This window comes from Mycolicibacterium arenosum, from assembly GCF_024320865.1.
Taxonomy (GTDB): Bacteria; Actinomycetota; Actinomycetes; order Mycobacteriales; family Mycobacteriaceae; genus Mycobacterium; species Mycobacterium arenosum.
Window position 1 is genome coordinate 56,876 of the sequence record NZ_JANDBD010000016.1, and the last position, 57,053, is coordinate 113,928.

Annotated in this window: 54 protein-coding genes, 1 other RNA gene, 1 pseudogene and 2 riboswitches (2 of these 58 running past the window's edge); of the genes and pseudogenes, 28 read left to right on the forward strand and 28 right to left on the reverse strand. The window is 68.8% G+C overall.

The annotated features are described in order from the left end of the window. Positions 1–1,278: the 5' portion of a S8 family peptidase gene (locus tag NM203_RS29790; protein ID WP_255064358.1), read on the reverse strand. 1,176 nt of this gene lie to the left of the window's left edge; 1,278 of the gene's 2,454 nt are visible here — the first part of the coding sequence; its start codon is at positions 1,276–1,278; its stop codon lies beyond the left edge, outside the window. A 119-nt stretch (positions 1,279–1,397) separates the two neighbouring features. Continuing rightward, positions 1,398–2,360, reverse strand: coding sequence for an AAA family ATPase (locus NM203_RS29795; protein ID WP_255064359.1), 963 nt, complete (start codon positions 2,358–2,360; stop codon positions 1,398–1,400). Positions 2,361–2,651: 291 nt separating this feature from the next. Here NM203_RS29795 and NM203_RS29800 point away from each other — a divergent pair, with 291 nt between their 5' ends. The 4 genes from NM203_RS29800 to NM203_RS29815 all read left to right on the forward strand — a co-directional run bounded on the left by NM203_RS29800 (position 2,652) and on the right by NM203_RS29815 (position 7,616). Beyond that, a complete protein-coding gene (locus NM203_RS29800) occupies positions 2,652–3,113 on the forward strand; it encodes an antitoxin Xre/MbcA/ParS toxin-binding domain-containing protein (RefSeq protein WP_255064360.1) in 462 nt (153 codons plus the stop codon). After that, positions 3,114–3,668, forward strand: coding sequence for an RES domain-containing protein (locus NM203_RS29805; RefSeq protein ID WP_255064361.1), 555 nt, complete (start codon positions 3,114–3,116; stop codon positions 3,666–3,668). 1,069 nt (positions 3,669–4,737) lie between these two features. Beyond that, positions 4,738–6,621, forward strand: coding sequence for a cellulase family glycosylhydrolase (locus NM203_RS29810; protein ID WP_255064363.1), 1,884 nt, complete (start codon positions 4,738–4,740; stop codon positions 6,619–6,621). Between the two features lie 23 nt (positions 6,622–6,644). Beyond that, positions 6,645–7,616 (forward strand): cobalamin biosynthesis protein, encoded by a 972-nt coding sequence (locus tag NM203_RS29815; protein ID WP_255064364.1) that lies wholly within the window; start codon positions 6,645–6,647, stop codon positions 7,614–7,616. Here NM203_RS29815 and NM203_RS29820 read toward each other — a convergent pair. From NM203_RS29820 to NM203_RS29830, 3 genes are read right to left on the reverse strand one after another with little or no spacing between them, the layout of a single operon-like run. Then, positions 7,573–8,397 (reverse strand): SURF1 family cytochrome oxidase biogenesis protein, encoded by an 825-nt coding sequence (locus NM203_RS29820; protein WP_255064475.1) that lies wholly within the window; start codon positions 8,395–8,397, stop codon positions 7,573–7,575. The genes NM203_RS29815 and NM203_RS29820 overlap by 44 nt on opposite strands. 2 nt (positions 8,398–8,399) lie before the next feature. After that, the gene (locus NM203_RS29825) at positions 8,400–8,888 is read right to left on the reverse strand and encodes a low molecular weight protein-tyrosine-phosphatase (RefSeq protein WP_255064365.1); all 489 of its coding nucleotides are present in this window, start codon (positions 8,886–8,888) and stop codon (positions 8,400–8,402) included. Then, on the reverse strand, positions 8,881–9,540 hold the full coding sequence (locus tag NM203_RS29830; RefSeq protein ID WP_255064373.1) for an HAD-IA family hydrolase: 660 nt from the start codon (positions 9,538–9,540) through the stop codon (positions 8,881–8,883). The genes NM203_RS29825 and NM203_RS29830 overlap by 8 nt, the downstream gene beginning before the upstream one ends. Positions 9,541–9,590: 50 nt before the next feature. Between NM203_RS29830 and NM203_RS29835 the strand changes: the two genes are divergently transcribed. Genes NM203_RS29835 through NM203_RS29850 form a run of 4 tightly spaced genes read left to right on the forward strand, consistent with a single transcriptional unit; the run spans position 9,591 to position 12,766 of the window. Next, positions 9,591–10,709 (forward strand): Nif3-like dinuclear metal center hexameric protein, encoded by a 1,119-nt coding sequence (locus NM203_RS29835; protein ID WP_255064375.1) that lies wholly within the window; start codon positions 9,591–9,593, stop codon positions 10,707–10,709. Continuing rightward, positions 10,709–11,446 carry a zinc ribbon domain-containing protein gene (locus tag NM203_RS29840; RefSeq protein WP_255064381.1) on the forward strand — a complete coding sequence of 246 codons (738 nt, stop codon included), beginning with the start codon at positions 10,709–10,711 and terminating at the stop codon, positions 11,444–11,446. Before NM203_RS29835 ends, NM203_RS29840 begins: the two co-directional genes overlap by 1 nt. Continuing rightward, complete coding sequence (locus NM203_RS29845) at positions 11,443–12,534, forward strand: bifunctional RNase H/acid phosphatase (protein ID WP_255064383.1); 1,092 nt, start codon at positions 11,443–11,445, stop codon at positions 12,532–12,534. Before NM203_RS29840 ends, NM203_RS29845 begins: the two co-directional genes overlap by 4 nt. Positions 12,535–12,589: 55 nt before the next feature. Then, positions 12,590–12,766, forward strand: coding sequence for a hypothetical protein (locus NM203_RS29850; RefSeq protein ID WP_255064385.1), 177 nt, complete (start codon positions 12,590–12,592; stop codon positions 12,764–12,766). A gap of 6 nt (positions 12,767–12,772) precedes the next feature. On the opposite strand, the gene NM203_RS29855 is transcribed toward NM203_RS29850, so the two are convergent. Further along, positions 12,773–13,354: a type II toxin-antitoxin system RelB family anti-toxin gene (locus tag NM203_RS29855; RefSeq protein WP_255064386.1), complete on the reverse strand. Its 582-nt coding sequence runs from the start codon at positions 13,352–13,354 to the stop codon at positions 12,773–12,775. Positions 13,355–13,401: 47 nt separating this feature from the next. On the opposite strand from NM203_RS29855, the gene NM203_RS29860 reads away from it, so the two are divergent. After that, a complete protein-coding gene (locus NM203_RS29860) occupies positions 13,402–14,355 on the forward strand; it encodes an NAD(P)/FAD-dependent oxidoreductase (protein ID WP_255064387.1) in 954 nt (317 codons plus the stop codon). Continuing rightward, complete coding sequence (locus NM203_RS29865; RefSeq protein WP_255064388.1) at positions 14,348–14,980, forward strand: class I SAM-dependent methyltransferase; 633 nt, start codon at positions 14,348–14,350, stop codon at positions 14,978–14,980. Before NM203_RS29860 ends, NM203_RS29865 begins: the two co-directional genes overlap by 8 nt. Positions 14,981–14,983: 3 nt before the next feature. Here the strand turns inward: NM203_RS29865 and NM203_RS29870 are convergent, their stop codons facing one another. Both NM203_RS29870 and NM203_RS29875 read right to left on the reverse strand, forming a co-directional pair. After that, positions 14,984–15,403 carry a VOC family protein gene (locus NM203_RS29870; RefSeq protein ID WP_255064389.1) on the reverse strand — a complete coding sequence of 140 codons (420 nt, stop codon included), beginning with the start codon at positions 15,401–15,403 and terminating at the stop codon, positions 14,984–14,986. Positions 15,404–15,413: 10 nt separating this feature from the next. Then, positions 15,414–15,866: a helix-turn-helix transcriptional regulator gene (locus NM203_RS29875; protein ID WP_255064390.1), complete on the reverse strand. Its 453-nt coding sequence runs from the start codon at positions 15,864–15,866 to the stop codon at positions 15,414–15,416. Positions 15,867–15,895: 29 nt separating this feature from the next. Here NM203_RS29875 and rnpB point away from each other — a divergent pair. Further along, an RNA gene (gene rnpB / locus NM203_RS29880) (RNase P RNA component class A) lies at positions 15,896–16,294 on the forward strand. Positions 16,295–16,297: 3 nt separating this feature from the next. Here rnpB and NM203_RS29885 read toward each other — a convergent pair. Further along, positions 16,298–17,809: a CYTH and CHAD domain-containing protein gene (locus tag NM203_RS29885; protein ID WP_255064391.1), complete on the reverse strand. Its 1,512-nt coding sequence runs from the start codon at positions 17,807–17,809 to the stop codon at positions 16,298–16,300. 160 nt (positions 17,810–17,969) lie between these two features. Between NM203_RS29885 and NM203_RS29890 the strand changes: the two genes are divergently transcribed. Then, entirely contained in the window at positions 17,970–18,749 is a 780-nt protein-coding gene (locus tag NM203_RS29890) for an enoyl-CoA hydratase/isomerase family protein (RefSeq protein WP_255064393.1), read from the forward strand. 246 nt (positions 18,750–18,995) lie between these two features. Here the strand turns inward: NM203_RS29890 and panB are convergent, their stop codons facing one another. Continuing rightward, the gene (panB, locus tag NM203_RS29895) at positions 18,996–19,844 is read right to left on the reverse strand and encodes a 3-methyl-2-oxobutanoate hydroxymethyltransferase (protein WP_255064394.1); all 849 of its coding nucleotides are present in this window, start codon (positions 19,842–19,844) and stop codon (positions 18,996–18,998) included. 153 nt (positions 19,845–19,997) lie between these two features. Here panB and NM203_RS29900 point away from each other — a divergent pair, with 153 nt between their 5' ends. From NM203_RS29900 to NM203_RS29930, 7 genes are all read left to right on the forward strand, one after another. Beyond that, positions 19,998–21,389 (forward strand): WS/DGAT/MGAT family O-acyltransferase, encoded by a 1,392-nt coding sequence (locus NM203_RS29900; protein ID WP_255064396.1) that lies wholly within the window; start codon positions 19,998–20,000, stop codon positions 21,387–21,389. A 45-nt stretch (positions 21,390–21,434) separates the two neighbouring features. Further along, positions 21,435–22,943: an alpha/beta hydrolase gene (locus NM203_RS29905; RefSeq protein WP_255064398.1), complete on the forward strand. Its 1,509-nt coding sequence runs from the start codon at positions 21,435–21,437 to the stop codon at positions 22,941–22,943. 87 nt (positions 22,944–23,030) lie between these two features. Further along, positions 23,031–24,593: an alpha/beta hydrolase gene (locus NM203_RS29910; RefSeq protein WP_255064399.1), complete on the forward strand. Its 1,563-nt coding sequence runs from the start codon at positions 23,031–23,033 to the stop codon at positions 24,591–24,593. Between the two features lie 51 nt (positions 24,594–24,644). Then, the gene (locus NM203_RS29915; RefSeq protein ID WP_255064401.1) at positions 24,645–25,982 is read left to right on the forward strand and encodes a glutamine synthetase family protein; all 1,338 of its coding nucleotides are present in this window, start codon (positions 24,645–24,647) and stop codon (positions 25,980–25,982) included. Positions 25,983–26,012: 30 nt separating this feature from the next. Continuing rightward, the gene (locus NM203_RS29920; protein WP_255064402.1) at positions 26,013–28,979 is read left to right on the forward strand and encodes a bifunctional [glutamine synthetase] adenylyltransferase/[glutamine synthetase]-adenylyl-L-tyrosine phosphorylase; all 2,967 of its coding nucleotides are present in this window, start codon (positions 26,013–26,015) and stop codon (positions 28,977–28,979) included. Between the two features lie 2 nt (positions 28,980–28,981). Further along, on the forward strand, positions 28,982–29,611 hold the full coding sequence (locus NM203_RS29925) for a PaaI family thioesterase (RefSeq protein ID WP_255064477.1): 630 nt from the start codon (positions 28,982–28,984) through the stop codon (positions 29,609–29,611). Further along, the gene (locus tag NM203_RS29930; RefSeq protein ID WP_255064404.1) at positions 29,608–30,468 is read left to right on the forward strand and encodes a TIGR03619 family F420-dependent LLM class oxidoreductase; all 861 of its coding nucleotides are present in this window, start codon (positions 29,608–29,610) and stop codon (positions 30,466–30,468) included. The genes NM203_RS29925 and NM203_RS29930 overlap by 4 nt, the downstream gene beginning before the upstream one ends. 113 nt (positions 30,469–30,581) lie before the next feature. Here the strand turns inward: NM203_RS29930 and NM203_RS29935 are convergent. The 4 genes and pseudogenes from NM203_RS29935 to glnA all read right to left on the reverse strand — a co-directional run. Beyond that, positions 30,582–31,004, reverse strand: a pseudogene (locus NM203_RS29935) (DoxX family protein); the annotation flags it as partial. A gap of 19 nt (positions 31,005–31,023) precedes the next feature. Then, complete coding sequence (locus NM203_RS29940; RefSeq protein WP_255064407.1) at positions 31,024–31,428, reverse strand: DoxX family protein; 405 nt, start codon at positions 31,426–31,428, stop codon at positions 31,024–31,026. Between the two features lie 10 nt (positions 31,429–31,438). Further along, positions 31,439–32,491 (reverse strand): threonine aldolase family protein, encoded by a 1,053-nt coding sequence (locus NM203_RS29945; RefSeq protein WP_255064408.1) that lies wholly within the window; start codon positions 32,489–32,491, stop codon positions 31,439–31,441. 68 nt (positions 32,492–32,559) lie between these two features. Further along, entirely contained in the window at positions 32,560–33,996 is a 1,437-nt protein-coding gene (gene glnA / locus NM203_RS29950; RefSeq protein WP_255064410.1) for a type I glutamate--ammonia ligase, read from the reverse strand. 117 nt (positions 33,997–34,113) lie between these two features. Here glnA and NM203_RS29955 point away from each other — a divergent pair, with 117 nt between their 5' ends. After that, complete coding sequence (locus tag NM203_RS29955; RefSeq protein WP_255064412.1) at positions 34,114–34,584, forward strand: RDD family protein; 471 nt, start codon at positions 34,114–34,116, stop codon at positions 34,582–34,584. A 16-nt stretch (positions 34,585–34,600) separates the two neighbouring features. On the opposite strand, the gene NM203_RS29960 is transcribed toward NM203_RS29955, so the two are convergent. From NM203_RS29960 to sucB, 5 genes are read right to left on the reverse strand one after another with little or no spacing between them, the layout of a single operon-like run. Continuing rightward, a complete protein-coding gene (locus tag NM203_RS29960; RefSeq protein ID WP_255064413.1) occupies positions 34,601–35,359 on the reverse strand; it encodes a DUF4191 domain-containing protein in 759 nt (252 codons plus the stop codon). A gap of 4 nt (positions 35,360–35,363) precedes the next feature. Beyond that, positions 35,364–36,308, reverse strand: coding sequence for a lipoyl synthase (gene lipA / locus NM203_RS29965; protein WP_255064414.1), 945 nt, complete (start codon positions 36,306–36,308; stop codon positions 35,364–35,366). Beyond that, a complete protein-coding gene (gene lipB, locus NM203_RS29970) occupies positions 36,305–36,976 on the reverse strand; it encodes a lipoyl(octanoyl) transferase LipB (RefSeq protein WP_255064415.1) in 672 nt (223 codons plus the stop codon). The genes lipA and lipB overlap by 4 nt, the downstream gene beginning before the upstream one ends. An 18-nt stretch (positions 36,977–36,994) precedes the next feature. Next, positions 36,995–37,912, reverse strand: a complete 918-nt coding sequence (locus NM203_RS29975; RefSeq protein ID WP_255064416.1) for a TIGR01777 family oxidoreductase — start codon at positions 37,910–37,912, stop codon at positions 36,995–36,997. 24 nt (positions 37,913–37,936) lie between these two features. Beyond that, a complete protein-coding gene (sucB, locus tag NM203_RS29980) occupies positions 37,937–39,694 on the reverse strand; it encodes a 2-oxoglutarate dehydrogenase, E2 component, dihydrolipoamide succinyltransferase (RefSeq protein WP_255064417.1) in 1,758 nt (585 codons plus the stop codon). 170 nt (positions 39,695–39,864) lie between these two features. On the opposite strand from sucB, the gene NM203_RS29985 reads away from it, so the two are divergent. Next, positions 39,865–40,218: an oxidoreductase gene (locus tag NM203_RS29985; protein WP_255064418.1), complete on the forward strand. Its 354-nt coding sequence runs from the start codon at positions 39,865–39,867 to the stop codon at positions 40,216–40,218. 60 nt (positions 40,219–40,278) lie between these two features. On the opposite strand, the gene NM203_RS29990 is transcribed toward NM203_RS29985, so the two are convergent. After that, a complete protein-coding gene (locus NM203_RS29990) occupies positions 40,279–41,706 on the reverse strand; it encodes an RNA-guided endonuclease InsQ/TnpB family protein (protein ID WP_255064420.1) in 1,428 nt (475 codons plus the stop codon). A 105-nt stretch (positions 41,707–41,811) separates the two neighbouring features. Between NM203_RS29990 and NM203_RS29995 the strand changes: the two genes are divergently transcribed. Continuing rightward, the gene (locus NM203_RS29995; protein WP_255064421.1) at positions 41,812–43,593 is read left to right on the forward strand and encodes an SDR family oxidoreductase; all 1,782 of its coding nucleotides are present in this window, start codon (positions 41,812–41,814) and stop codon (positions 43,591–43,593) included. Here the strand turns inward: NM203_RS29995 and NM203_RS30000 are convergent. Beyond that, positions 43,590–45,104 carry a leucyl aminopeptidase gene (locus NM203_RS30000; RefSeq protein ID WP_255064423.1) on the reverse strand — a complete coding sequence of 505 codons (1,515 nt, stop codon included), beginning with the start codon at positions 45,102–45,104 and terminating at the stop codon, positions 43,590–43,592. The genes NM203_RS29995 and NM203_RS30000 overlap by 4 nt on opposite strands. Positions 45,105–45,122: 18 nt before the next feature. Then, on the reverse strand, positions 45,123–46,205 hold the full coding sequence (locus NM203_RS30005) for an adenylate/guanylate cyclase domain-containing protein (RefSeq protein WP_255064425.1): 1,083 nt from the start codon (positions 46,203–46,205) through the stop codon (positions 45,123–45,125). 46 nt (positions 46,206–46,251) lie between these two features. On the opposite strand from NM203_RS30005, the gene gcvT reads away from it, so the two are divergent. Next, the gene (gene gcvT / locus NM203_RS30010; protein WP_255064426.1) at positions 46,252–47,349 is read left to right on the forward strand and encodes a glycine cleavage system aminomethyltransferase GcvT; all 1,098 of its coding nucleotides are present in this window, start codon (positions 46,252–46,254) and stop codon (positions 47,347–47,349) included. Between the two features lie 52 nt (positions 47,350–47,401). Continuing rightward, on the forward strand, positions 47,402–48,508 hold the full coding sequence (locus NM203_RS30015; protein WP_255064427.1) for a branched-chain amino acid aminotransferase: 1,107 nt from the start codon (positions 47,402–47,404) through the stop codon (positions 48,506–48,508). A gap of 7 nt (positions 48,509–48,515) precedes the next feature. Here the strand turns inward: NM203_RS30015 and NM203_RS30020 are convergent, their stop codons facing one another. After that, on the reverse strand, positions 48,516–49,664 hold the full coding sequence (locus NM203_RS30020) for an agmatinase family protein (RefSeq protein WP_255064428.1): 1,149 nt from the start codon (positions 49,662–49,664) through the stop codon (positions 48,516–48,518). Positions 49,665–49,673: 9 nt separating this feature from the next. Further along, positions 49,674–49,742: riboswitch (guanidine-III (ykkC-III) riboswitch) on the reverse strand. A gap of 118 nt (positions 49,743–49,860) precedes the next feature. Continuing rightward, positions 49,861–49,980: riboswitch (guanidine-I (ykkC/yxkD leader) on the forward strand. Between the two features lie 27 nt (positions 49,981–50,007). Here NM203_RS30020 and NM203_RS30025 point away from each other — a divergent pair. Then, positions 50,008–51,549 carry a high affinity choline transporter 1 gene (locus NM203_RS30025; protein ID WP_255064429.1) on the forward strand — a complete coding sequence of 514 codons (1,542 nt, stop codon included), beginning with the start codon at positions 50,008–50,010 and terminating at the stop codon, positions 51,547–51,549. Between the two features lie 12 nt (positions 51,550–51,561). Here the strand turns inward: NM203_RS30025 and NM203_RS30030 are convergent, their stop codons facing one another. Genes NM203_RS30030 through NM203_RS30045 form a run of 4 tightly spaced genes read right to left on the reverse strand, consistent with a single transcriptional unit; the run spans position 51,562 to position 54,593 of the window. Continuing rightward, positions 51,562–52,287: an adenosylcobinamide-GDP ribazoletransferase gene (locus tag NM203_RS30030; protein ID WP_255064430.1), complete on the reverse strand. Its 726-nt coding sequence runs from the start codon at positions 52,285–52,287 to the stop codon at positions 51,562–51,564. After that, a complete protein-coding gene (gene cobT / locus NM203_RS30035) occupies positions 52,284–53,339 on the reverse strand; it encodes a nicotinate-nucleotide--dimethylbenzimidazole phosphoribosyltransferase (protein WP_255064479.1) in 1,056 nt (351 codons plus the stop codon). The genes NM203_RS30030 and cobT overlap by 4 nt, the downstream gene beginning before the upstream one ends. An 8-nt stretch (positions 53,340–53,347) precedes the next feature. After that, a complete protein-coding gene (locus NM203_RS30040) occupies positions 53,348–53,878 on the reverse strand; it encodes a bifunctional adenosylcobinamide kinase/adenosylcobinamide-phosphate guanylyltransferase (RefSeq protein WP_255064431.1) in 531 nt (176 codons plus the stop codon). Between the two features lie 10 nt (positions 53,879–53,888). Further along, the gene (locus NM203_RS30045; RefSeq protein ID WP_408633437.1) at positions 53,889–54,593 is read right to left on the reverse strand and encodes a DUF3043 domain-containing protein; all 705 of its coding nucleotides are present in this window, start codon (positions 54,591–54,593) and stop codon (positions 53,889–53,891) included. 71 nt (positions 54,594–54,664) lie between these two features. On the opposite strand from NM203_RS30045, the gene NM203_RS30050 reads away from it, so the two are divergent. Together NM203_RS30050 and NM203_RS30055 are read left to right on the forward strand one after the other, a co-directional pair. Continuing rightward, a complete protein-coding gene (locus NM203_RS30050; protein ID WP_255064433.1) occupies positions 54,665–55,726 on the forward strand; it encodes a glycerate kinase family protein in 1,062 nt (353 codons plus the stop codon). A gap of 70 nt (positions 55,727–55,796) precedes the next feature. Next, positions 55,797–56,159, forward strand: a complete 363-nt coding sequence (locus NM203_RS30055; RefSeq protein ID WP_255064434.1) for a HesB/IscA family protein — start codon at positions 55,797–55,799, stop codon at positions 56,157–56,159. Position 56,160: 1 nt separating this feature from the next. Here NM203_RS30055 and NM203_RS30060 read toward each other — a convergent pair whose 3' ends face one another. Further along, entirely contained in the window at positions 56,161–56,790 is a 630-nt protein-coding gene (locus tag NM203_RS30060; protein WP_255064436.1) for an Rv0361 family membrane protein, read from the reverse strand. Between the two features lie 75 nt (positions 56,791–56,865). Here NM203_RS30060 and NM203_RS30065 point away from each other — a divergent pair, with 75 nt between their 5' ends. Next, positions 56,866–57,053: the start of a carbohydrate kinase family protein gene (locus NM203_RS30065; protein WP_255064438.1), read on the forward strand. Its footprint extends 784 nt past the window's final position; the window shows 188 of its 972 coding nt (coding positions 1–188); its start codon is at positions 56,866–56,868; the stop codon falls past the right edge of the window.

A 57,053-nucleotide genomic window follows, 5' to 3' on the forward strand; every position in this document is an offset into this window, starting at 1 on the left:
TGCGCTGACCAGGATCAGCACGTTGTAGGTGTGGGCAAGCCAGTCCAGAAGTTTGGCCAGCGGGCTGATACGTCGGACGAACATCTGGATGGGGTCGCCGATGGACAAGTTGATGATTCTTACGCTGGGCGCCACGGGGTCGTGTTGCCCGCGTCGTTCAAAGATGCGGCGAAAGGCCTCATGGATGAGATCAACCAATAGGCGATCTCGCAGGACCGTTTCCTCTTGGCCGTTGAACGGGTGTGGCTGCATGATCGGTCGCACGTACACCCGGCGCTGTGTCGACTCCCGGGGGGCGTTGAGGTCGCCATGACAGATCAGTGACGCCATGGCGGTACCGTGCTGCATTTGTGATGCCGTGTAAGACGCGGCGATTTCATCTGGATCGTCGATGACCAGTCGTTCGGCGAGGGCGATGTGGCCGGCCATCGGCAGTCCGTCGAGCAGCGCGATGCGCGGACGGTGATCGACGGGCTTCGCCGAAAGCGCCTCGGAGTCAAGGGGTTCATCGGAGGGCGCCACCGCGGGGATGGTCATCGGTCGTGCCGGAGAGACGTACATGATCGTGTCGGTGGTCAGCAGTGCGATCGCGTCGGGCCCGCGGTCGAGTACCGCCTCGACTTGGCTGTAAGGGACGTCGGCGAGAATGGCGTGGTAGCCGATACCAGTTATGGCCGCTTGAGTGATGACTTGGCCGCCAGCGTCGGTGATCAGTGTTCGCACTGCCGTTTCGGCGGCCGCCCGGCGTGCGGCGTCGCGGCGGAACCAGAGTTCGATTTCGACGCGGGCCATGGTGGTTGACTGGCCAACGACGGCGACGTCTTCGCGCCAGCGCTCCAGCAGACCGGTCTCGCGGACACGATCTTGGGGTCCCCAGCGCCTCACTTCTCGCAACAGTGCAAAGACATCACGTAGCGGTGCCAATCCGAAAGGCATTGCTGCTTGGCGGTTTTCCTGCCACCGCGCGAAGAGGACAAGGAGGTCGACGACAGCTTGGTTGTTCGACATCACGACATAGAGGCTGTCGCTCACGACATCGTCGGTCGGTTCGCCATCGCGTACCGGATGGAAGTCGTCGTCGGCGGCGAACTCGTCACCGTCAACTTCGAGGAGAAATTCCAGCCCGGGCACCCGGGCAGCCGCCCGGGCGAACTCGGCTACCGGAGCGGCGAGATCGAAGACGACCACCAGTTCGGGATCGGCTTCGGTGGTGTCACCATCCACGTCGACACGGCCGGCCTGCAAGGCTTCCTGCAGGGCGGCGAATTGGGGTTCCAAGCGCTGCTGTTGTCGGGCAGGTCCCGGTCCGGCGATCCGAGTCCCCGGGAAGCGGGGTGCGCCGGTGGGGATGGACCCCACGGCAGGGGCTCCGAAAGACAGCGGTTGGCGGGGAGCGGTCACGTCTCCCTCGTGGCGGCGCGCTGCTTAAGCCGTTCCCTCACAACATCTTCGACACGGCCATCGGGGAGCGACAAGACATAACGGCGCATGACATCGAGCGCAAATTCTTCGATGTCGGCGTAGCTTGAGCCGGCAAGCTTGTCGGCGAGAGTGCGCGGCGCCATACCCAGATTCCCGCCGAGGCGCACGCGCAGCTGCTCCAGGAAATCTGTTGCTTGCGCCCGAGATGGCGGAGCCAGGATCAGCCGGACCTGAAATCGGCGCCACGCCGCGCGGTCGAGCAGTTCGCCGTGGTTGGTCGCGCACACGGCGACGACATGTGAGGGCAATCGGTCGATCTGTAGGAGCAGCGTCGACACGACGCGTTTGATCTCGCCGGTTTCGTGCGCATCGGCGCGCTCTTTGGCTATGGTGTCGAACTCGTCGAAGAAAAGTACACACCGCCGGGTCCGGGCGAACTCAAACACATGATCGATTCGGCTCGTCGTTTCTCCGAGGAAGCTGGAGACCACCCCCTCGTAGCGCACGGCGTAGAAGGGCACCATCAGCTCCGCGGCCAGGGCTTCGGCGAGCGAGGTCTTGCCGTTGCCGGGCGGCCCTTCTAGGAGGATGCGGTTGCGGGGCTCTAGGCCGTGGCTGCGTAGAAGTTCGCTACGGTGATGCTCCTCGATGATCTCGGTGACCGCCGCTGTGATGGCTGGAGCCATCTGCACCTCTGACAGTCGCCGTTTAGGCACAATCTCGGTGACGAGATCGGCGACCTGGCGTGCGGTGTCATCGCGGGCGAGCAGACTGCGAGCCCCAGCAGTGGTGATCAACTCAGACAAGCGATCAGCTACAAGATGGTGCTGGTTGCTGCGCTCCTCGGCGATGATCGCCTCCACCAGCATGCGAAACCGAGCGACGTCGCCACGCTGTTGAGCCTCGACTAGATCGATCACCAGGTCAGATCTCGCCATGCCCCCTCCTTGCGCAATGCTGTTCGTCCGATCATTGCAGACACGCTTGCCGCCGCCGGTTCAGCGTGGCCCAGTGTCGTGCCCGCTGGCAGCGGGAATCCATCGAGATAACAACCGTGAGGCAGTTGGCAGTCGGCGGCGAACGCAACCGGCAATGGGGTAGGAGTGGACACCCTCTCGGGTGACTGAGGCGCCCCCGCTGAGGCGCAGGCGATCAGGATGATTGTGGGCAGCAGGGCCCAGTCTCTCGTCGCGCTGCAGCCCACCAAAAAAATTGGGTAAAGTGACGATATGGCTACGAAGAAGGCTGGCGGCGCCAAGAGTGCATCAAAGAAGGTGGCCGTCAGAGCTCAAGCGACGAGGGCGCCCACCGCGAAGGCGGCCGCAGCCGGGGCTGCGCGGAGGGGCCGGGTCGCCGCTGACGACCCCTTGTCTGAACAGCGGGTCCTGTACCTCGTAGACGTGTTCTCGCGTGCACAGCTCGCCAAGTTGATTGGCGTCAGCCCATCACAGACTTCCCGATGGGCATCAGGTGAAGAGCGTCCTGGCCCCGCCGCAGCTCCGGCGCTGATCGATCTAGAACATGTGTATTCGCGGGCGCGCTTGGTATGGGGAGGTGACTCAGCGCGTATCTGGATGGAAAGCGCTAACGCCTTCCTTGGGGGAGCCCGACCTCTTGATGTTCTCGTTACCGACGGAGCCGCTCGGGTTCTTCAAACGCTCGACGCAGAGATGTGGGGCGGGGCGGCGTGAGTGCTGGTATATCGCGTCTTTCCCCACCTTGAAACTGCTCCGCTCGGAGAGCCAGGGCATCCGCTGTATGAACACCGCCCGCAGCGTGGTGGCCGGGCCGACCATCCCGACTATTACGTGTGGTGTTTGGCCCGACAATCCGAAGCCGCGTGCGGCGAAGCGTTCGGTAACTTGTCGCGCTGGGTCGACTCAATGTTCGATTTTCCGGCAGTGCCCGGTGCGCGGAAGACACTCGGAGTGTACGAACTGCCAGACGATCTGCGCATTTGCGACCTTGATGATCCGCACCGCCTAGTAGAGCTAGGGCTTCGACCGACACATATCGTTACTCGCAACCTCGCAGTCACTTCAGAGTGGGCGCACCGGATCTGGGCTCAGCGCTCTCCTGCCATCGAGGACCGAAAATGGCAGGCGGTGCAGTGGTGGTCCTTCCATCGGCCAACTTGGACCGTCATCGCCAGTTGGCAACGGCCCAAGCTCGTCGAACTGGAGCATCTGAACCTCGACCACCCAGCCGTTGTTGCGGCAGCTAAGAGCCTCAACCGGCCTCTATAGACAAACCCGCGACCAGATCACCATCACCAATAACCGCTCGCCGGCCGCCGTTCTGATCCGCGGGGCTTCAGCCGCGACTAAATCACGGTCGAGCGAGACCCACTGGTGCTGGTCTTTCGGTGACCTCGGTCTCGCGCGACGATGTGCCAAAGCAGCCCGACAGGGTTGGCGCACCCCACCGCTCCTCACGAGGCGCGAAGAACTGGCTTGTTCTCAGCCACCGCGAACTCGCAGGTGCGCCCCTTGGGCCCGCTGACACCTGACCTGCATTACAAGAATCTTGTAACAGGATTCTTGTTACAAGTATTCAATAACAAGAATCATGTAATCCCTGGTCGCTGGTGTGCGTACCTTTCCGTCAGCTGCATTGAGTTCGAGTCCGCACACCCTAGAAACTCCGAAGGGGAAACCCCCGCGTGTGCCGCCGGTGTGCCAAGACACGCAGCTAGGAGTGCAGAGGCATCGGACGGTGCGGCAAACCTGAGACGCGTGAGCTGGACTTATAGGTATTGATGCGACTAGCGAGAATCACGGAGACGCAGGGCGGCGCGATTTACACACCAGCGGTCGCAGGTTCGATACCTGTCGCGCCCACCAACAGGACCGCCGGCGCGGGCGTCCCGTCGAAGTGCGCCACTCTCGGCGCAAGGGTGTTCATCGAAATCGACACGTGCGTCACCATCGGTGCAGCACGGTGCCCATTCCCGGTTTTGTTTGCGAACGCAAGGGTGAACGCACGTTCACGTCAGCCATTGTTTCGGTTTTTCAACTAGTCGCACTAGGCATTTGCACGACTACCTTCAGTTACTGAAATTGTTGATCGAAACATCCTAGTCGCAGCCATCTACATCTCCGTCAATATCACGCGAACCGCCATTTGCCCTATTCGCCTACTTCTGCATGATTCGCTGCGGATGATGCCAACAAGCAGCGCATACACCCAGTTCAGAGCCGCGGATTACACGAATTGTGGTTTGTGTCACGTGTTAGCAGGGAATCGCGTTTCATGTGGAACGGATCTCAGGGGAGCGGGATCCCAAAGGGGCTTTACAGGAAACGAGGAAAACTCATGTGGCAAATAACTAGCGGACGTATTCCGAACCCGGTTCGCAAGATCGCGGTCGGCGGTGCAGCGACCATTGCGGTATCGGCTTTGGGCGTTGCTCTATTGCTGCCCGCCAATGGCGCCACGGGAACCGACGTGATGGAGGTGGCGGCCATCGACGAGTCCAGCACGACGCTGGGGTTCGCGGATTCCGACATGTTCGGGCTCACGCCGGCGCAGGTCGATGAGCATCTCGACCAGATGCAGGCTATGGGCGTCAACAACGTCCGGATCATGATCCCGTGGGCGGCCGTCGAGTTCTACCCCGACGCGTACGACTTCAGCACCGTCGACTACATGGTCAACGCCGCGGACGCACGTGGCATGGGTGTTCTCGCCGTGCTGAACTCCAGCCCGTACTGGGCGGTTCCGGCGGGCCAGCCGGGAATCAGCGGGCAGCCGGCCAACCCCGCCGACTACGCCGAGTTCGTCGGGCTGGTGGCGGAGCGCTACGAGGGCAAGGTCGGCGCGTACGAGATCTGGAACGAGCCGAACTCGGCGCTGTCGTTCGCGCCCAGTCCCGATCCGGTGAAGTACACCCAACTGCTGCAAGCGGCGTACCCCGCGATCAAGGCGGCCGATCCGGATGCCGTTGTGGTGGGCGGTGTCACCGGCGCCGTCGTGGATTACGGCGACATCCTCAAGAACCCGGTGTCCTTCACCCAGGAGATGTACGACGCGGGTGCTGCGGGCTATTTCGACGCCCTCTCATTCCATCCCTACCTGTACTCGCTGCCGTTCTCGCAGGGCGCGCCGTACCCGGAATCGCCGCTGACGCAGCTCAATCGGATGCGGGAGATCATGGTGGCCAACGGCGACGGCGACAAGCTGATCTGGGCGAGCGAGTACGGCGAACCGACATCGGTGGTCGACGAGGCCACTCAGGCCGCGTACCTGAACGACATGATCACGACCTGGCGCACGCTGGGCTACACGGGGCCCACGTTCGTCTACACGCTGAACGATCGCGACAGCGCCAGCACCGATCCGGAGGCCACCCTCGGCGTTATCCGGTCGGACGGCACGTGGAAGCCGGCCGCCTACGTCATCCAAGATCTCGCGACCGACCCGGCGACCGTGCAGCTTGCGGCGTCGATGTCACGGCTGTCATTCGCCGCACCCGAGACGGCCGTCGACCCGGCGGCCGTACCCTCGCTCGCGCCGGCCACCGCAACCGCACCGGCGTGGGTCACCCCCGCCGACGCGACGATGACGGTGATGGACACGAGCCTGAACTCCGCCATGGAGACGATGGCCTCCCTGGCAACGATGAATCCGATCACCATCGCGGCGACCTCCATGACGGCTACGGGCCTGGTGACCGCGACTGCCCTGGACCAGGTCGGCGAGGCCGTGGGGTCGATGGCGGCGATGATCGCGGGCCAGACGCCGCCCACCGCCGGCACACCCGTCGTCCCCACCACGGGCCCGAACGAAGTCTCTCCGTTGCAGATGGTGAACACAGCGTTCGCTCCCACGCCGACCGGCGGACTCGGCGCCACTCCCGAGGACGCGCAGGGCACCGCGCGTACGGGGGTGCTGTCACCGTCGCTTCCAGACGCCCCCCTCGCGCCCGAGGCCGCACCCTCGGGTTCGGTGACTGCGGACACCGCGACGCCCGCGACCCCCGCCACGCCGGCGACCCCCGCCACGCCGGCGACGCCCGCCACCCCGGCGACCCCGGCGACCCCGGGGCAGCCCGCAGCCGAAGCGAACGTGGAGCGGGGCCGGCAGGACGCCGGCCGGGATCGACACGACAGCCGCAAGGGTCGGTCGGACGCGCGGCAGGATCGTTCGCACCGCGACGGAGGTGACCGTGAGCGGCCTCGCCGTGACCGGGATCGCTGACGGGTGGCAGTACGCTGCCCGACGTGAGTCGGCGGACGAGTGGCGGCCGGGCGGCCGGTCTGGCGCTCGGACTGCTGGCCGATCGGCTCTTCGGTGATCCCCGCCGAGGGCATCCGGTGGCGGGCTTCGGTCAGCTGGCGGCGACCGTGGAGCGGCGTACGCACGCCGACTCCCGGCTGGCAGGCGTCGGCCACACCGGCGCACTGCTGATGCCGCTGGCGGTCCTGGGTTACGGCGTCGAACGGGCGGCAGCACGTCGTGGCCCCGCGGCGACCGCCGTCGTCACCGCGCTGGCGACGTACGTCGTGCTGGGCGGAACGTCCTTGGCGCGCACCGGAGAGCGGATGGCACGGCTACTCGAGTCCGACGACGTCGCAGGCGCGCGGGCGCTGCTGCCGTCGCTCTGCGGACGCGATCCCGCCGCGCTCGACGCATCCGGCCTGATCAGGGCCGCACTGGAATCGGTCGCCGAGAACACCTCCGATGCGCAGGTGGCGCCGATGTGGTGGGGGCTGGTGGCGGGTGTGCCGGGACTGCTGGTCTACCGGGGCGCCAACACCTTGGACGCGATGGTCGGACACCGGTCGCCGCGTTACGAGCGATTCGGCTGGGCCGCAGCCAGATTCGACGACGTGGTGAACTACGTCCCGGCGCGCGTCACCGGCGTTCTCGTCGCCGCGTGCGCGCCCGTCGTGACCGGTGAGCCGCGGGCTGCGCTGACCGCCTGGCATCGCGACGCCGCGCGACATCCCAGCCCCAACGCGGGGGTGGCCGAGGCGGCGTTCGCCGGTGCGCTCGGGGTGCGGCTCGGCGGACCCACCCAGTACGCGCATCGCACCGAGATCCGTCCGACGCTCGGTGACGGTCGCATCCCCGAGGTGGCGGACCTGGCCCGGTCGGTGCGTCTCACCGGAGCCGTGCAGGCGGCGGCCGGGGTGCTCGCGGTCGCGCTCAGCGCCGCTTGCCGTAGCGGTCGGCGAGCCGCTCCTCGGTAGTGAGGGGTGCTGACGACGCCGCCTGCGCCTCGGCGGCGGCCCGGTCGCGGCGGCGGGCCCGTGCCTCGGCGACGACGAAGTACCCGACGCCGATCGGCGCGATGATGCCGAAGGCGATCCACTGGATTCCGTACGACAGGAAGGGGCCCGCGTCGAGTTGCGGAAGCGGGATCTCGGTCAGCCCGCCCGGCTGGCCGCCGACGAGTTGCACGTAGCTTCCGGCCAGCGGGACACCCGTCAGATCCGTCACCTGCGCGGGGTTGATCGAGTACACCTGCAGCGCGCCGTCCTCGCGCAGCGGCGCCTTGTCCCGCGGGACGCCCTCGGCGTCGCGCAGCCTGCCGGTGATGCTCACCGTGCCCGTCGGGACGGCGTCGAACGCGGGAACCCCGGTGCCCTCGGTGGGCTTCACGTAGCCCCGGTTGACCAGGATCACCGGCCCGCGGTCGACGGCGAACGGCACCAGCACCTCGTAGGCCGGCTCACCCTCGATGCTGCGCAACCGCACCAGGATCTGCGCCTCCGGCAGGTAGCGACCCGTCGCGGTTACGCGATGCCACTGCGCGTCCGGCGCGACGGAGTCCTGGCGCGGCAGGTACGTCGTGACCGGCACGGGGTCGGCTGACAGCGAGCTGGAGATCTGCGCGTTCTCCCGCTCCGTGCTGGTGTTCTTCCCGAGCTGCCACGGCGCGAGCACGGTGAAGCAGAGGTAGGCGAACGCGATCGCGACGACGTACAGCGCAAGCCACTGCGGCTTGAGCAGGAACGCCAGTCTCCTCAGCATCAGCGGTCGGCCAACCGCTCGTCGACCCAGTCGTGCAGTCCGGGAAGGGCGGTCTCGATGACCGCGAGCACGTCCTCGAAGTCCGCCGTCGTGCCGTAGTAGGGGTCCTCGACGTCGAGTGCGTGTGCGCCGGATCGCGGATCGAAGGACCGCAGCATGCGCACCCGATCCGGGGCTGCGCCCAGGTCGTGCAGGATCCGCACGTGGTTGCGCCCCATCGCCACGATCAGATCCGCGCTCAGGTGGTCGTCGTCGAGCAGTGCGGCCCGGTGCGCGCTCGGATACCCGTGGCCCCGCAGCACCGAGCCGGCACGATCGTCGGCGGCGTCACCCGCATGCCAGCCTCCGGTCCCCGCGCTCGACACCCGTACCGCGCCGGTCAGGCCGCGTTCGTCGAGCTGATGGGCGAAGACCTTCTCCGCCATCGGTGACCGGCAGATGTTGCCCGAGCACACGAACGTGACGTGCAGCGGCAGGAGGTCAGACACCCAGCACCTCCCGCAGATCGCCGATCGTCGCGACGGTCTTGCGTGGCATGAAACCGGTCGCAGCGGTGAAATCGTCTGCGCCGTAACCCCACTCGACGATGACCGTGTCGATGCCGTGCTCCGCGGCGCCCTCGACGTCGTGCGAGCGGTCACCGATCATGAGCACGTCGTCGGGCAACGGTCCGAGCTGGGCGAGCGCGTGGGCGACCACGGCGGACTTCGTCGCTCGGATCCCGTCGGGGCTCGCGCCCGCGATGACCTCGAAGTGGTGGCCGAGGCCGAAGTGCTCGAGGATTCGCACGGCCATCGGTTCGTTCTTGGAGGTCGCGACGGCTAGCCGGACACCCGCTGCGCGCAGGTCGGCCAGGAGCTCAGGAATGCCGTCGTAGACGCGGTTGAGCGCCCAGCCTCGGCTGGTGTAGTCGGCGCGGTACGCGGCGAAGGCGGCGTCGGCGCGGTCGCCGAGACCCATCGAGGTCAGGGTGTGGTGCATCGGGGGACCCACCACCAGGCGTGCGAGGACCGCGTCGTCGTCGGGTCCCGGTACGTCGGCGCCGATCTCGGACAGCGCGTGCCGGAAGCTGGCGACGATTCCGTCGGCCGAATCGGTCAGCGTGCCGTCGAGGTCGAAGATCACTAGCGCCGGGCTCACGGCACCATTGTCTACTGTTGCGGGGTGGACGCGATCACGGAGGTGCTGACGTGAGCGTCCGGTTAGCCGACATCATCGAGGTCCTCGACGACGCGTATCCGCCGCACCTCGCCGAAACCTGGGATTCGGTGGGGTTGGTGTGCGGCGACCCCGCAGAGGTCGTCGAGTCGGTCACGATCGCCGTCGACGCCACCGCCGAGGTGGTCGCCGAGGTTCCCCAGCGCAGCCTGCTGCTGGCGCATCACCCGCTGCTCCTGCGCGGGGTCGACACGGTCGCCGCAGACACGCCCAAGGGGGCCCTGCTGCACCGGCTGATCCGCAACGGCAGCGCACTGTTCACCGCCCACACGAACGCCGACTCGGCGGCAGCAGGGGTCTCCGACGCGCTGGCCGAAGCGCTCGGCCTGGTCGTCGAGGGCGTCCTGTCGCCCGCGCCGAGCGGGCCGGGCCTCGACAAGTGGGTGGTGTTCGTCCCCGACGCGAACGCCGAGGCCGTGCGCGACGCGCTGTTCGCCGCGGGCGCGGGGCACATCGGCGACTACTCGCACTGCAGTTGGTCGGCGAGCGGCACCGGGCAGTTCCTGCCGCACGACGGCGCCTCACCCGCGATCGGCAGCGTCGGCACGGTGGAGCGGGTCCCCGAGCAGCGCGTCGAGGTGATCGCCCGGACGGCGCTGAGATCCCCCGTGCTGTCCGCGCTGCGCGCCGCGCACCCCTACGAGGAGCCGGCGTTCGACGTGTTCGAGCTCGCGGACCTGCCGTCCGGAACCGGCCTCGGCCGCGTCTGTTCGCTACCCGAACCGGAAGCGTTGTCGGCGTTCGTTTCCCGCGTGACCGCAGCGCTGCCCGCGACGTCGTGGGGGGTGCGCGCATCGGGCGATCCCGACGCGACGGTCTCCCGCGTCGCGGTGTGCGGGGGCGCGGGTGACTCGCTGCTCGACACCGTCGCGCGGGCCGGGGTGCAGGTGTACGTGACGGCCGACCTGCGACACCACCCCGCCGACGAGTTCCGCCGGAGCACCGACGTCGCACTGGTCGACGTCGCGCACTGGGCCAGCGAGCAGCCGTGGTGCGCGCAAGCCGCCGCGGTGCTCGACAGATCCTTCGCGGGAGCTTTGCCCGTGCACATCAGCACGGTGCGCACCGACCCATGGAATGTGGAGCACTAATGAAGGCAGAAGCAGTGCAACAACTTTCGCTCCTCGAGCTCGCCTCGGTGGATGCCGAGCTGGCCCGGTTGGCGCATCGGGGTGGACATCTCGCCGAACAGCAGCACCTGGATGCGTGCGTGGTCGACCATCGGGAGGCCGGCGATCGGCTCGCGGTGATCGGCATCGCCATCGAGGACGTCGAGGGCCGGATCGCCAAGTTGGAGGACGAAGTCGACTCGGTGCGCAAACGCGAGGACCGCGACCGTTCGCTGCTTCAGGGCGGCACCGTCGCCGCGAAGAACGTCGCCGAACTGCATCACGAACTGGAGACGCTGGAGCGCAGGCAGTCCTCGCTCGAGGACACCCTGCTCGAGACCATGGAGCGTCGCGAGCAACTCCTGGCGGAGCAGTCCGAGCAGCAGGCCCGGATCGACGAGTTGCAGCGTGCGGTCATCGTGGCCGAGGAGCGCCGCGACGGTGCCGTCGTCGACCTGGAGCAGGCCAGGCACCGCGCGGTGTCGCGGCGGGAGCAGTTGAGCACGTCACTCGACGTCGACCTGTTCGCGCTGTACGAGCGTCTGCGCGCCAAGGGCGGGGTGGCTGCGGGTCTGCTGCAGGCGCGCCGGTGCGGGGCGTGCCGCATCGAAATCGACAGGGGCGAGCTGTCGCGGATCTCCGCGGCGCAGGAGGACGACGTGCTGACATGCCCCGAGTGCGGCGCGATTCTGGTGCGGACGAAGGAGTCCGGGCTGTGAAGGTCGTCGTCGAGGCCGACGGTGGCTCGCGCGGAAACCCCGGCCCTGCGGGATACGGCGCGGTGGTGTTCTCCCGCGACCGCGACACGGTGCTGGCCGAGCGCAAGGCGGCGATCGGGACCGCCACCAACAACGTTGCGGAGTACCGCGGACTGATCGCCGGACTGGAGGGTGCCCTCGACGTGGGGGCGTCCGTGGTCGAGGTGGCGATGGACTCCAAGCTGGTGGTCGAGCAGATGACGGGGCGCTGGCGCGTCAAGCACCCGGACCTGCAGCCGCTGAACCGGCGAGCCAACGAGCTGGTCGGCGAGTTCGACCGCGTCGGCTTCTCCTGGATTCCGCGGCAGCAGAACAGCCACGCGGATCGGTTGGCGAACGAGGCGATGGATGCTGCGGCCGAAGAGTCGGTGGAGAACGCGAAGCGCTCCGAAAGCGTTGCCACCCCGACCTCCTCACCGGGCTGGACGGGTGCGCGTGGCGAGCCCACGCGCCTGCTGCTGTTGCGGCACGGACAGACGGAGCTCTCGGTGCAGCGACGCTATTCGGGCCGCGGCAATCCGCCGCTGACCGAGCTGGGCCGCAAGCAGGCGGAGGCCGCCGCGAACTTCCTCGCCGAGCGCGGCGGCATCAACGCGGTCGTCAGCTCGCCGCTGGAGCGTGCGCTCGCCACCGCAACGGCCGCAGCCGACCGGTTGGGGCTCGGCGTCACGGTCGAGGCCGATCTCATCGAAACCGACTTCGGCGGATGGGAGGGCCTGACCTTCTCCGAAGCGGCGGAACGGGATCCGGAGCTGCACACCCGCTGGCTGCGGGACACTACCCTGCCGCCGCCGGACGGGGAGAGCTTCGACACCGTCGCGCATCGCGTGCGGCGGGCGCGCAACCGGATCATCTCCGACCACGGCGGCTCCACCGTCCTCGTGGTGTCGCACGTGACGCCGATCAAGACGATCCTGCGGCTCGCACTCGATGCGAGCGAGGGCATTCTGTACCGCCTGCACCTGGATCTGGCCTCGCTGTCGATCGCCGAGTTCTACCCGGACGGGGCGTCATCGGTGCGACTGGTGAACCAGACGGCGTATCTCTGACGACGGGTCGGGTCGCGGCGGTAGCCTCGAATGCGTCGCCGCCAGGGGGTACGCCATGGACAAGTCCACAACGGGTTGGCTGGCGCTGATCCTTCTCGTCGTCGGCCTCGTGCTCGCACCTGCCTCGGCGGTGTTCCGAAAGCACGAAAGCGCCGTCGCCACAACCGGTGTCCTCTGCATCGTGACGAGCGCGGTGGTGTTCGGCATCGGGTACTACTGGCTGAGTGAGTGACGGCAGTCAGCTCTGGACGTGGAAGCGCTCGCCGTGCGGTCCGAAGATGGCGATCGCCTCCACCGGCCCGTCGATGGAGCCGAACCAGTGCGGGGTCCACGTCGAGAACTCCACCGCCTCACCGGGTTTGATCGTGAAGTCGCGGTCCCCGAGGATGAGGCGCAGCCGACCCGACATGACGTAGAGCCACTCCTGACCGTCGTGCACCGGCAACTCGTCGGGAGGCGTGCGCCTGCGCGCGCTGACCCGGATCTTGAACGCGTGCAGGCCGCCCGCGGGCCCGCTGCGGGTCAACGGCCAGAACGTGATGCCCTTGGCGGAGTGCGACCCCGCCCGCACCCGCGGGTCCTCGGTCTCCGGTTCGCGGAGCAGTTCGTCGGTGCTCACCGACAGCGCGGTGGCCAGCCTCGGCAGGTGGTCGAGGGCGAGCCTGCGCTTGCCCGATTCCAGTCGGCTCAGCGTCGACACGTCGATGTCGGCGCGCTTGGCGACGTCGTCGAGGGTGAGTCCGCGTTGCGTCCGCAACTCGCGAAGACGTCGCCGAACCCGCAGGTCGACGTCGTCGGCTTTGTCGGTCTTTGCCTGCATGGCAAATCAGGTTGGCAGATACTCGGCCGCCCGGCAAGCTCGCAGGCATGAACACCGAATGGGATTGCATCGTCGTCGGAGGCGGTGCGGCGGGCCTGAGCGCGGCGCTGGTCCTCGGCCGGGCGCGGCGCCGAACGCTGCTGGTGGACGCCGGGGCTCAGAGCAACCTCGCCGCCCACGGCATCGGTGGCCTCCTCGGATTCGACGGCACACCACCGGCGCAGCTGTACGAACGCGGCCGCGAGCAGGTGAGGCCCTATCCGAGCGTGGAGGTCCGAGAAGGCGAAGTCGTCAGTGCAACAGCAGGATTCATTGTTGAGCTGGCGGACGGCACGACTGAGCGAACGCGGGCGCTGCTGCTCGCCACCGGAATGGACTACCGCGGCCCCGACATCGCCGGACTCGCCGAACTCTGGGGGACGTCGGTCTTCCACTGCCCCTTCTGCCACGGCTGGGAGGTGCGCGACGCCCCGCTGGCCGTCGTCGGCACGGGGGAGCGGGCGGTGCACGCGGCGCTGCTGCTGCGCGGCTGGACCGACGACGTCGTCGTGCTCGGCAACGGCTCGGCCGACCTGGACGACGCGCAGCGCGCGCTGCTCGCCGCGGCGGGGATCCCCGTCGACGATCGCCGGATCGCGCGATTAGCCTCGCGCAACGGCGAATTGACGGCGATCGAGTTCACCGACGGTGGCTCGCTCGCCCGGCGCGGGGCGCTTGTCGCGGCGACGCTGCACCAGCGCTCGACGCTCGTCGAGCGGCTGGGCGTCGACACGGTTGCGACCCCGCTCAGCGCCGAGGCGGTCGTGGTCGATCCCTTCCAGCGCACGTCGGTGCGCGGTGTGTTCGCCGCAGGCGACCTCGGCGCGGGCATGCCCCAGGTCGCGGCTGCCGTCGCATCGGGCAGCGTCGCAGCCGTCGCCGTCGTGCAGTACCTGATGGCCGGCGACGTCGGCCTGCCCGTGCCTCCGTGGCCTGATCAGAAGGAGTTGCAACATGCCTGAATCCGACGAGGACGTCCAGAAGCACTGGGACGACCGGTACGCGGAGAAGGACCGGATCTGGAGCGGTCGCGTTAATGCGCAGCTCGCGAACGTCGCCGAACCGCTGCCGCCCGGCCGTGCGCTCGACCTCGGCTGCGGTGAGGGCGGTGACGCCGTCTGGCTCGCCGAGCACGGGTGGCAGGTCCTGGCGGTCGACGTGTCGGAGACGGCGTTGAGCCGTGCCGCGGCCGAGGCGCGGAGCCGGGGGGTGCTGGAGCGCATCGACTTCCAGCATCACGACCTCTCGGAGAGCTTCCCGGAGGGGACGTTCGACCTGGCGTCGGCCCAGTACTTCCACTCGTTCGTCCGGCTCGAGCGGCCGCAGATCCTGCGCCGGGCCGCAGCGGCAGTGCGGCCCGGCGGACTGCTCGTGATCGTCGATCACGCGGCCGCCCCGCCGTGGGCGAAGCAGGAGGTGCACGACCATCCGTTCCCGAGTGCCGACGACGTGCTCACCGAGTTGGATCTGTCCGCCGCCGAATGGGAGCGGGTCCGGGTCGAGACGGTGGACCGGCCGACGATCGATCCGGACGGGAATCCCGCGTCCATCCAGGACAACCTGATGGTGCTGCGCCGCGCGGGGTGAGCGTCAGGGGTTCAGCTGCGCCAGCCGGACGCTGTTGCCCGACGGGTCGCGGAACCCGGAGTCGATGCCGTAGGGCATCTGATGCGGCGGTTCGTTGAACTCGACACCGCGGGCGGACATCGCCTCGAAGTCGCGCTGCACGTCGTCGGTGGTGAGGAACACCGTGCCGGCGAAACCCTTGGCGGTCAGGTCGAGCACCTGCCGCCGGGTGTCCTCGTCCATCACGGGTGGTCCGGGGATGGCCATCAGTACGATGCCGACGTCGTCCTGCCCCGGCGGTCCGACCGTCAGCCAGCGGAAGGCGCCCATCTCCTCGGGGAAGGACACGTCCTCGCGGACCTCCATGCCGACCTTCTCGGTCCAGAACTCGAGTGCGACTGCCTGATCGTGAACCCAGAGGTGGGCGGTGCCGATTCTCATCATGGCGCCGACGCTACGGGCGGTCGTCGTCGCCCGTCTTCTCCCCGTGTGCTGTCTTGACTCGGGTATGAGCCAGCGGCCTGGTGTCGCGGGCGAGGACGCAACTCGGAATCCGGGCGCGGGTGAGCGCGGGTGGCATCGACGCGCGGTAGGCGGCCGGGGTCCTGCCGTACACCCTGGCGAAGGTGGTGGTGAACGATCCGACGCTCTGCAATCCGACCATCACGCAGATGTCGGCGACCGACCGATCGGTGTACCGCAGCAGCGCCGCCGCCCGCTCGAGGCGCCGCGTCTGCAGATACGCCCGCGGCGATTCCCCGAAGGTCCGAGTGAACATGCGGGAGAAGTGCGCTCGCGACAGCCCGGCCGCGGCGGCGAGATCGTCGACGGTGATCGGCTCGGCGTACCGGGCGTCGACGAGGTCCCTGGCGCGCAGCAGATACCGGGCCGGTGGCGCCTGAGCCATGCTGATCAGAGTACGGTGAACCGCGCGGACGAGTTGGCCGGGCGGCCGCGGGCACCGGATTTCCGGTGTTCGAGGAAAGTCCGGACTTCTCAGAGCAGGGTGATTGCTAACGGCAATCCGAGGTGACTCGCGGGACAGTGCCACAGAGAACAGACCGCCACCCGCAAGGGTGGTAAGGGTGAAACGGTGCGGTAAGAGCGCACCAGCACTCCGGGTGACCGGAGTGGCTAGGCAAACCCCACCCGAAGCAAGGCCAAGAAGGCCGCAACCCCGGTTGCGGCTGCGCAGACGCCTGAGGGCTGCTCGCCCGAGTCTGCGGGTAGGCCGCTCGAGGCACCCGGCGACGGTGTGCCCAGATGGATGGTCGCCGCTTCGCCGCCAGTCATGGTGGTGAAGAACAGAATCCGGCTTACAGGCCAGCTCGTCCGCCCCTAGGTCGCCGCCTTGACGGCCTTCCGCAGGTCCTTGAGTGCCTTCGCGATCTGAGCCTCGGCGCGGTGGGCCACCTCGGCCTCGCGGCTGAACAGCACCCCGTAGGTGAAGGTGTCCTCGCCCGCGTCGCGCGCCGCGGTGGCCTCCTTGAGGAGATGGACCCGGCTGACCACGCTGTCCTGGTGATCGCCCAGCAGCGACTGAATCGCCTTCGCCCGGTCGGCGACCTTGGCCTTCCCGAGCGCAGCGGCCGTGTATCGAAGTTGCTTGGCGCGCTTGCGGATTCGATGCAGCGCTTCGTCGCGCTCCGCGGCGGGCACGTCGGCATCGGCGGCTACCGCCTTCGCCTTCTTGGCCGCCTTGCGCACCTTCGCGTAGGACGACTCGACGCTGAGCGGTTCGGCCTCCTCACCGGGTGGCGCCTCCGGAGGTTCCGCGGCGACGAGCGCTTCGAGGCCGTCGAGCAGCCGGAAGTAGCGCTCGGAGCGCATGGCGGTCAGCGACCGCCGCCACCCGGCCTGATAGCGCCGCTTACCGCCCTCGACCAGACGTTCGCGGACCTCGCCCCGAACGAGTTCCGGCGGCAGCTCGTCCAGCGCCGTCTCGTACTTCTCGGCGAGCACCTCCGCGTCGCGCGCCACGCCCAGCACGCCCGCCAGCAGCTTGAGCTCTTCGAGGATCCACGCGTCGTCCTCGATACCGAACGAATCCTCCGACGCTCGCAGCAGGCTGCGGATCTTGCGGGTCACCACACGCAGCTGGTGCACCGAGTCCCAGGCGTCCGCTCGGACGGCGCGATCCCACACCAGCATCTCGGCCACCTGCTCGGCGACCGCGCGGTGCACGGGATCCCGCACCGACTCGGGGGCGTCGTCCTCGGCGCGAGCCAGCACCCGCGCGAGCTTGGAGCCGTGCCCTGCGGGTTCGGCGCCGGCGTCGAACAGCCGGTTCGCCAGACGGTCCAGCAGGGCTTCGCCGGTGTCGGCTTGCTCGCCGACGAGCTCGAGCTCCCACTCACGCCACGTCAGGTGCTCGTCGTCGGCGGCCCGCGTCGCGGTGACGCGGTCGTCGCAGAACTCCGCGACCGCCGTGCCGTGGTGGCCGTAGAGCATGTCGACGGTGCGGCTGGTCTCGATGCGCGCCACCGGGGCCAGCGGCCGGTCGCGCACGATCGCCAGCACCACGTCGCGCAGCTCGGCGGGCACGTCGGAGCCCTCACCGAGAGGCAGCCGCACTTCGGTGCGCTCGTCCGGGCCCGCGGGAAGCTTCAGATGCCAGCCCTCGTCGGGCCCTCCGGTCCGGCGGCGCAACGTGATTCGGTGGGCCGCGAGATCCTGTCCCGGCGTGTCGAAGTAGACGGCGTCCAGGCGCTGCTCGGGTAGTCGCTCGACGCGGGCGATGGCCGAGAGACCGTCGAACGACGGCGACACCGCGGTCTCGGCGGGGGCGAACTTGCGCTCGACCTCCGTGTGCCGCGAGGGGGTGTCTGTGTCGGACGCGTCTGATGCCATCGTCGCCTTCGGTCGGAAGCTCACTGTGATCGAATTTCGTGAACAGGGTGCCACATCGAAGTGAACACACGCCGTCGGTGCCGCGCGCCCGCCGCGGGCGGGCTTACACATCGGGGCCGGGGCGTAAGGCGCGCGGGCGGCCCTGCGATACGGTTTGCCCATGACCGAATTCGAGACGCTCACGTTCGCTGAGTCCGGACCCGTCACCAGCATCGTGCTCAACCGGCCCGACGCCGCGAACGGGATGAACGACACGCTGACCCGCGAACTCGCGGTCGCCGCGGCGCTGTGCGACACCGAGTCGACGAAGGTCGTCACCATCACCGGAGCGGGCAGGTTCTTCTGCGCGGGTGGCGATCTCAAGGCCATGTCCGCGGCCCCGAATCCGGGGGCGTTCGTCAAGGGCATCGCCGACGATCTGCACCGCGCGCTGTCCACCTTCGCGCGAATGGACGCCGTGGTGATCGTCTCGGTGAACGGCACCGCGGCGGGTGCCGGCTTCAGCCTCGCCGCGACGGGCGACCTCGCGCTGGCCGCCGAGTCGGCGAAGTTCACGATGGCCTACACGAAGGCCGGCCTCAGCCCCGACGGCAGCTCGTCGTACTACCTGCCGCGCCTCATCGGGCTGCGCAGGACGCAGGAGCTGATGCTGACCAACCGGACGCTGACGGCCGCCGAGGCGCTGGACTGGGGGCTGCTCACCGAGGTGGTGCCCGACGCCGACCTCGCCGGGCGCACCGAGGACCTCGCCACCCAGATGGCGGCCACGTCACGCACGTCGAACGGCACGGTCAAGCGCCTGCTGCTCGGGACCTACCGCACCGGTCTGGAAGAGCAGATGGAGCTCGAAAGCCAGTACATCAGGGACAGCGCCCGCTCGGCAGACGGTCAGGAGGGCATCGCCGCCTTCGTGGGGAAGCGCCCGCCGGTCTTCGGCTAGCTGCCGGGCGGGCATCAAGCCGCGGCATCTGCGCAGTGGTCGCAGTAATCGGGCGACGCGAACAACCGTCATGCAGAACTCGACGGATGCGTCAGCGAGTTCTGCTTGTGGGTTCTTCTCACGCGCGAAAGACAGCCCAGGAGCAGATCTCGATGCAGTCGTCGCCCGTTTCTGCGTGGTGGTCGTTGCTTACCGACGCAGTGACGGCCGTGGCGCAGAAGTGGGGATCAGAAGCAGAAGCGGGGGTCAGAAGGAGTGCTCCTCGGCCGGGAACGCCCCGGTCGCGACCTCCTGGGCGTACTGCGTTGCGGCGCTGCGCAACTCGTCGCCGACGGCGCCGAAACGCTTGACGAACTTGGCCGTCTTGCCCGAGGTCATGCCCGCCATGTCCTGCCAGACCAGTACCTGGGCATCGCAATTGGGGCCCGCGCCGATGCCGACGGTCGGGATGGTCAGCTTGCCGGTGATCTGCGTCGCCAGCTCGGCGGGCACCATCTCGAGGACGACGGCGATGGCGCCGGCCTCGGCGACGGCGATCGCGTCGTGGATGGTCTGCTCGGCGGCGTCACCGCGGCCCTGCACGCGGAACCCGCCGAGGCCGTTGACGCTCTGCGGCGTGAAACCGATGTGAGCGACGACGGGGATGCCCGCCTGCGTCAGCATCGCGATCTGCTCGGCGACGCGCTCGCCGCCCTCGAGTTTCACTGCGGCGGCACCGGTCTCCTTCATGAAGCGCGTCGCGGTGGCCAGCGCCTGCTGCGGGCCGGCCTCGTAGCTGCCGAACGGCAGGTCGGCCACGACCAGGGCGTGCGGGGCACCGCGGACGACACCGCGAACCAGCGGGATGAGTTCGTCGATCGACACCGGAACCGTGGTGTCGTAGCCGTACACCACGTTGGCGGCGGAATCGCCCACTAGGAGGACCGGAATCTCAGCGTCGTCGAAGACGCGTGCGGTGGAGTAGTCGTAGGCCGTCAGCATGGCCCACTTGTGGCCTTCGGACTTCCACTTCAGCAGGTGGTGGGTGCGCACCCTGGTGCGCGGCTTACAGGGAGTCGAATCGGTGGCAGAACCGTACACCGTGTGCTCAGACATCATTGTCCCTCGGTTGGTCGGGTCGTCCTCGAGGCCCATCCGGGTCCCCGGGTCGTCTGACGCGTCAAGTGTGCCACTCGAGACGGTCAAGGTGAACCACAGGTGAAGTGCGGTTCCTCACATCTGGACACCGGCCGGGCCTACGATCGCGACATGCAACGGCTCAGCGGTCTCGACGCCAGCTTCCTCTACCTCGAAACCCCTGCTCAGCCACTGCACGTGTGCTCGGTTCTGGAGATCGACACGGCGACGATGCCGGGCGGCTACACGTTCGATCGGCTCCGTGACGCACTCGGTCTGCGCATCAAGGCGATGCCCGAGTTCCGCGAGAAACTGGCCGACAACCGGCTGAACCTCGACCACCCGGTGTGGGTGGAGGACGAGGACTTCGACGTGGACCGGCACCTGCACCGGATCGGTCTGCCCGCACCGGGCGGGCGCGTCGAACTCGCCGAGATCTGCGGCCACATCGCGTCGTTGACGCTCGACCGCAGCCGCCCGCTGTGGGAGATGTGGATCATCGAGAACGTCGCGGGCACTGACGCGCACGACGGCGGCCGACTCGCGGTGCTGACCAAGGTCCATCACGCCGGCGTCGACGGCGTGACGGGCGCCAACCTGATGTCGCAGCTGTGCACGACCGAAGCCGATGCGCCGCCGCCGGATCCCGTCACCGGGGTGGGCGGCGCGTCCGACCTCGAGATCGCGGTGAGTGGCGCGGTCAAGTTCGTCACCCGTCCGCTGAAGCTCGCGAACGTCGTGCCCTCGACGGTGTCGACCGTGGTCGACACCGTCCGCCGGGCGCGCAGCGGGCTGACGATGGCGGCACCGCTGAACGCGCCGAAGACGGCGTTCAACGTCAACGTGACCGGCCGGCGCAACGTGGCGTTCGCCCAGTTGGACCTCGAGGACATCAAGACCGTCAAGAACCACTTCGGCGTCAAGGTCAACGACGTGGTGATGGCGATGGTGGCCGGGGTGCTGCGGCGGTTCCTGCTCGACCGCGGTGAACTGCCCGACAGCTCGCTCGTCGCGATGGTGCCGGTGTCGGTGCACGACAAGTCGGATCGGCCGGGACGGAACCAGGTTTCGGGCATGTTCACCAAGCTGGGCACTGACATCGAGGACCCGGCCGAACGGCTGAAGACCATTGCCGATTCCAATTCGGTTGCCAAGCAACACAGTTCGGCGATCGGCGCGACGCTGCTGCAGGACTGGACGCAGTTCGCGTCGCCCGCGGTGTTCGGCGTGGCGATGCGGGTGTTCGCCCGCAGCAACCTCAGCGGAGCCCGGCCGGTGCACAACCTGGTGGTCTCCAACGTGCCGGGGCCGCAGATTCCGCTCTACTTCCTGGGGTCCGAGGTGAAGGCCATGTATCCGCTCGGGCCGATCTTCCACGGCTCGGGCCTGAACATCACCGTGATGTCGCTGGCCGGCACGCTGGACGTCGGATTGATCTCCTGTCCCGACCTGCTCCCGGACCTGTGGGACATGGCCGACGATTTCGAGGTCGCTCTGCGGGAACTTCTCGACGCCACGCGTTAGCGTCCTCAACAGCGCTTTCCCCTCCTCATGGCAGCATGGTCAGCCATGAACCTCACTCGCGGTGTCCTCGCGGCCGCCTCGGTGGTGTCGCTCGTCGCCGGCTGCAGCACCCAGATCGACGGCCGAGCCGTGATGGGGACACCGCCGCCGGGCACGCCCGTGGCGTGGACGGAGTGCCCGCCGATGACCGTCACCGTCGCGACACCACCCGGCGCGCAGTGCGGGATGCTCTCGGTACCCGTCGACTACAGCAAACCGGACGGCGACGTCGCCCAGATCGCCATGATCAAGATTCCGGCAACGGGTCAGAAGATCGGTTCGCTGGTCGTCAATCCCGGCGGCCCCGGAAAGTCCGGCAACGAGGCCGCGGCCGGGATCGTCGGACTGCTTCCGCCGTCGGTACGGGAGAAGTTCGACCTCGTCGGCTTCGACCCCCGCGGCGTCGCGGGGTCACGGCCCGACGTGTGGTGCAACTCCGATGCGGATAACGATCGAGAGCGCGCCGAGCCGCAGGTCGACTACTCCGAGACGGGCGTGGCCGGTATCGAACAGGACACGAAGGATTTCGTGCAGCGCTGCGTCGACAAGATGGGCGACGAATACCTCGCCAACCTCGGCACGATCAACGTCGCCAGGGATCTCGACGCCATTCGGGAGGCGCTCGGCGACGACAAGCTGACCTACCTCGGCTACTCCTACGGGACGCGGATCGGCGCGTTCTACGCCGAGCAGTTCCCCGACCGGATCCGGGCGATGATCCTGGACGGCGCGATCGACCCCAACGCCGATCCCGCCGAGGCCGACATCCGCCAGGCCGCCGCGTTCCAGACGGCCTTCAACGACTACGCCGCCGATTGCGCGAAGGACCCGACGTGCCCTCTCGGCACCGATCCGGCGAAGGCCGTCGAGGTGTACAAGGGTCTGGTGGAGCCGCTGGTGGAAACGCCCGCCGAGACCGACGATCCGCGCGGGCTCAGCTACAACGACGCGGTCATCGGCACCATCCTGGCGCTCTACTCGCCGGCCATGTGGCAGAACCTCACCGCGGGCCTGCAGGAGGTTCGCGCCGGCCGCGGCGACAACCTGCTGCGGCTCGCCGACTACTACATGGGCCGGGATGCGCAGGGGCGTTACGACAATTCGACCGATGTCCGGGTCGCGGTGAACTGCGTCGACAAGCCGCCGATCACCGACCGCGCGAAGGTCATCGATCAGGACCGGCGCGCGCGAGAGGCCGCACCGTTCATGAACTACGGGGACTTCACCGGCTACGCGCCGCTCGGCACGTGCGCGTTCTGGCCCGTGCCCCCGACGTCGGAGCCGCACGAACTCGAGGTCGACGGGTTGCCGCCGACGCTGGTGGTGTCGACGACCAACGACCCGGCGACGCCGTACCAGGCCGGTGTGGAGTTGGCCGAACAACTCGGCGGTGCGCTGCTCACCTTCGACGGCACTCAGCACACCGTGGTGTTCCAGGGCGACTCCTGCGTCGACGACATCGCCTCGAAGTACCTGATCGACCTCGTGACACCGCCGCAACCCGCCACGTGCTGAGGATTGGTCACCGTCCGGTCACCGTCTGATTGCCCTCTTGTCTCTGCCCGCCGCCGGACGGCGACCCCAAGGGTGTTGCGTGCGAACATGTTCGGCATGTGGCGGCTGAGCAGGTGGAGCGCGGTCCCGCTCGCGTTCCTGGTGCTGTGCACCGTCGGCCCTCCCGCCGCGCACGCCACGCCGGAGGGTGCGAGCACCGACCCGCAGGTTGCCGGCACCGAACCCGCGGTGCTCTACGGTCAGCCGCCGGTGTGGGGCGGCTGTGGCGGCGTGCTCGCCGACGTCCGACTCGCCCCGACTGCGCAGTGCGCAACGGTGCCCGTGCCCGTTGATTACGCGAATCCCCAAGGGCCGCAAGCACAGTTGGCGGTCATCAAGGTACCTGCGACCGGTGACCGCATCGGCGTGCTGATGGTCAACCCCGGAGGGCCCGGTGCGTCGGCGGTCGACATGGTCGCGGGATTGGCTGCGGGCCTTGCCGATACCGAGATCACCCGGCGCTTCGACCTGGTGGGCTTCGATCCCCGCGGGGTCGGACACTCCACGCCGCAGGTGCGCTGCCGCACCGACGCCGAGTTCGACGCCTACCGCCGCGATCCCATGGTCGACTACAGCCAGGCCGGGGTGGCGCACATCGAGGCGGTGAACCAGCAGATCGCCCAGAACTGCGTCGACCGCACTGGCCGCGATTTCCTGGCGAACGTCGGAACCGCGTCGACCGCACAGGACATGGACGTCGTCCGTCAGGCGCTGGGGGAGAGTCAGCTGAACTACCTCGGCTTCTCCTACGGCACCGATCTCGGGGCGAGGTACGCCGAGCGCTACCCCGACCGGGTCCGCGCGATGGTGCTCGACGGCGCCGTCGACCCGGCGGCCGACCCGATGGAGGAGTCGATCCGCCAACTCGCCGGATTCCAGACGGCGTTCAACGACTACGCCGCGGACTGCGCGCGCTCGACGGACTGCCCGCTGGGTCAGGATCCCGCCCAGTTCACGGCCCGCTACCACCAATTGGTCGACCCGCTGGCGCAGCAACCGGCCTACGTGCCCGGCGATCCACGCGGCCTGAGCTACTCCGACGCCGTCACCGGAACCGTCAACGCGCTGTACACGCGGCAGTACTGGAAGTACCTGACGAGCGGGCTGCTGGGGCTGCGCCGGGGCAGCGACCCCGGCGACCTGCTGCTGCTCGCCGACGACTACCAGCACCGCAACGCCGCCGGGCAGTACGACAACCAGCAGGACGCGTTCACCGCGATCCGCTGTGTCGATTCGCCGTACCCGACCGATCCCGCGGTCTGGGCCGACGCCGACCGCAGGGCCCGCGACGCGGCACCCTTCATGTCGTACGGCGCCTACACCGGGTTCGGTCCGCGGGACACGTGTGCGATGTGGCCCGTTCCGCCGACCTCCTTCCCGCGCGACGCCGTATCGCCCGGACCCGGCAAGGTCGTCGTCGTCTCCACGACGCGCGACCCCGCGACGCCGTACGAGGCGGGGGTGGCGCTCGCCCGCGAACTGGACGCCTCACTCATCACCTTCGACGGCACCCAGCACACCGTCGTCTTCAACGGCGACGCCTGCGTCGACACCGCCGTGGCGGCGTTCCTCGTCGATTCGACCCTCCCGCCGCCCGATCTGAGGTGCTAACCGAAGCGGCCGTGTAACACAGAATTAACAGCGGGTGCCTACGCTGCGCACATGGACCGGCAGAAGGAATTCGTGCTGCGCACGCTGGAGGAACGAGACATTCGCTTCGTCCGGTTGTGGTTCACCGATGTGCTCGGATATCTGAAATCCGTCGCCATCGCACCCGCCGAACTGGAGGGCGCCTTCGAAGAGGGAATCGGGTTCGACGGCTCGTCCATCGAGGGCTTCGCCAGAGTGTCCGAAGCGGACATGGTCGCCCGCCCGGATCCGTCGACGTTCCAGGTGCTGCCGTGGACGACGAGCGGGGGCAAGCACCACTCCGCGCGGATGTTCTGCGACATCACGATGCCGGACGGGTCGCCGTCGTGGGCCGACTCGCGGCACGTGCTGCGCCGCCAACTCGCCAAGGCGAGCGACCTCGGTTTCTCCTGCTACGTGCACCCCGAGATCGAGTTCTTCCTTCTGAAGCCCGGTGGGGACGGCGACCCGCCGGTACCCGCCGACAACGGCGGGTACTTCGACCAGGCGGTCCACGACTCGGCGCCCAACTTCCGCAGGCACGCCATCGACGCGCTCGAGCAGATGGGCATCTCCGTCGAGTTCAGCCACCACGAGGGGGCACCGGGCCAGCAGGAGATCGACCTGCGCTACGCCGACGCGCTGTCCATGGCCGACAACGTGATGACGTTCCGCTACCTCGTCAAGGAGGTCGCCCTCGGCGAGGGCGTGCGGGCGTCGTTCATGCCGAAGCCGTTCGCGCAGTACCCCGGCTCGGCGATGCACACCCACATGAGCCTGTTCGAGGGCGACGCCAACGCGTTCCACACTCCGGACGACCCGCTGCAGCTGTCCGACGTCGGCAAGTCGTTCATCGCGGGCATCCTCGAGCACGCCAGCGAGATCAGCGCCGTCACCAACCAGTGGGTGAACTCCTACAAGCGCCTGGTGCACGGCGGTGAGGCGCCGACCGCCGCGTCGTGGGGTGCGGCCAACCGGTCCGCTCTGGTTCGCGTTCCGATGTACACGCCCCGCAAGGCGTCGTCGCGCCGCATCGAGGTACGCAGCCCCGATTCGGCGTGCAACCCCTATCTGGCGTTCGCGGTGCTGCTCGCCGCCGGGCTGCGCGGCGTGGAGAAGAACTACGTGCTCGGGCCCCAGGCCGAGGACAACGTCTGGACGCTGACCCCCGAGGAGCGCAGGGCGATGGGCTACAAGGAGCTGCCGGGCAGCCTCGGCGTCGCGCTCACGGAGATGGAGGGTTCCGAGCTGGTCGCGGAAGCCTTGGGCGAGCACGTGTTCGACTTCTTCCTACGCAACAAGCGCAGGGAGTGGGAGGACTACCGCAGCACCGTCACGCCGTTCGAACTCAAGGCCTACCTGTCGCTTTAAGCGCGTGTTAACGGCTGTAACGTGGCCGATGTGCCCAAGCCCGTCACGCAGCGCCCGACGTTGCCCAGTGTCGGTCGGCTCGGGCTCGTCGACGCCCACGCACGGGCGGACCTCGATCGCCTGGGCTGGAACAGCGACGATCACGTCGAACTGCTGTGGTCACTGTCGCGCGCACCGGATGCCGACACCGCGCTGAAGGCACTCGTCCGCCTCGCCGACGAGCTCGGTGACGGCTGGGACGAACTGCACCGAGCGCTGCTGAAGGACAAGGCGCTGCGCGGCCGCCTGCTCGGCGTGTTCGGCGCCTCGCTGGCGCTGGCCGACCACCTCGTCGCGCACCCGCAGTCGTGGCATCTGCTCGCGGGCAACGTCGGCCTGCCATCGGCGGAGGAACTGCGTCGCGATTTCACCGCGGTCGCCCAATCAGCCGCCGATGCAACGTCGTTGAAGTTCTCGCTACAGCAGCTCAACCGCGACCGGCTGCTGGTGCTGGCTGGCCTCGACCTGGCGCCCACCGTCGAGAACGAACCCGTGCTGGCGTTCCCGACCGTCGGGGCCCACCTCGCGGACATCGCCGACGCCGCCCTGGCCGCGGCGCTGATCGTGGCCACCAAGACGGTGTGCGGCGACGGCGTGCCCGCGCCGCGCATCGCGGTGATCGCGATGGGCAAGTGCGGCGCCCGCGAACTCAACTACGTCAGCGACGTCGACGTCATCTTCGTCGCCGAGAACGCCGACACCGTCAGCACCCGCGTCGCCGGGGAGCTGATCCGGTTCGCCAGCGACGCGTTCTTCGAGGTCGACGCGGCACTGCGGCCGGAAGGCAAACAGGGTGCCCTGGTCCGCACCCTGGAGTCGCACGTCGCGTACTACGAGCGGTGGGCGAAGACCTGGGAGTTCCAGGCGCTGCTGAAGGCCCGCGCGGCCGTCGGCGATGCCGAACTCGGCAAGCAGTACATCGACGCCCTCATGCCGATGGTGTGGACGTCGTCCGAGCGCGAGGACTTCGTGCCCGAGGTGCAGGCGATGCGCAGGCGGGTCGAGGAACTGGTACCCGCGGGCGACCGCGCGCGCGAACTGAAGCTGGGCACCGGCGGATTGCGCGACGTCGAGTTCGCGGTGCAGCTGCTTCAGCTGGTGCACGGCCGCACCGACCCCTCGCTCCAGGTGGCGTCGACGGTCGACGCGCTGGCCGCACTCGGCGCCGGCGGCTACGTGGGACGGGACGACGCCGCGAATCTGACTGCGTCCTACGAGTTCCTCCGACTGCTGGAGCATCGGCTGCAACTGCAGCGGCTCAAGCGCACGCACATGCTGCCGAAGGCGGACGAAGAGGAGCAGTTGCGCTGGCTGGCGCGGGCGGCGCACATGCGGCCCGACGGTCAGCACGATGCGCTGGGCGTGCTGCGCGAGGAACTGAAGCGGCAGAGCCACCGGGTGTCCCGGTTGCACGCGAAGCTGTTCTATCAACCGCTGCTCGAGTCCGTCGGCAGTCCGGCCGCCGACTTCGACCCCGCGATGTCGCCGAAGGCCGCCGAACGCCTGCTCGCCGCGCTCGGCTACGAGGGGCCTCAGAGCGCGCTGACCCACCTGGCGGCGCTGACCGCGGCCAGCGGCCGACGCGGCACGGTGCAGCAGGTGCTGCTGCCGACGCTGCTCGAATGGCTGTCGGAGACACCGGATCCGGATGCGGGTCTGCTCGCGTACCGCAAGCTCTGCGACGAACTCGATGACCTGCGCTGGTTCCTCGCGACGCTGCGCGACGAGGGTGCCGTCGCGAAGCGGCTCATGCAGGTGCTCGGCACGTCGGCGTACGTGCCCGCGCTGCTGATGCGGGCACCGGAGGTCATTCAGCAGTACGCCGACGGTCCGCAGGGGCCCAAGCTGCTCGAAGTCGAACCCGAGGTGATGGCGCGCGCCCTCGTCGCGTCTGCGGGCCGCCACGCGGATCCGGCCAGGGCGATCGCCGCGGCGCGCACGCTCCGGCGCCGCGAACTGGCCCGCATCGCGTCGGCGGATCTGCTCGGAATGCTCCCCGTCGAGGACGTGTGCCGGGCGTTGACATCGGTGTGGGTGGCGGTGCTCGAAGCCGCGCTCGCGTCGGTGATCCGCGCGAACACACCCGAGGGCGGAGTGCCCGCACGCATCGCGGTCATCGGCATGGGTCGGCTCGGCGGCGGCGAACTCGGGTACGGCTCCGACGCCGACGTGTTGTTCGTATGCGAACCCGTTGACGACGCCCCGGATTCGACCGCGACGAAGTGGGCGGTGGGCGTCGCCGACCAGGTGATCAAACTGCTCGGGACACCCAGCGGCGACCCGCCGCTGGAAGTGGACGCCAGCCTGCGGCCGGAGGGCCGCAGCGGTTCGCTGGTGCGGACGCTCGACTCGTATGCGGCCTACTACGCGAAGTGGGCCCAGCCGTGGGAGGTTCAGGCGCTGTTGCGCGCCCACCGGGTGGCGGGCGACCTCGACCTCGGCGAGCGATTCCTGCTGATGGTCGACGACGTCAGGTATCCGTCGGGTGGGGTGTCGGCGCAGGCGGTGCAGGAGATCCGGCGGGTCAAGGCGCGCGTGGACGCCGAACGACTGCCGCGCGGCGCCGACCCCAACACGCACACCAAGCTCGGGCGCGGCGGCCTCGCCGACATCGAGTGGACGGTGCAGCTGCTGCAACTGCGCTACGCGCACAGCGTGCCGGAACTGCACAACACGTCGACGCTGCAGTCGCTCAACGTCGTTGCCGACAGGGAACTGCTGCCCGCCGACGAAGTGGCGCTGCTTCGCGACGCCTGGCTGACTGCTACACGGGCGCGTAACGCGCTGGTGCTGGTGAAGGGCAAGCCGACCGACCAGCTGCCCGGTCCCGGCCGCACGCTCAACGCGGTGGCGTTGGCCGCCGGCTGGGGGAGCGACGACGGAGGCGAGTTCCTGGACAACTACCTCCGGGTGACGCGGCGGGCGAAAGCGGTTGTGAGAAAGGTTTTCGAAGCGTGAGCATGAACTTCCCCTTCACGTCGGTTACCGCCGAGGAGTACGAGCGGCTGTGCTCGATGTACGAACCGCTCACTCAGTCGCTGCGGCGGCTGATCGACGCGGGCATCCGCACGGGCGTCGACGAGGAGACCATCCGCGATGCCAGGGCGGCGATCGACGAGGTCGCCGGCAAGCTCGAGGGCACCCGCTTCGAGACCACCTCGACGCTGCGGCACGCCGGCACCGGCCGACCGCTCGCGTGGGCGAATCCCGCTGTCGGACTGCGCAATGCGATCGCCCCACCGATGAACATCCAGCACGAGGCCGACGGGACCTGCTGGGCGGAGTTCGACTTGGGCATCGCCTACGAGGGGCCACCGGGACTGGTGCACGGCGGCATCTGCGCACTGTTGCTCGACCACCTGCTGGGTGAGGCCGCCAGCGACGGCCTGACGAAGCCGAAGTTCACCGGCACCATCACGCTGAAGTACCTGCGCGGCACGCCGCTGGGCACCTTGCGTGCGGAGGCCTTCGTCGAACGCACGGAGGGGTTCAAGACCTACGCGCGCGGCTACCTGTCCGATGCGGACGGTCACACCGTGGAGGCCGACGGCGTGTTCATTCAGCCCGCCTGGGCGCGGGATGCCGGGTGAAGTTCTACGTCAGCACCGCGTTCCTCGACATCAGCGAAGTCGTCGAAGTAGCCAGGGCGGCAGACGAACTCGGGTACGACGGGATCGGTGTCGCCGATCACGTCGTGAACCTCGAGACGCTGCAGACCCCGTACCCGTACACCAAGGACGGTGCGCGCCGCTGGCAGCCGTTCACCCACTGGCCGGATCCGTGGGTGACCATCGGCGCGATCGCGCTCGTCACCGAACGACTGCGGTTCGTCACCACGGTGTACCTGCCCGCGATGCGCGATCCCTACTCCGCGGCGAAGGCCATCGGCACGGCGGCCTGCCTCGCAGGCGGGCGACTCGAGCTCGGCGTGGGCGTCGGCTGGTGCGAAGAGGAGTTCGCGCTGATGGGGCAGCAGTTCGCGCGGCGGGGCAAGCGCACCGACGAGATGCTCGAGCTGATGCGGGCGCTGTGGCAGCCGGGCTGGACGGAGTTCTCCGGCGAGTTCTACTCGACGCCGCGACTGGAGATGGAGCCGACACCGCCGCACATCCCGATCTACGTCGGCGGGCTGTCGGACATCGCGCTGCGTCGAGCCGCCCGCAACGACGGCTGGATCGGCGACCTGATCGACACCGAGCGCGCGCTGTCGTCGATCGCGAAGATCCGCGACCTCAGGGCCGAGAACGGCTTGACGATGGACGATTTCACGGTCATCACGCCGCTGACCGACGCGTTCACCCCCGACCACTTCGAGCGGGCCGAGGCGGGCGGCATCACCGGCATCGTGACGATGCCGTGGATGTTCTACGGCGGCCCGAAGTCGACGCTGAGCGAGAAGATCGACGGGATGAAGCGCTTCCGCGAGGATCTCCGCCTCGACGGCTGACGGTCGAACTAGCGGCGACGAAAGCGGTCGAGCAGGCCGCGGCGCGGCGCCCGCTGGTCCGTCGCATAGCCCGCTTGTGTCGCAGTACCCGTAACGACGCGGCGCTGTCCGCCGCCGCGGCGGGCGTCCACCGACAGCGTGCCGGCGCCCAGCGTCGCCAACAGTAGGAACGCGAAGCAGTAGAGGAGCGCCCGCTCGCCGCCGTTGCCGCCGACCTCCTGCGCGAACGGCCAGAAGCTCCCCTGCGGACCCTGCAGCGGAGGCCAGTGCTGCCAGAAGTACGCCACCGCCATCTGACCCGACGCGATGAAGGCGGCGATTCGAGTGAACAACCCGACCGTGATGAGCAGGCCGGTGACGAACTCGATGAGCCCGGCCCACCAGAACGGCCATGTTCCAACTGGGATCGCCGTGCCCAGCGGCCAACCGAAGATCTTCATGGATCCGTTCAACATGAACAGCAGTCCGAAGACGATGCGGAAGGCGCTCAGTACGGGGGAGGAGTAGCTTGCGAGCCGGTTGTCGAAGGTGGCCATGGGGCCGACCCTACGCGGCTTAGCGTCGTGACCGCATCGAATCCAGCGCCCAGGCGCCACCGCCCGCGAACACCAGCAGAAGGAAGCCGAAGCAGAACACGATCGGCAGTTCGCCGCCGTTCTCCACCGGCCACATCGACTTCGGTTGGTGCTGCATGAAATACGCGACCGCCATCTGCCCGGAGGCGATGAACGCCGCGAACCGGGTGACGAAGCCCAGCAGGATCAGCAGGCCCGCGACGAGTTCGATGACGCCCGCCCACCAGAACGGGAAGGATCCGATCGGCGCGTCGAGGGCGAACGGAATCGGCCAGTCGAACAGCTTGACCGTGCCGCGCAGGGTGAACAGCAGGCCGAGCACGACGCGGAAAACACTGAGGACGTAGGGGAAGAACGAGTCGAGGCGCGCGTCGAGATTCGGCATGCCCGACACCCTAAACGGTGGTGATCGCCTCGCGAATCGCCACCGCGAACGCGTCGACGTCGGCTTCGGTGGTGTCGAAGGCGCACATCCACCGCACTTCACCGGTGCCGGGATTCCAGTCGTAGAAGCGGAATTGCTCGCGCACTCGGTCGGCGACCCCCGGTGGCAGGATCGCGAACACGGCGTTCGACTCCGTCGGCTGGGTGATGGTCACACCGGGCACCTCGGACACCGCACCCCGCAGCCGGGCCGCCATCGCGTTGGCGTGGGCGGCCGAGCGCAGGAACAGGTCGTCGGTGAGCAGGGCGATGAGCTGAGCCGACACGAACCGCATCTTGCTCGTCAGCTGCATGTTGAGCTTGCGCAGATAGGTAAGACCCTGTGTCACTTCCGGATTGAGCACGACCACGGCCTCGCCGAACAGCAGGCCGTTCTTGGTTCCGCCGAACGACAACAGGTCCACGCCCGCGTCGGTGGTGAACTCGCGCAGCGTCAGCCCGAGGTGCGCGGCGGCGTTGGCGATGCGGGCACCGTCGAGGTGTACGGACATCCCGCGGGCGTGGGCGTGGTCGGCGATCGCGCGGATCTCGGCCGGCGTGTAGGCGGTGCCGAGTTCGGTGGTCTGAGTGATGGAGACGGCCAGCGGCTGGGCGCGGTGCTCGTCGCCCCAGCCCCACGCCTCGCGGTCGATGAGTTCGGGCGTCAGCTTGCCGTCCGGTGTCGGTACCGGTAGCAGCTTGAGGCCGGCCACCCGCTCGGGCGCCGCGTTCTCGTCGGTGTTGATGTGGGCGGTCTGCGCGCAGATCACCGCCCCCCAGCGCGGCAGCATCGACTGCAGCCCTACGACATTCGCCCCGGTGCCGTTGAACACCGGGAACACCTCGACGCCCGCGCCGAAGTGCGCGGCCATCACCTCCTGCAGGCGGCGGGTGTAGACGTCCTCGCCGTAGGCCACCTGGTGGCCCTCGTTGGCGGATGCGATGGCGGCGAGCACCTCGGGGTGCGCCCCGGCGTAGTTGTCACTGGCGAAGCTGCGGAGAGCCGGATCGTGCAGGCGCGTCATGCTCGCCACGCTAGTCAACGCGGGCGAGCCCACTCCCGAAGGAGTGGGCTCGTCGCGGCTCGTACGACTTAGACGTCGTAGTAGAGCGAGAACTCGTACGGGTGAGGACGGATCTGCACCGGCATGATCTCGTTCTCCCGCTTGAAGCTGATCCAGGTCTCGATCAGGTCGGGAGTGAACACGCCACCCTCGGTGAGGTAGTCGTGGTCGGTCTCGAGCCGGTCGATCACCGCGGACAGCGAGGTCGGAGCCTGCGGGATGTTGGCGGCCTCGTCCGGCGGCAACTCGTACAGGTCCTTGTCGATGGGCAGGCCCGGATCGATCTTGTTCTTGATGCCGTCGATGCCGGCCATCAGCATCGCGGCGAACGCGAGGTACGGGTTGCCCGAGCTGTCGGGGCAGCGGAACTCGATGCGCTTGGCCTTCGCGTTCTCACCCGTGATGGGGATGCGGACACACGCCGAGCGGTTGCGCTGGCTGTACACCAGGTTGATCGGCGCCTCGTAGCCCGGCACCAGGCGCTTGTAGGAGTTCACCGTCGGGTTGGTGAACGCCAGCAGCGACGGCGCGTGGTGCAGGATGCCGCCGATGTAGTAGCGCGCGATGTCCGACAGGCCGGCGTACCCGGACTCGTCGTAGAAGAGCGGCTTGCCGTCCTTCCACAGCGACTGGTGGGCGTGCATGCCCGAACCGTTGTCACCGAACAACGGCTTCGGCATGAACGTCACGGTCTTGCCCGCGTTCCACGCCGTGTTCTTGATGATGTACTTGAAGAGCAGCACGTCATCGGCCGCGTGCAGCAGCGTGTTGAATTTGTAGTTGATCTCCGCCTGGCCCGCGGTGCCCACCTCGTGGTGGCCGCGCTCCAGCGTGAAGCCCGAACCCTGCAGGTTGGTGGCCATCTCGTCGCGCAGGTCGACGTAGTGGTCGTACGGCGCCACCGGGAAGTAGCCGCCCTTGGGGCGCACCTTGTAGCCGCGGTTCGCGCTGCCGTCCGCCTCGAACGGCTCACCGGTGTTCCACCAGCCCGACTCCGAGTCGACTTCGTAGAACGTGCCGTTGATCTTCGAGTCGAACGTCACCGAGTCGAAGATGTAGAACTCGGCCTCGGCGCCGAAGTACGCGGTGTCGGCGATGCCGGTGCTCTTCAGGTAGTCCTCGGCCTTGCGGGCGACGTTGCGCGGGTCACGCGAGTACGCCGACTTGTCGTTCGGGTCGTGGACGAAGAAGTTGACGTTGAGGGTCTTGGCCGCCCGGAACGGGTCGATGCGCGCCGTCGCGGGGTCCGGGAGCAGCATCATGTCGGATTCGTGGATCGACTGGAAGCCGCGCACCGACGATCCGTCGAAAGCGAGCCCGTCCTCGAACACGCTCTCGTCGAATGCGGAGGCGGGGATCGAGAAGTGCTGCACGACACCGGGCAGATCGCAGAACCGGATGTCGACGTACTCGACATTCTCGTCCTTGATCAGCTTGAAGAGGTCGTCGGCCGTCTGTTCTGCCACTGAATGATCTCCTTTGACTGGTATTCCGCCGGAAACGTTAGGAAGCACATGTTGCACGGCAGTCAACCGCATGTTGCGTAGACGTTACGCAATTCCCCGTCAACCTATGCTGTTGGCATGGCCCGCACCTTCGGATCCTGGCTATCCGGCCCGCCCGTACCCGAACCCGCGACACCGGGCGACGCCGATTATCCGGGACAGCGTCTGGGCCTCCCCGCGCAGGGGACCGGATCGCTGGTCGGCTTCGCCCGTCGGTTCTTCGCGCTGCTGATCGACTGGCTGATCGCCTACGGGCTCGGAGGGCTCGCCGTCGCGCTCGGATGGTTCGGGCAGGGCGCTCTGTCGACCGCGGTGCTCGCGATCTGGATCGTCGTGGGTGCGGTCTCGGTTCGACTGTTCGGATTCACCCCTGGACAGGTCGCCGTCGGCATCCAGGTCGCATCGGTGGATCACCGCATCCACGTCGGCATCGGCCGGGCGCTGGTGCGCGGGGTGCTGGTAGCCCTGGTCATTCCGCCGCTGTTCACCGACAGCGACGGCCGGGGCCTGCAGGACAAGGCGACCGGGACCGCAGTCGTCAGGCGCTGAGCCCAGGGCTGTACCGCTACTTCCGGCGCACCGTCCGCTGCACACCGCGCATCTTCGCGTTGCCCGGAAGCGGGCCCTTCGGCATGGCGGCGGGGCCGATGCGCGACCCCAGGGCGACGAGCTTGGACTCCAGCGCATCCATCTGCTTGACCGTGATGTTGGCGGGCAGCTTCGTCAGGTAGCGCTCCAGCTTGGCCAACGGAATCTCGTCCTCGCCGTTGCCGACGACGAAGTCGTAGATCGGGACCTCGCCGACCAGGCGTGCGGTGCGCTTCTTCTCCTGCGCCAGAAGCGGTTTCACGCGCGACGCCGAACCCTCACCGACGAAGATGACGCCGGGCCGCCCGATCACGCGGTGCACCGCGTCGAAGTGTCCGGTGGCGGCCACGCCGGGCGTCACCCGCCACTTGCCGCGCAGATTCTCCAGCGCCCACGCCGCCGCACCGGTCTGGCCCTCGGCCTTCTTGTACACCGACTTCTGCGCGCGGCGTCCGAAGATGATGAACGCCACCAGGCCGCCCAGCAGGATGCCCAGCAGGATCGTCACGACGAGCATGAACACGCCGCCGGACACCACGCCCAGTGCGACCGACGCCGCGACGATCAGCACGAAGGCGCCGATCATGTACGGCAGCAGCCGCTTGTCTTCCTTGCGCTGAATCTGGAACGCCTGCCACAGCTGGCTGCGGCGCTGTTTGGACGCCGCCTTGCGCTGCGCCTTCGCTTCGGCCTTCGCCGCCTTGACCGCGGCGGGATCGCGAGTGCTCTTAGCCATTGATTCAGGATACGGGTGGCGTGCTAGCAGCCCGGACCCGCGCGGCTTCTGCGTACAACCTGCCCGCCCGGTAGGACGACCGCACCAACGGCCCCGCCAGCACGCCGATGAAACCGACCTCCTCGGCGAACCGCTGATGCTCGACGAACTCCTCCGGCGTGACCCACCGCTCGACCGGGTGGTGGCGCGCCGACGGCCGCAGGTACTGCGTGATCGTGACGATGTCGCAGCCGGCGTCGTGCAGATCGATCAGCGCGGCCCGCACCTCCTCCGGCGTCTCGCCGAGACCCAGGATGAGGTTGCTCTTCGTGACCAACCCGTCGTCGCGGGCGGCCGTCAGCACGTCGAGGCTGCGCTGATAGCGGAACGCCGGGCGGATCCGCTTGAAGATCCGCGGCACCGTTTCGACGTTGTGCGCGAACACCTCCGGCCGGGAGTCGAACACCGTCTGCAGCTGCTCGGGGATCCCGTTGAAGTCGGGCGCCAGCAGCTCGACGCCGGTGTTCGGGTTGAGTGCCTTGATCTGCCGGACGGTCTCGGCGTACAGCCAGGCGCCGCCGTCGGGGAGGTCGTCACGGGCCACACCGGTGACCGTCGAATAGCGCAGGCCCATGGCCGCGACGCTCTCGGCGACGCGACGCGGTTCGTCTCGGTCCAATTCGGCGGGCTTGCCCGTGTCGATCTGGCAGAAGTCGCAACGACGGGTGCACTGCTCACCGCCGATGAGGAACGTCGCCTCGCGGTCCTCCCAGCATTCGTAGATGTTGGGGCAACCGGCCTCTTCGCAGACGGTGTGCAGACCCTCGCGCTTGACCAGCGCCTTGAGGTCCCGGTACTCCGGGCCCATCTTCAGCGTGGTCTTGATCCACGGCGGCTTGCGCTCGATCGGCGTCTCGGCGTTGCGGACTTCGAGCCGGAGGGGCTTGCGGATACCGGACTCGCTCTTCACGACGTCAATGCTACTGCCGGTCGGCCGTCGAGGGCGTCGCGCACGGCTTCCGTCACACGGCCGGCCACGTCGTCCGTGCTGATCCGCCGACCGAGTTCAGCCGACAGCGACGTCACGCCGGCGTCGGCGATCCCGCACGGCACGATCGCGTCGAACGCCGCCAGATCGCAGTCGCAGTTGACCGCGAAACCGTGCAGCGTCGTCGCCCTGGCCACCCTGATCCCGATCGCGGCGACCTTGCGGTCGGGCCGCCCGTCGGATCCCGGCACCCACACCCCGGAGCGACCCTCGACCCGCCCCGTCCGCAGCCCGAAGCCGGCGCATACCGCGATCAGCGAATCCTCAAGGCGGCGAACGAAGTTCACGACATCGAGGGGCTGCGCCAGGCCGATGATCGGATACCCGACCAGCTGGCCCGGCCCGTGCCAGGTGATCTTGCCGCCTCGGTCGGTGTCGATCACCGGCTCGCTGCCGACCGGCCGCTCGTGCGGCTCGGTGCGCTTACCCGCCGTGTACGTCGGCGGATGCTCGAGCAGCAGCAGGGTGTCCGGCCCGCCCGCGACACGCGCCTCGTGGAGTTGCCGTTGCCGGTCCCACGCCTCGCGGTAGTCGACGACGCCGAGCCGTCGCACCTCGAGCGGTGTCGTCGCGGATCTCACAGACGTCATATGTCGACGCTACGCCGCCTATGTCGCCGTCGGCGCCGTCGCGAACGCCAGCGCCTCGCCGATGGTGTTGTGGTGGAACTCGAATCCGGCCCGCTCGAGCGCGGCCGGAATGGCCCGCTGCCCGCCGAGCACGCCCTCCTCGGCGAACTCGCCGAGAACCGCTTTGAGAGCGAAGCCAGGCACGAACAGCGGTGTCGGCCGGTTCACGGCGCGGCCGAGCGCGTCGGTGAACTCGGCGTTGGTCACCGGCGCGGGACCCGTCGCGTTCACCGGCCCGGACAGCTCGTCGTGCGCGATCGTGAACAGCAGCGCGCGCACCTCGTCCTCGAGGCTGATCCACGGCATGTACTGCCTGCCGTTGCCCAACCGCGCGCCGAAGCCGAGTTTGAACAGCGGCTTGGTGCGACCCAGCAGACCCCCGGACGACGACAGCACCAGACCCGTCCGCACCAGGACCACCCGGACCCCGGCCGCGGCGGCCGTGGCGGTCGCGGCCTCCCAGTCGACGCAGAGCCCGGCCAGGAAGCCGCCCCCCGCGCCGGCCGTCTCGTCGACCACCCGGTCGCGGGTGTCGCCGTAGTACCCGACCGCACTGGAGTTGACGAGCACCGGCACACCCGCCTCGACGACGGCGCCTGCGAGCACCTCCGTCGGCCCGATGCGGCTGTCACGCAGGCTCTGCTTGTAGGCGCCCGACCACCGCTTGTCGCCGACACCGACGCCGCACAGGTTGATCACGGCGTCGACCCCGCGCAGTGCGCTGGCGTCGAACTCGCCGATGTCGGGGTTCCAGAACAACTCGTCGGGATTCGACGGCGCTCGCCGCACGATGCGCACCACGCGATGGTCGGTGGCGCGCAGCGCGTACGTCAGCGCCGTGCCGATCAGTCCCGAGGAACCCGCGATCGCGACAACGGACTTCGGAGATCCAGTCACTGTGGCGTTCCCTGAAGCCTTCGCCTACAGGCCGAGGTCGGCCTCGAACGCTCCCTCTTCGAGGCGCCGCTTGACGGTGGTCAGGAAGCGGCCCGCATCCGCGCCGTCGATGAGCCGGTGGTCGTAGGTCAGCGGCAGGTACGCGACCGACCGCACGCCGATCGACTCGTTGCCGTTCTCGTCGACGACGACCCGCGGCCGCTTCACGATCGCACCGGTGCCCAGCATCGCCGCCTGCGGCGGCACCAGGATCGGCGTGTCGAACAGCGCACCCTGGCTGCCGATGTTCGTGATGGTGAACGTGCCGCCGGAGAGCTCGTCGGGCTTCAGGTTGCCCGACCGTGCGCGCGCCGCGATGTCGGCGATCGCCCGCGCCAGTCCGGCCAGCGACAGGTCGCCCGCGTTGTGCACGACGGGGGAGAGGAGGCCCTGCTCGGTGTCGACTGCGAACCCGAGGTGCTCGGCGTCGTAGTACGTGATCTCCTTGCTGTCCTCGTTGTAGCTCGCGTTCACGTTCGGATGCGCCTTCAGCGCGTCGACCACCGCGACCGCGAAGAACGGCAGGAACGTCAGGTTGACACCCTCGCGCTCGGCGAAGTTCTTCTTGGCCTTCGCCCGCAGCGCCACGATCTTCGTCAGGTCGACCTCGTGGGTCTGCGTCAACTGCGCTGTGGTCTGCAGGCTCTCGCGGGTCTTCTTCGCCGTGATCTGACGAATCCGATTGGCCTTCTGCGTGGTACCGCGCAGATGCGCCAGGGCGGGGGCGGGTGCAGCGGCCGCGGCCGGCTTGGCCGCAGCCGCGGGGGCCTCGGGTTCTGCGGACGGTGCCTGCTGTGCCTTTGCAGCCTCGGCCGCACTGAGCACGTCCTGCTTGCGGATGCGGCCGCCGACGCCGGTGCCCTTGATCGACGACAGGTCGACGTCGTGCTCGGTGGCCAGCTTGCGGACCAACGGCGTGACGTACGGGCTGCCGTCCGACGGGGCCTCCGCCTCGGCCGCCGCCGGCTTCTCCTTCGGCTCGGGCTTCGGCTCCGGCTTGGGCTCGGGCTTCGGTTCCGCCTTCGGTTCGGGTTTCGGCTCCGGCTCGGGCTCGGGCTCCGGCTCCGGTTCGGGCTCGGGTTCCGGCTCGGACTTCTCCGCGGGCGCCGACCCCTCGGCGCCGATCTTGCCGAGCTCACCGCCGACCGCGACGACGTCGTCCTCCTCGGCGGTGATCGACACCAGCGTGCCCGCGACGGGCGACGGGATCTCGGTGTCCACCTTGTCGGTCGAGACCTCTACGAGCGGATCGTCGACCTCGACGCTGTCGCCGACCTTCTTGAGCCAGCGCGTCACAGTGCCCTCGGTGACGGACTCGCCGAGCTCGGGCATCTTCACCGACGTCGCGTCGCCACCGCCGCCGGATGCGGCGGGCTTCTCCGCTTCCTTCGCGGGCTCGGGCTCGGGTTCCGGCTCGGCCTCCTCGGCGGGCTGCTCGTCCGACGACTCCTCGGCGGCCGGCTCCTCGGCGGGCGCGTCGTCGGAGGAGGAGTCGCCACCCTCGCCGGCCTCGCCGATCTGCGCGAGCTCGCCGCCCACCTCGACGGTGTCGTCCTCCTGCGCAACGATCTTGGTCAGCACACCCGCCGCGGGCGACGGGATCTCGGTGTCGACCTTGTCCGTCGAGACCTCGAGAAGGGGCTCGTCGACTTCGACGGTGTCGCCCTCCTGCTTCAGCCATCGCGTGACGGTCCCCTCGGTGACGCTCTCACCGAGTGCGGGCATCTGGACGGAGATGGCCATGTGTGTTGACTCCTCGGAACGGTCGCTCGGCGCAGGTCGAAAACTCGTTGTCCATCCTGTCATGTCCGCGCGCCTCGGTCGCCGCAGACCGGACTACTGAGTGCTCTGGCACTATCGAAAGTGAGGAATCGAACTTTGCCCGCTGTCACATCGAAGGGAGTCGGGTCCAGGTGGGAATCTTCGACAGGTTTCGAGGCCGCCGGTCAGGGCGCTCGTCGGGCCGTTCGGATCCCGCCGCCGATCTGGCCTACCTCCGTCAGTGGGTTGCCGAGCACGACGGCGTCGAGGCGTTCATCGAGCCGCAGACCACCGTCACCGAGGTAACCGTGGTGCTCGTCGCGGCCGACGGCGAGTGGACCCGTCGGAGGGCCGGCGGCGACGCGGGCGCACACCGGCTCAGCGACAAGCTCAAGATCCCGGTGTACGACGTCCAGAAGGTCGGTTACCCGCAGCGCATGCGCGACCACGACGCCCGCCGCCGCATCGAACGCGACCGCGAATTACGCCGCCAACTCGAGGACTAAAGCATGTTCGACCAACTCGAGGCGAGTTGTCGACACCGCCCTTCTCGGGCGTCCGGTGGTTCAGGCCGCGGGTGCGGTCGTACCGTCGGTTCCCGCGTCATCCGAACTGGTTTCACCAACACGGGGGTGTCGGCCAGTGCCGTCTCGTCGGCGGGCGTTGGTGGCCCGGCCTCCTGCTTGGGGGTCCGGGGGTCGAGGGAGGTCGTGATGGAGTCGGCCCCACCGGGCCAGATTCACCGCCGCATTCGTGTCGCGATCAGCGTTATGGCCGCATGCGCATGTAAACGTCCGATCGGCCAGTGTCATGTCGCTGCTGGTCGTCCCGCACTGCGGGCATAGTCGCGTGGAGGGATACCAGCGGTCGGCTTCGATCACTTGACCGTCGCGCCAGGCCTGCTTGTAGTGCAGCATCTCGGCGAACTCCGTCCAGCCGGCATCGGAGATCGCACGGGCCAACCGGCGATTGGTCACCATTGCCGCCACGTTCAAGTTCTCGATGACGAGCCGGTCGTGGGTCTTGACCAACTCGCCTGAGATCTGATGTAGGAAGTGGCGCCGAATGTCGGCGACGCGGCGGTGATGCCGTCCCAGTCGGGCGGCGGCCTTCTTGCGGTTACATGATCCTTTCTTCTTGCGAGACAACGACTTCGCCAACTGACGCTGCCGGGCGAGCCCGGCGACCAGGGCCTTCGGCGCATCGGTGATGCGGGCGACTTCGGTGCCGTCGACGGTCGCGGCCACCAGGAACGCCGACAGGCCGCGATCGACACCGACCCACCCGCCGGCATCATCCGAGCGCGGTTGGTGCTGCCGCGCGGGGTGCAGGTCGGCGGCCTCGACGTTCACCGAGCACCACCACCGGCCACCTCGGCGACTGATCGTGGCGAACAGGATTCTCGCCCGATCTTTAGCGAGCATGTGGCGGAGTCGTCGGGTGTCGTCGTGAACCGCGATCTGGCCGATGCCCGGCAGTGTGACAGAGCGGGGACGGTCACTGTCGCCCACCCGGATGGCCGGTTTCCGACCTGTGGAGTGCCTGTTGCGTAGCCGGAACGAGGCGATGCCGGCAGTCTTCTTCTTGAATCGGGGGAATCCGACCCGCCCGCCTTTGCGCTTGCCCGATCTTGAATCCGACCACGCCGTCAACCCTTTACCGAGATCGACGGCTGCCTCCTCGAACACCTGCTGGCACACCGTGCGTCGCCAGGCCAGCCCGGTCACCGCCACCTCGATACCACCGTATGCGTCGACGACGAATACTCGACCGGCGTCCGCGGTCTTCTTCCACGCATTGAACGTGTTGATCAAATCGAACCCGCTCCACGGCACCTCAACGCTCGGATCGGTGTTGCGTTCGTTCAGCGCGGCTTTCACGATGCGCAGGCATTGGTTGAACGCGAACCGCGATGCGCCGGCATGTCGGGCCAGCATCTCGCGCTGCTCGACGGTCGGGTCGAGACAGAACCGGAACGTGGTGTGCCGCGCCATCACCCCCCACAGTTTCAGAAGCCACAGACACAAATTGAACGGCGACCGCGGACTATTGACAGGCCCGGACTAGGGTTTCGACAGGTCCGATCGAGGGGAGCTCCGGTGACCGAGGCACACATCGTGGAAAGTTCCCGACGCACGGTGGTCAGCGCGGACGGCACGCGCATCGCGGTCTACGAGGAGGGCGACCCGAGCGGCCCCGTCCTGGTTCTGGTGCACGGCTGGCCCGACTCGCACGTCGTCTGGGACGGCGTCGTCCCGCTGCTCGCCGATCGCTTCCGGATCATCCGCTACGACAACCGGGGCGTCGGCGGATCAGCTGTGCCCAAGGACGTTTCGGCGTTCGCGATGGCACGGTTCGCCGACGACTTCGCCGCGGTGATCGACGCCGTCGCGCCCGGTGAGCGCGTCCACGTGCTGGCCCACGACTGGGGGTCGACGGGCATCTGGGAGTACCTCGCCAGGCCGGAGGCGACGGACCGGATCGCGTCGTTCACGTCGACCTCGGGGCCCAGTTCGGACCATCTGAACCGCTTCGTCATGACCGGCCTGGCCACCCCGTACCGGCCCGTGCGCTTCGCGCGTTCGGCGGCCACGATGGGTCGGCTGGCGTACATGGGCGTTTTCGCGCTACCCGTGCTGCCGCCGCTGCTGGTTCGGCTGACGCTGCGCCGGACGCTGACCCGGATGCTCGAGCGCAGGGACGACATCCCCGCCGATCGCATTCACCACTCGCCGGACCAGATCACCGACGCGGTCAACAGCATGAAGGTGTATCGGGCCAACTTCGCGAAGTCGCTCACCAGCGCCCGGACCGACCACCACGTCGACGTGCCCGTGCAGATGATCGTCAACACCAGGGATCCGTTCGTCGGCCACCACGTCTACGACGAGGTACGCAACTGGGTGCCGCGGCTGTGGCGGCGCGACATCAGGGCGGGGCACTGGTCGCCGTTCTCGCACCCGCGGGTGCTCGCCGACGCGGTCACCGAACTCGTCGACCACCTCGAGGGGAAGCCGGCCAGCCGCACGCTGCTGCGCGCGCAGGTCGGCAGGCCGCGTGAGCGGTTCGGCGACACACTGGTGTCGGTCACCGGCGCGGGCAGCGGCATCGGTCGCGAGACGGCGCTGCTGTTCGCCCGACTCGGCGCCGAGGTGGTGGTCAGCGATCTCGACGAGGCGGGAGTTGAGAAGACCGCCGCGGATATCGCGGAGCGGGGTGGAACTGCGCACTCGTATGTGCTGGACGTGTCCGACGCGCAGGCCGTCGAGGAGTTCGCCGAGATGGTCTGCCGCGAGCACGGTGTGCCCGACGTCGTGGTGAACAACGCCGGCATCGGGCAGGCGGGCTCATTCCTCGACACCCCCGCCGAGGAGTGGGATCGGGTGCTCGACGTCAACCTCGGCGGCGTCGTGAACGGCTGCCGGTCGTTCGCCGGCCGGATGGTCGACCGCGGCCTCGGCGGCCACGTCGTCAACGTCTCGTCGATGGCCGCCTACTCGCCGCTGCAGGCCATGAACGCCTACTGCACGTCGAAGGCGGCGGTCTACATGTTCTCCGACTGCCTGCGCGCCGAACTGGACGCGGCGGGCATCGGGCTGACGACGATCTGCCCCGGCGTCATCAACACCAACATCATCCACACCACCCGGTGGAACCCGCCCGAACACAAGGCGGGCGCCGTCGCGGCCAGGAGGAAGCAGGTCGCCACCGGGTTCAACGCGCGCAGCTACGGCCCGGAGAGGGTGGCCAAGGCGATCGTCGAGTCCGTCGTCAAGAACAAGGCCATCCGGCCCGTCGCACCGGAGGCCTACCTCCTGTACGGCACGTCGCGGGTGGCGCCGCAGATCATGCGCAGCGCCGCCCGGCAGAAGCTCATCTAGCCGTTCGCGGCTACGTCCTCGAGGACCGCGAACATCGTCCGCGTCGGCACGCCGGTGCCGCCCTTGCCGGTGTAACCCCACGGGCCGCCGGTGTTGTAGGCCGGGCCCGCGATGTCGACGTGCGCCCACTGCACCCCGTCGGCGACGAACTCGCGCAGGTACACACCGGCGACGAGCATGCCCGCGAAGCGCGAGCCGCTGATGTTGGCGAGGTCGGCCACCGAGGACTTGAGGTCGTCCTTCAGTTCCTCGGGCAGCGGCATCGGCCACGCGTTCTCGCCGACCTCCTGCGACAGCCTCGCGACGCGATCGCGGAACTCGTCGCTACCCATCACGCCGGGGGTGCGGGCGCCCAGCGCCACCGTCTGCGCACCGGTCAGCGTCGAGGTCTCGATGAGGTAGTCCGGCTCGTCCTCGCACGCGCGCACGATGGCGTCGGCGAGAATCAGCCTGCCCTCGGCGTCGGTGTTGAGCACCTCGACGGTGATCCCGCCGTACTGCGTCAGGACGTCACCCGGCCGCTGCGCGGTGGCCGACGGCATGTTCTCGGCCATCGGCACGGTGGCGATCACGTCGATCGGCAGCTTCTGCTTGGCGGCCAGCACCACGGTCGCGATCACCGCGGCCGCACCACCCATGTCCGACGTCATGTGGTGCATACTCGCGGCCGGCTTGATCGAGATGCCGCCGGTGTCGAACGTGATGCCCTTGCCCACCAGTGCGACCGTCTTGGCCTTCCGGCCACCGCCCTTGTGGATCAGACGGACCAGCCGCGGCTGGCGTGACGAACCCTTGCCGACGCCGACGATGCCGCCGTAGCCCGCCTTCGCCAGCGCCTTCTCGTCGAGCACCTCGACCTGGAGGCCGGTTGCCTCGCCCAAAGCCCTTGCGCGCTTGGCGAACTCGTCGGGAAAGAGGTGGCTGGGCGGCGTGTTCACGAAATCGCGGGCGGTCGCCACCGCCGTCGCGATGTCCGCGGCCCGGATGGCGGCGGCCTTCGCGCCCTTGTCGGTCGCCAGCACGGTGATCTTGGCCAGTGCGGGATCCTTCGGGGCGGTCTTCGCGCTGCGGAACTCGCTGAACCGGTACGCGCCGAGGATCAGCCCCTCGACGGCCGCCTCGAGATCGAGCTCGCCGAGGGTCGTCACCACCGACTCGGTGCCCGACAGCGCGCGCGCCGCCACGCCGGAGACCTTTCTGATCAGCTCGGCCGGGTACTCGTCTCGGGCCTTGCCCAGCCCTACCGCGAGCACGCTGGACACCGGCAGCGACGGCACCAACACGCGTGTGGTCGCCTCGGCGCCGCCCTTGGCCCCGAGCGCCGCCAGCGCGACCTCGATCTCGCCGACGGCCTCGGCGTCCAGGAACGGGTTGCCGACCACCTTCGGCGACGCGGCGTCGTCGTCGCCGCTGACGACGGGCACGACCAGCACGGCGGAGCCGAGGCCCCGCTTGGGCAGCGTGGCGGTCACGGTGACGACGGGGGACTGGTAACCGGGTGCGGTGCTCACGACCGATAACCCTATCGCTCAGCGCGGATGCAGGTCGTACACCGGCACAGGTGCGTCGAAGCCCTTGAGCAACAACGGATCCTCCTGCACCGCGGACCAGTCGGCCGGATCGGCACAGACGTCGGAGGACGCCAGGATCTGTCCGGGCGCCGCGGCGGCGACCAGGCGCGCCGCCAGATTCACCGTGCTGCCGAAGTAGTCACCGCCGACGGCGAGCACCCGCCCGTAGCCGAGCCCGGCCCGGACCTGCAGTTCAGCAGTCCGCGCCCTGGGGTGTTCGACGAGGTCGACGGCGACCTGCACCAGCTGCTCCGGCGTCGCGCTCACCCACATGACCTCGTCGCCGATGAACTTCACCAGTCGGCCGCCGTCGGCGTGCACCACGTCGGTGACGGCACTGTTGAACCCGGCGATCAGGCGCGCGAACTCGTCGTGGGTGAGGCGCTCGGTCAATGTCGTGAAACCCGTCAGATCCGCGAAGCCGACGCCGCACAGCACGCTCGCCGACGTGTCGCGCACGACACCCTCGAAGTAGGTGCGGGCGCTGATCGTGTGATGCCGGAACACCGCGTCGATCAGCTTCGTGAGGCGCGGGATGAACTCCGCGACGGTGCGGTACGCCCGCGCGCTGGTGAGCTCGTCGCGACTGTGCGAGATGTGGATGTCGGGCTGTCCCACACGCAACACCGTCGCCCCCGCTTCGGCGAGCCGCGACATCGTCGCGCCGAGCACACGCAACAGGTCGCGGGCGGGCTGCTCACCCACCACCGCCTTCAGCGCCACCCAGGACCCCAGTGCCTCGACGTCGGCCTCGCTGAACTCCGGTTGGCCGGAAGCGGCGACCGGGAGCCCGAGCAGCGCCCACACCTGGGCCAGTTCCTCGGCGGACACCCCGAGGCGCGCCGCCGCCGCGCGCAGGCTGTGGACCGGGCGGCCGGACCACTGCAGCACATCGCCGGCCAACCCGAAGAGGCGACCGCGCTGCTCCGCGGCCACCATCTCCTCGACCGTGAAGCCCAACCCGACGAGGTAATCGATGAGCGCGGCCCGCCCCCGCGCGTCGGCGATGCCCGCGGCCTCCAGCGCATCGAAATCGACCACCCACCGGAGTCTGCCAGCGCCGCCGTGCCGATTAGTGTGGTTCGGCGTGACCGACAACCTGCTCCAGGGCCCATTGGAAGACCGCCACCGCGCGCTCGGGGCCAGCTTCGCCGCGTTCTCCGGGTGGTCGATGCCGGTGTCCTACGCGGGCACCGTCAGCGAGCACAACGCCACCCGCAACGCGGTCGGGCTGTTCGACGTCAGCCACCTGGGCAAGGCGCTGGTCCGCGGGCCGGGCGCCGCCGAGTACGTCAACGCGACGCTGACCAACGACCTGCGCCGCGTCGGCCCCGGAAAGGCGCAGTACACGTTGTGCTGCAACGCTTCCGGAGGCGTGATCGACGACCTCATCGCCTACTACGTCTCCGACGACGAGATCTTCCTGGTGCCGAACGCCGCCAACACCCCGGCCGTGGTCGCGGCGCTGGCCGAAGCCGCCCCCGCCGGCCTCACCGTCACCGACGAGCACCGGTCCTTCGCGGTGCTCGCGGTGCAGGGCCCCAAGTCGGCCGACGTCGTCGGCGCCCTGGGCCTGCCGACCGACATGGACTACATGGGCTACGCCGACGCCGAGTTCAGCGGCGTACCGGTGCGGGTGTGCCGCACCGGATACACCGGCGAGCACGGCTACGAGCTCCTGCCCCCGTGGGACGAGGCCGGCGTCGTCTTCGACGCGCTCGCCGAGGCGGTGTCGGCTGCGGGAGGTGAACCCGCCGGACTGGGCGCGCGCGACACGTTGCGCACCGAGATGGGCTACCCGCTGCACGGACACGAACTCTCGCTGGACATCTCGCCGCTGCAGGCCCGCTGCGGGTGGGCGATCGGCTGGAAGAAGGACGCCTTCTGGGGCCGGGACGCGTTGCTCGCGGAGAAGGCGGCCGGTCCGCGCCGGGTGCTGCGCGGCATCAAGGCGCTCGGCCGCGGGGTGCTGCGGGCGGACATGAACGTGCTCGACGGTGCCCGCGTCGTGGGTGTCACCACGTCGGGAACGTTCTCTCCAACACTGAAACTCGGCATCGCGCTGGCGCTCGTCGACACCGACGCCGGCATCCTCGACGGCCAGACCGTCGCCGTCGACGTGCGCGGTAAGGCGCTCGAATGCGAGGTCGTCGCTCCGCCGTTCGTGGACGCGCGGACCCGATAGCGCGCGCTGGCGCGGGCGAAAATCCGCTAGTCACTGGTTATACAATCGGCGCATGACCGAAGGCCCCCTCGAATTCACGCTTGCCAGCAACACCGCACCGGCAAGTGACGAGGTAAGGGCTGACATTCTCGCCGATCCGGGCTTCGGCAGATACCACACCGACCACATGGTGTCGATCGACTACACCGAGGGCCGCGGCTGGCACGACGCCGCCGTGCTGCCCTACGGGCCGATCACGCTGGACCCCTCGGCCATCGTCCTGCACTACGCGCAGGAGGTGTTCGAGGGGCTCAAGGCGTACCGCTGGGCCGACGGGTCGATCGTGTCGTTCCGGCCCGAGGCCAACGCCGCCCGGCTGCGCAGCTCGGCACACCGGCTGGCGATTCCCGAACTGCCCGAGGACGTGTTCATCGAGTCGCTGCGGCAGCTGATCGCGGTGGACGGCGACTGGGTGCCCGCCGCGGGTGGCGAGGCGTCGCTGTACCTGCGGCCGTTCATCTTCGCGACCGAGCCCGGCCTGGGCGTGCGCCCCGCCACGCAGTACCGCTACATGGTGATCGGCTCACCGGCGGGCGCCTACTTCAAGGGCGGCATCAAACCGGTGTCGGTGTGGCTGTCGACGGAGTACGTGCGGGCCAGCCCCGGCGGCACCGGTGCGGCGAAGTTCGGCGGCAACTACGCGGCGTCGCTGCTGGCGCAGGCCGAAGCCGCCGAACACGGGTGCGACCAGGTCGTCTGGTTGGACGCCATCGAACGCCGCTACGTCGAGGAGATGGGCGGGATGAACCTGTTCTTCGTCTTCGGCAGCGGCGGGTCGGCGCGGCTGGTGACGCCGGAGCTGAGCGGCTCGCTGCTACCGGGCATCACGCGAAACTCGTTGCTGCAGTTGGCCACCGATGCCGGGTTCTCTGTCGAAGAGCGCAAGATCGACGTCGACGAGTGGCAGAAGAAGGCGGCGGCGGGCGAGATCACCGAGGTCTTCGCGTGCGGCACCGCCGCCGTCATCACGCCGGTGTCGCACGTGAAGTCCGGTGACGGCGAGTTCACCATCGCCGACGGTTCGCCCGGCGAGGTCACGATGGCCCTGCGGGACACCCTCACCGGGATCCAGCGCGGCACCTTCGCCGACACCCACGACTGGATGACCCGGCTCGGATAGCCGCGGCCTACGGCCCCCAGGCGGGACGGTTCAGCGCGGCGGACTTCTTGCCGAGTTTGCCGCTGCGAACCTGGGCGGCCAGGCTGTCCAGGATCACCCGCGAGCTCATCAGCGCCGTCTGCTCGGCCCAGTCGTAGGGTGGCGAGCACTCGACGACCTCGATGCCGGCCAGCCCCGGTTCGGAGATCATCTTCACCAGGTTGAGCGCCTCGCGCGGCAGCAGTCCGCCCGGCTCCGGCCAGCCGGTGCCCGGCACGAAACCCGCGTCGATGACGTCGATGTCGAAGGACAGGTAGACCGCCTTCGCGCCCTTCCACGCGATCTCGAGGGCCGTCTCGGCGATCTTCTCGATCCCGACCCGCTCGACATCGCCGACGGTGATGACCGTCGACTTCCGGTCCCGGCCCACCTTCACGCCCTCGCGCGGACTCTGCCAGCCGCCGATCCCGATCTGTACGAGGTTGGTGGCCGGCGCGTTCTTGATGTTCGTCGCGTGGAACCAGGGGGTGGTGTGCATGCGCTCGTCGAGGTCGGTCTCCTGGGTGTCGACGTGGCGGTCGAAGTGGATGATGCCGATGTTGCCGTCCATGTACGGCGCCAGCCCGCGGATGGTGGGGAAGCCGATCGAGTGGTCGCCGCCCAGCACGATCGGCATCACGCCCTTCTGTGCGACGTGCGCCATCGCCTGGCTGATCTGATCGAACGACTTCTCGAGGTTGCCGGGGATGGTGAAGACGTCGCCGATGTCGACCATGTTCAACTGCTCGCGCAGATCGACGCCGGATTCGTAGTTGTAGGTGCCGAACAGGTTGGTCGAGCGGCGGATGCCCTGCGGGCCGAACCGGGTGCCGGGTCGGTACGTGGCACCCGCGTCGAGAGGCACCCCGAAGATGGCGACCTCGGCGTCGTCGACCTCGTTGACGTCCTCGATGAACGGGCACTTCAGGAACGTGCCGCGCTCACCGGCGAAGTGCGGCTTCTCGCCGCGGACGAACGTCGAGATGGTCCGGTCGTTGATGGTCGGGGCGGCCTCCAGGCCGTAGCTGAGACCGCGTTCGATCTCCTCGCGCAGCCGCCGGTCGCCCAGGTTGGCCTCGGCCTGCTGGGCCCATGCGCCTTCGGCGTTGGGAAGGTTGGGGTCGGGTAGTCCGGACATGACGCTCCTCACGCGCCGTCTTGTCGCTGACCGGGTACGACGCACCTCGTCCGGGGAACCGATTCGCGCGGCCCCTGCGGCAATTGTTGGCACACCCGCGAATTCCTGTCCAGCGCTGAAGGAAACGTGGCGTTAACAGTCCGCGCGAACCACCGTAACGAGCTGGGGCTTTTCTGGTCTCGACTCACGCGAAATCGTGGGGCGCGCCTAGGGTTCCGTCGGACGTGCACGTGCACGGCCGGGTCTGGTCCGAGAGGCGCAGGCATTCGCGCAGGGCTGCACGGATGTTCCACGGAGGGAGAAAAGCCCGGGAGACTCCAACGAGTCATGGGAGCTCCGAATCATGATCCTCCTCGGTGTAGGCATCAGCATCGCCCTCGTCGTCCTCGTCGGTTTCTACGTGTCCAAACGGATCGAGGGCGACAGCAGTAACTTTCTCGTCGGCGGCCGGATGCTGCCGTTCTGGTTGGTGGGCGGCGCTCTGATGGGCTCAGCCGTCGATACCAACGCGACTCTCGGAAACACCGATCTGGCTTACGAATTCGGCTTCTGGGCCGGTGCCACGCTGCCGCTGGGCCTGGCGTTGTGCCTACTGCTCACGGGCCTCTTCTTCGCCAAGCCGATGAACCGGATGGGGCTGACGTCCTTCCCCGACTTCTACCGGCTGAGATTCGGCCGGTCGGTCGAGGTCGGCGCGTCCCTCCTGCTGGCCGTCGCGTTCTGCATGCTGGTTGCGGGCAACCTCGTCGCGGGCGGACTGCTCTTCGACTACTTCCTCGGGGTGCCGTACTGGTTGGGCACCATCATCATCGCGGTGATCGCGGTGGCCTACACCGGGACCGGCGGTCTGATCGCCGACGCCTACACCGCGATCATCCAGATGTCGCTGGTGCTCATCGGCGCCATCGGGCTGCTGATCTGGATGATCAGCACGCACGGACTCGACATCGCCGAAGGCACCGGCCCGTTGGCGCTCGGCCAGCTCTCCGATCCGGCTCAGGGCGCGGTGATCAACTGGGCGACGCTCATCGCGCTGGGCATCGGCGACGTGGTGGCGATCGACTTCATGCAGCGGGTGTTCGCCGCGAAGAACCCGGAGTCCGCTCAGAAGGCGTGTTTCAGCGCCGCCACCGGCACCGCGCTGATCTGCGTGCCGTTCGGCCTGGTGGTGCTCGCGGCGCACTCGTTCCTGCCCGACGAACTCGACGGCCCGGTGCTGTTCGTGCTGCTGGACCAGTACGCGCCGGTGGCGCTGACGGTGATCGTGCTGTGCGGTCTGGTCGGCGCGTCGATGTCGACCGCCAACGGCGCGATCCTGGCGATCTCCAACGTGTGCGTACGCAACCTCGGCGGGGTGCGCCGGGTGCACGTGCCGGGTCAGCCCGACCCGCTGCTGAAGGCCACCCGCATCGCGATGGTGCCGATGACCCTGTTCTCGATCGCCCTCGCGCTCTACGTCCAGCAGACCGGCATCCTGCTGACCCTCGCGTTCGACCTGCTGCTGGCCTGCCTCGCGGTGCCGTTCATCGCCGGTCTGTACTGGCGCCGCGGGACGGTAAAGGCAGCGCTCGCCGCGATGGCGGTGGGCTTCGTCGTGCGCGTCGGGCTGTTCGTGCTGACGCCGACGATCTACGGCGTCGAGAACACCATCCTGTACATCCCCAACGCTCTGGTCGGGGCGACGTTCGACGGGTGGCCGACGTTCATCGCCTTCGCTGCGGCGATCGCGACCTACGTGGCGGTGTCGCTCGCGATGCCACCGGCGACGTTGCGGGGCCTGGACATTCAGGTCGCCCAGGACGTCGACGACGCGCTCGACGACCCGGACCGCTTCGAACACGATGAGGCCGCGCCGGCGAAAGCGGCTGCGGCCGAGTCGGTCTGACTCAGCGGCTCGTCAGCCGATCGCCAGACCCAGAGCGGTCAGCGTGGTCGTGACCTCGATGGCCGCCCCGAGCACGTCACCGGTGATGCCGCCGAAGCGGTGCACGCAGTGCGCCACCAGCACCACGGTGACGAGGAGCGCGCCCAGCACGGACGCCGGTCCCTGCCATGGTCGCGGGGTGGCGAACACGGCAGCGCCCGCGACCGCCGCGACCCACAGTGCGGCCACCCACCGCGGTTGCGTACCCGCCACTAACGCTCCCAGCGTGCTTCCCTCGGCGGCGGGAACCGAGCGCAGGCACGCGAGGACGGCGGCCACCCGGCCCGCGGTCACGGCGACGACGACCGCGACGAGTCCCGTCGCCGAGAAGGCCAGCCCCTGCAGGCCGAGGGCGAGCACCAGAGCCGTCACGCCGAACGGCCCCGCGGTGCCGTCGCGCATCACCGCCAGCGCCCGCTCGGGCGGGCCGTAGCAGCCGAGTCCGTCCACGGTGTCGGAGAGGCCGTCGACGTGCATCCCGCGGGTCAGCAGGACCAGCACGGTGACCGCGAGGAACCCGGCCAGCACGCTGCCCGGTCCGAACGCGTGCCCGGCGCCCCACACGGTGGCGGCCGCCGCGACGCCGAGGGTGATGCCGACGATCGGCAGCGCGGTCAGCGCACCACGGCCGACCGGATGCCGGGTGCTGACCGGAAACACGGTCGCAAACGCGAAAGCCCCTGCCAGGGAGGCGATCACGGCCCGGCGCCACCGTCGTTGACGGACGCCTCGCCGAACGTCGCCATCTCGGCCAGCGTCGCCACCGCGGCACGCACCACGGACAGTGCCACCACGGCGCCGGTACCCTCGCCCAGTCGCATGCCGAGGTCGACGATCGGTTCGAGTTGCAGGCGCTGCAAGGCCAGTGAGTGCGCGGGTTCCGTGGACCGGTGCCCGGCCCGCCACCAGCGCTGTGCTCCGGGCGCCATCCGTTCGGCCACCAGTGCCGCCGCCGTCACCACGACACCGTCCAGCAGGACCGGGGTGCGGCGCACCGCGGCCTGAGCCAGGAAGCCCGCCACGGCGGCGAGGTCGGCCCCGCCGCAGACCCGGAGCAGGCCCAGCGGATCGGCCGACATGCCGCGCGCCCGGTACATCGCGTCGCGGATCGCAGCGGTCTTACGCGCCCAGCCGCCGTCGTCGACGCCGGTGCCCCGCCCGACGATCGCAACGGGCTCGGAGTCGGTGAGTACCGCGATCAACGTCGTTGCCGCCGTGGTGTTTCCGATGCCCATATCGCCGGCGATCAGCAGATCGGCGCCGGAGTCCACCTCCTGATCGGCGATGCAGCGCCCCGCTTCGACGGCGGCGACGGTCTCCTCGGGGCTGAGCGCGTCGGCCACCGCGATGTTCCCGCTGCCGCGCCGAACCTTGTGCGCGCCGACCTCGGGGGACAGCGGCGCATCGCAGTCCACGGCGATGTCGACGACGCGCACCGTCGCGCCCGCCAGGCCCGCCAGCACGTTGATCGCCGCGCCGCCCGCCGCGAAGTTGGCGACCATCTGCGCCGTCACCTCGGAGGGGAACGCCGACACTCCGGCCGCGGTGACACCGTGGTCACCGGCGAAGACGACAACCCGCGGTCTGTCGAACTGCGTTGGCGGACAAGCACCCTGGCACGACGCAACCCACACGGACAGGTCCTCGAGCCTGCCGAGGGCACCCGCCGGCTTGGTCAGCGTGAGCTGGCGAGCGAGTGCCGCTTCCGCGGCGTCGGAGTCGGGGGCGTCGATCGGAGGAAACGGCGTCATCGGATCCGTCACGACGTCTTCTTGATCATCAACGGCACCCCCGCGACCACCAGTGCGACGCGATCGCACACCGCAGCCAGGCGCTGATTCACCTCACCCAGCGCGTCGGCGAAGAGCCGACCGGATTCGGTCGCGGGCACCACCGACAACCCGACCTCCGGGCTCACCAGCACCAGGGGGCCCTCGAAGTCACCGACGGCCTCGACGAGCGCGGTCGCGTCGTCGGCCACCGAACCGCCCGTCCACGCCGCGGTGCGATCCATGGCAGCCACCAGCCAGCCGCCGACATCGTCGACGAGCGTCGCCGTCACGGGGTCGGACGTCAACTGCGCTGCGACATCACGGGTCTCAACGGTGATCCAGCCCTCGGGGCGGCGGTCGCGATGGGCGGAGACCCGCGCCGACCAGTCGGGGTCGGAACTGACGGCACCGGTCGCGAGATAGCGCACGGGGTCGGCGGAACCGGTGGCGTCGGTGATCGCCGCTTCCGCCCACGCCGACTTGCCCGAACGGATTCCGCCGAGAGCCAGGACTCGCAACCCCGCTGACCTAAGCGACTTTGTCGCCGCGGTTGACCTGCGGGCGCGGCGCCCGCATCCGCCGAATCTGCGAGGCGCGGCTGGCGGCGTAGAAGCCCAGCTTCCACCCGCCTTCGGTGTTGTCGGGGAACTTCTCGTCGACCAGTTTGTTGACGCGCCTGCCCAGGAAGAAGCCGTCGATGAGCATGATCGCCAGCAGCACCATCAGGCCCCAGCTCGAGATCAGCTGCATGACAAGCGACTGCGAGGCGGGTACCGAGCCGACCGACAGCATCAAGAAGATCATGCCGAGGGCCACGGGCATGAACAGTCCGAGCAGGTTGCGCCGCGAGTCGACGACGTCGCGCACGTAGCGGCGCACCGGTCCCTGATCGCGGGGCAGCAGGTACCTGTCCTCGCCGGCCATCATCCGTTCCCGGCGGTCGGCCATGTCGGCGCGGCGCTCGAGCTTCTCGGCCTTGCGCTCCTCCTTGGACAGCTTGGGGCGCGACGCCTTCAGCTCCTTGCGACGCTTGCGGGCCTCCGAGCTGGTGAGCGGTGCCGGTGCCACCGGACCGCGCTTGCGGGAGGCGTCGCGCTTGGGCGTCGGCCTGCCCTTGGGGGCGGTGCGGGGCTGGACGGTCTCGGACGCAACGGACCCCGCCTCCACGGCCTCGGACTCGACGACGTCCGACTCGGCTTGCGAGTTGCCCTTCTTACGGCCCAGCAGATCCACGCCCACCAGGTTACTGACCTGCGCAACGCGCCCGGCATGCACCTCCGGTTGCGCCGACATACCCTGCTGTCATGACCGGCAGGGCGCTGCGCGTACTGATCGCCCCGGACTGCTACGGCGACAGCCTGACCGCGGTTCAGGCCGCCCGCGCGATCGCCGACGGGTGGCGGGCCGGGCGTGCCGACGACGACGTGACCCTGGCCCCGCAGTCCGACGGCGGACCCGGTTTCGTCGACGTCCTGGCCAGCCGGCTCGGGGAACGTCGCACCGCCACGGTGTCGGGCCCGCTCGACGCCGACGTCGAGGCCGAGTGGGTCTACGACGCCGACTCGGCGACGGCCTACCTCGAGTGCGCCCAGGCGTGCGGCCTCGCGCTGCTCCCCGACGGGCCGACCGTCGAGACGGCGCTGGCCGCCCACAGCGGAGGCGTCGGGCAGCTGATCGACGCGGCCCTCGAAGCGGGTGCCCGACGGATCGTCATCGGGCTGGGCGGCAGTGCCTGCACCGACGGCGGCCGCGGCCTGGTCGACGCGCTCGGCGGTCTTGCGGCGGCGCGGGAGCGGCTCGCCGGCATCGAGCTGATCGCGGCATCCGACGTCGAGCATCCGCTGCTGGGGCCGATGGGCGCCGCCGTGGTGTTCGGCCCGCAGAAGGGCGCGGACGAGGCGACCGTCGCGGCCCTCGAGCAGCGTCTCACCGACTGGTCCGCCGAACTGGCCGACATCGCGGGGCGCGACATCGCGGCTGAATCGGGCGCGGGTGCCGCGGGCGGGCTGGGCGCGGCGCTGCTGGCGCTGGGTGCGCGTCGCGAGTCGGGCGCCGCGGTGATCGCCGAGCACACCGACCTGGCGTCCGATCTCGCCGACGCGGAGATAATCGTCACAGGCGAGGGCCGCTTCGACGACCAGTCGCTGCACGGCAAGGTGGTCAGCGCGCTGGCCGCGGGTGCCGGTGCCGCACGGGTCGTGGTCCTCGCAGGTCAGGTCACGCTCGACGAGGCGGCACTGCACGGCGCGGGGATCGCGGCGGCACACTCGATCGCCGACTACGCCGGTTCCGTCCAGCTGGCGATGGACGATGCGGCCAACCAGCTCACGGGTCTGGCGCGGCGCACGGCCGCCGGCTGGCGGTGAGAGGCGGGGAATAACGCCCCGGCAGGGTACCGTTGAGGAAGTTCGAGCCTATTACCTCAGGAGAGAATCGATGACTGTCCAGGACGAGTCGACGACCAGCACCGCTGCACACGGCGCCATCCTGACCGAAGCCGCGTCGGTGAAAGCCAAGGCCCTCATGGAGCAGGAGGGCCGCGACGACGTGTTCCTCCGGATCACGGTGGAGCCGGGCGGCTGTGCGGGACTGCGTTACAAGCTCGAGTTCGACGATCGCAGCCAGGACGGCGACCTCGACGTCGACTTCAACGGCGTCACGCTGACCGTCGACCGCATGAGCGCCCCCTACCTGCAGGACGCGCAGATCGACTTCGTCGACGCGCTGAGCGGCGGGGGCTTCACGATCAACAACCCCAACGCCACCGGCTCGTGCGCCTGCGGCGATTCGTTCAACTGAGTTAGAACGGACCCGCGTTACGCGGTAGGTAGGAGCAGACCAGCTGCCGGTCGCCCTGCACCAGGATCTGTGCGACCGCCTGGCGCTCCGTGGCGGTCCCGCTGCGTCCAGCCGACTTCGCGTCCATGCTGAACAGCACTTGGGCCTGGCTGGGCGACAGCTCGACGATCTTGTCGATCGTCGTGACCTCCGCGCTGCTGAACTGCCGTCGGAACGTCTCGCTGGCCAGATTCGCCAGCGCCATGTCCGCCTGCTTGTCCTTCACGGCGTCGAACAGACCGCACGACGCGTGTTCGGCGATGATCTCGTCCTTGCCCTGCGTCAGGGCGTCCAGATACTCCTGAATGGCCGCTTTGGCCGAATCCGGAGTGAGCGCCGTCGACGCGGTGGGCTCGGGGCCGCGTTCGGCGAAGACGATCGTCGCTGCGACCGCGGCCACCATGACGGCCACCAGGACGCCGAGGGCGATCAACACGACGCGCCGTCTGCGCGGCGCTTTCGGGTACTCGACGGGCGGCGGCAGCGTGCCGGGGTACGGCGAGGGCACCTGCGGACCGCCGAACGTGGAAAGGGGCTGCTGCGGCGACGTTCCCGGATAAGGGGATTCGGGGTACGGAAGAGGACCGGCCATGACGTTGTTAGGCTAGCGCACCAACCAGGGGTTTACTTCCGGCAAACGACCGACTCGAACGAAGGGTGACGCTGCGTGACCATTGCAGTGACGGGATCCATTGCGACCGACAATCTGATGCGGTTCCCTGGCAAATTCTCCGAGCAACTGCTTGCCGATCACTTGCAGAAGGTGTCGCTGAGTTTCCTCGTCGACGACCTCGTCATCCACCGCGGCGGCGTCGCGGGCAACATGGCTTATGCGATGGGCATTCTGGGCGGCAG

Coding starts and splice junctions, on each gene's coding strand:
- panB (WP_255064394.1), bottom strand. CDS start 19,844: ATGTCTGAGCACACGGTGTACGGTTCTGCCACCGATTCGACTCCCTGT.
- NM203_RS29855 (WP_255064386.1), bottom strand. CDS start 13,354: ATGCAGGCAAAGACCGACAAAGCCGACGACGTCGACCTGCGGGTTCGG.
- NM203_RS29945 (WP_255064408.1), bottom strand. CDS start 32,491: ATGACGCGCCTGCACGATCCGGCTCTCCGCAGCTTCGCCAGTGACAAC.
- NM203_RS29865 (WP_255064388.1), top strand. CDS start 14,348: ATGCCTGAATCCGACGAGGACGTCCAGAAGCACTGGGACGACCGGTAC.
- NM203_RS30020 (WP_255064428.1), bottom strand. CDS start 49,664: ATGTCCGGACTACCCGACCCCAACCTTCCCAACGCCGAAGGCGCATGG.
- NM203_RS29940 (WP_255064407.1), bottom strand. CDS start 31,428: ATGCCGAATCTCGACGCGCGCCTCGACTCGTTCTTCCCCTACGTCCTC.
- NM203_RS29955 (WP_255064412.1), top strand. CDS start 34,114: ATGGCCCGCACCTTCGGATCCTGGCTATCCGGCCCGCCCGTACCCGAA.
- lipB (WP_255064415.1), bottom strand. CDS start 36,976: ATGACGTCTGTGAGATCCGCGACGACACCGCTCGAGGTGCGACGGCTC.
- NM203_RS29860 (WP_255064387.1), top strand. CDS start 13,402: ATGAACACCGAATGGGATTGCATCGTCGTCGGAGGCGGTGCGGCGGGC.
- NM203_RS29960 (WP_255064413.1), bottom strand. CDS start 35,359: ATGGCTAAGAGCACTCGCGATCCCGCCGCGGTCAAGGCGGCGAAGGCC.
- NM203_RS29810 (WP_255064363.1), top strand. CDS start 4,738: ATGTGGCAAATAACTAGCGGACGTATTCCGAACCCGGTTCGCAAGATC.
- NM203_RS30050 (WP_255064433.1), top strand. CDS start 54,665: ATGACCGGCAGGGCGCTGCGCGTACTGATCGCCCCGGACTGCTACGGC.
- NM203_RS29875 (WP_255064390.1), bottom strand. CDS start 15,866: ATGGCTCAGGCGCCACCGGCCCGGTATCTGCTGCGCGCCAGGGACCTC.
- NM203_RS29885 (WP_255064391.1), bottom strand. CDS start 17,809: ATGGCATCAGACGCGTCCGACACAGACACCCCCTCGCGGCACACGGAG.
- NM203_RS29990 (WP_255064420.1), bottom strand. CDS start 41,706: ATGGCGCGGCACACCACGTTCCGGTTCTGTCTCGACCCGACCGTCGAG.
- NM203_RS30055 (WP_255064434.1), top strand. CDS start 55,797: ATGACTGTCCAGGACGAGTCGACGACCAGCACCGCTGCACACGGCGCC.
- NM203_RS30015 (WP_255064427.1), top strand. CDS start 47,402: ATGACCGAAGGCCCCCTCGAATTCACGCTTGCCAGCAACACCGCACCG.
- NM203_RS29870 (WP_255064389.1), bottom strand. CDS start 15,403: ATGATGAGAATCGGCACCGCCCACCTCTGGGTTCACGATCAGGCAGTC.
- NM203_RS29840 (WP_255064381.1), top strand. CDS start 10,709: ATGAAGGCAGAAGCAGTGCAACAACTTTCGCTCCTCGAGCTCGCCTCG.
- NM203_RS29795 (WP_255064359.1), bottom strand. CDS start 2,360: ATGGCGAGATCTGACCTGGTGATCGATCTAGTCGAGGCTCAACAGCGT.
- sucB (WP_255064417.1), bottom strand. CDS start 39,694: ATGGCCATCTCCGTCCAGATGCCCGCACTCGGTGAGAGCGTCACCGAG.
- NM203_RS29850 (WP_255064385.1), top strand. CDS start 12,590: ATGGACAAGTCCACAACGGGTTGGCTGGCGCTGATCCTTCTCGTCGTC.
- NM203_RS30025 (WP_255064429.1), top strand. CDS start 50,008: ATGATCCTCCTCGGTGTAGGCATCAGCATCGCCCTCGTCGTCCTCGTC.
- NM203_RS30060 (WP_255064436.1), bottom strand. CDS start 56,790: ATGGCCGGTCCTCTTCCGTACCCCGAATCCCCTTATCCGGGAACGTCG.
- NM203_RS29900 (WP_255064396.1), top strand. CDS start 19,998: ATGCAACGGCTCAGCGGTCTCGACGCCAGCTTCCTCTACCTCGAAACC.
- NM203_RS29905 (WP_255064398.1), top strand. CDS start 21,435: ATGAACCTCACTCGCGGTGTCCTCGCGGCCGCCTCGGTGGTGTCGCTC.
- NM203_RS29925 (WP_255064477.1), top strand. CDS start 28,982: ATGAACTTCCCCTTCACGTCGGTTACCGCCGAGGAGTACGAGCGGCTG.
- NM203_RS29910 (WP_255064399.1), top strand. CDS start 23,031: ATGTTCGGCATGTGGCGGCTGAGCAGGTGGAGCGCGGTCCCGCTCGCG.
- NM203_RS29800 (WP_255064360.1), top strand. CDS start 2,652: ATGGCTACGAAGAAGGCTGGCGGCGCCAAGAGTGCATCAAAGAAGGTG.
- NM203_RS29890 (WP_255064393.1), top strand. CDS start 17,970: ATGACCGAATTCGAGACGCTCACGTTCGCTGAGTCCGGACCCGTCACC.
- cobT (WP_255064479.1), bottom strand. CDS start 53,339: ATGACGCCGTTTCCTCCGATCGACGCCCCCGACTCCGACGCCGCGGAA.
- NM203_RS29915 (WP_255064401.1), top strand. CDS start 24,645: ATGGACCGGCAGAAGGAATTCGTGCTGCGCACGCTGGAGGAACGAGAC.